At 61.5% G+C, this 56,815-nt stretch carries 54 protein-coding genes and 1 pseudogene (2 of these 55 running past the window's edge); 27 read left to right on the top strand and 28 right to left on the bottom strand.

The genetic code is table 11. The annotated features are described in order from the left end of the window. Both ACP7E3_RS12395 and ACP7E3_RS12390 read right to left on the bottom strand, forming a co-directional pair. A protein-coding gene (locus tag ACP7E3_RS12395) for a YihY/virulence factor BrkB family protein (protein WP_046382291.1) crosses the window boundary here: on the bottom strand, positions 1-665 show its 5' portion. Its footprint begins 286 nt before the window's first position; only the first 665 of its 951 coding nucleotides appear in the window; the start codon lies at positions 663-665; its stop codon lies off the left edge, out of view. A gap of 179 nt (positions 666-844) precedes the next feature. Then, positions 845-1,030: a CsbD family protein gene (locus ACP7E3_RS12390; RefSeq protein ID WP_046382290.1), complete on the bottom strand. Its 186-nt coding sequence runs from the start codon at positions 1,028-1,030 to the stop codon at positions 845-847. A gap of 199 nt (positions 1,031-1,229) precedes the next feature. On the opposite strand from ACP7E3_RS12390, the gene ACP7E3_RS12385 reads away from it, so the two are divergent. Beyond that, complete coding sequence (locus tag ACP7E3_RS12385) at positions 1,230-1,607, top strand: hypothetical protein (protein WP_017847198.1); 378 nt, start codon at positions 1,230-1,232, stop codon at positions 1,605-1,607. Between the two features lie 116 nt (positions 1,608-1,723). Here the strand turns inward: ACP7E3_RS12385 and fadD1 are convergent, their stop codons facing one another. Together fadD1 and fadD2 are read right to left on the bottom strand one after the other, a co-directional pair. Next, entirely contained in the window at positions 1,724-3,415 is a 1,692-nt protein-coding gene (gene fadD1 / locus ACP7E3_RS12380) for a long-chain-fatty-acid--CoA ligase FadD1 (RefSeq protein ID WP_057004507.1), read from the bottom strand. Positions 3,416-3,798: 383 nt separating this feature from the next. Next, positions 3,799-5,487 (bottom strand): long-chain-fatty-acid--CoA ligase FadD2, encoded by a 1,689-nt coding sequence (fadD2, locus tag ACP7E3_RS12375; RefSeq protein ID WP_057004508.1) that lies wholly within the window; start codon positions 5,485-5,487, stop codon positions 3,799-3,801. Positions 5,488-5,697: 210 nt separating this feature from the next. Between fadD2 and ACP7E3_RS12370 the strand changes: the two genes are divergently transcribed. Together ACP7E3_RS12370 and ACP7E3_RS12365 are read left to right on the top strand one after the other, a co-directional pair. Then, on the top strand, positions 5,698-6,642 hold the full coding sequence (locus ACP7E3_RS12370; protein WP_046382289.1) for an alpha/beta hydrolase: 945 nt from the start codon (positions 5,698-5,700) through the stop codon (positions 6,640-6,642). A gap of 57 nt (positions 6,643-6,699) precedes the next feature. Continuing rightward, entirely contained in the window at positions 6,700-7,170 is a 471-nt protein-coding gene (locus ACP7E3_RS12365; RefSeq protein WP_017847194.1) for a MaoC family dehydratase, read from the top strand. 54 nt (positions 7,171-7,224) lie between these two features. Here the strand turns inward: ACP7E3_RS12365 and ACP7E3_RS12360 are convergent, their stop codons facing one another. Further along, positions 7,225-7,692, bottom strand: a complete 468-nt coding sequence (locus tag ACP7E3_RS12360; RefSeq protein WP_017847193.1) for a ferritin-like domain-containing protein — start codon at positions 7,690-7,692, stop codon at positions 7,225-7,227. A gap of 207 nt (positions 7,693-7,899) precedes the next feature. Here ACP7E3_RS12360 and ACP7E3_RS12355 point away from each other — a divergent pair, with 207 nt between their 5' ends. Next, complete coding sequence (locus tag ACP7E3_RS12355) at positions 7,900-8,136, top strand: DUF3820 family protein (RefSeq protein ID WP_003213031.1); 237 nt, start codon at positions 7,900-7,902, stop codon at positions 8,134-8,136. A gap of 11 nt (positions 8,137-8,147) precedes the next feature. Further along, positions 8,148-8,456: pseudogene (locus ACP7E3_RS12350) on the top strand (aminotransferase class V-fold PLP-dependent enzyme); the annotation flags it as partial. Positions 8,457-8,726: 270 nt separating this feature from the next. Here ACP7E3_RS12350 and ACP7E3_RS12345 read toward each other — a convergent pair. From ACP7E3_RS12345 to zwf, 3 genes are read right to left on the bottom strand one after another with little or no spacing between them, the layout of a single operon-like run. Further along, on the bottom strand, positions 8,727-9,392 hold the full coding sequence (locus ACP7E3_RS12345) for a bifunctional 4-hydroxy-2-oxoglutarate aldolase/2-dehydro-3-deoxy-phosphogluconate aldolase (protein ID WP_017847191.1): 666 nt from the start codon (positions 9,390-9,392) through the stop codon (positions 8,727-8,729). Between the two features lie 17 nt (positions 9,393-9,409). Then, complete coding sequence (pgl, locus tag ACP7E3_RS12340; RefSeq protein ID WP_046382287.1) at positions 9,410-10,123, bottom strand: 6-phosphogluconolactonase; 714 nt, start codon at positions 10,121-10,123, stop codon at positions 9,410-9,412. Further along, positions 10,110-11,576 carry a glucose-6-phosphate dehydrogenase gene (gene zwf / locus ACP7E3_RS12335; protein WP_017847189.1) on the bottom strand — a complete coding sequence of 489 codons (1,467 nt, stop codon included), beginning with the start codon at positions 11,574-11,576 and terminating at the stop codon, positions 10,110-10,112. Before zwf ends, pgl begins: the two co-directional genes overlap by 14 nt. 219 nt (positions 11,577-11,795) lie before the next feature. On the opposite strand from zwf, the gene ACP7E3_RS12330 reads away from it, so the two are divergent. Beyond that, on the top strand, positions 11,796-12,656 hold the full coding sequence (locus ACP7E3_RS12330) for a MurR/RpiR family transcriptional regulator (protein ID WP_169850571.1): 861 nt from the start codon (positions 11,796-11,798) through the stop codon (positions 12,654-12,656). 132 nt (positions 12,657-12,788) lie between these two features. Here ACP7E3_RS12330 and ACP7E3_RS12325 read toward each other — a convergent pair whose 3' ends face one another. The 10 genes from ACP7E3_RS12325 to ACP7E3_RS12280 all read right to left on the bottom strand — a co-directional run bounded on the left by ACP7E3_RS12325 (position 12,789) and on the right by ACP7E3_RS12280 (position 23,840). Next, a complete protein-coding gene (locus tag ACP7E3_RS12325) occupies positions 12,789-13,634 on the bottom strand; it encodes a D-hexose-6-phosphate mutarotase (protein WP_057004511.1) in 846 nt (281 codons plus the stop codon). A gap of 102 nt (positions 13,635-13,736) precedes the next feature. Continuing rightward, positions 13,737-15,083 (bottom strand): carbohydrate porin, encoded by a 1,347-nt coding sequence (locus tag ACP7E3_RS12320; RefSeq protein ID WP_017847186.1) that lies wholly within the window; start codon positions 15,081-15,083, stop codon positions 13,737-13,739. A gap of 86 nt (positions 15,084-15,169) precedes the next feature. After that, entirely contained in the window at positions 15,170-16,330 is a 1,161-nt protein-coding gene (locus ACP7E3_RS12315; RefSeq protein WP_046382286.1) for an ABC transporter ATP-binding protein, read from the bottom strand. Positions 16,331-16,332: 2 nt separating this feature from the next. After that, positions 16,333-17,178 carry a carbohydrate ABC transporter permease gene (locus ACP7E3_RS12310; RefSeq protein ID WP_046382285.1) on the bottom strand — a complete coding sequence of 282 codons (846 nt, stop codon included), beginning with the start codon at positions 17,176-17,178 and terminating at the stop codon, positions 16,333-16,335. Beyond that, entirely contained in the window at positions 17,171-18,079 is a 909-nt protein-coding gene (locus ACP7E3_RS12305; RefSeq protein ID WP_003175732.1) for a carbohydrate ABC transporter permease, read from the bottom strand. Before ACP7E3_RS12305 ends, ACP7E3_RS12310 begins: the two co-directional genes overlap by 8 nt. A gap of 77 nt (positions 18,080-18,156) precedes the next feature. Next, positions 18,157-19,443, bottom strand: coding sequence for an ABC transporter substrate-binding protein (locus tag ACP7E3_RS12300; protein ID WP_057004512.1), 1,287 nt, complete (start codon positions 19,441-19,443; stop codon positions 18,157-18,159). A 104-nt stretch (positions 19,444-19,547) separates the two neighbouring features. After that, positions 19,548-20,807: an AGE family epimerase/isomerase gene (locus tag ACP7E3_RS12295; RefSeq protein WP_426123212.1), complete on the bottom strand. Its 1,260-nt coding sequence runs from the start codon at positions 20,805-20,807 to the stop codon at positions 19,548-19,550. A 115-nt stretch (positions 20,808-20,922) separates the two neighbouring features. Continuing rightward, positions 20,923-21,768: a hypothetical protein gene (locus tag ACP7E3_RS12290; RefSeq protein ID WP_046382283.1), complete on the bottom strand. Its 846-nt coding sequence runs from the start codon at positions 21,766-21,768 to the stop codon at positions 20,923-20,925. A 127-nt stretch (positions 21,769-21,895) separates the two neighbouring features. Next, on the bottom strand, positions 21,896-22,894 hold the full coding sequence (locus ACP7E3_RS12285; RefSeq protein WP_046382282.1) for an NAD-dependent epimerase/dehydratase family protein: 999 nt from the start codon (positions 22,892-22,894) through the stop codon (positions 21,896-21,898). Positions 22,895-22,946: 52 nt separating this feature from the next. After that, complete coding sequence (locus ACP7E3_RS12280) at positions 22,947-23,840, bottom strand: LysR family transcriptional regulator ArgP (RefSeq protein ID WP_017847178.1); 894 nt, start codon at positions 23,838-23,840, stop codon at positions 22,947-22,949. A gap of 100 nt (positions 23,841-23,940) precedes the next feature. Here ACP7E3_RS12280 and ACP7E3_RS12275 point away from each other — a divergent pair, with 100 nt between their 5' ends. From ACP7E3_RS12275 to ACP7E3_RS12255, 5 genes are all read left to right on the top strand, one after another. Next, positions 23,941-24,540 (top strand): LysE/ArgO family amino acid transporter, encoded by a 600-nt coding sequence (locus ACP7E3_RS12275; protein WP_017847177.1) that lies wholly within the window; start codon positions 23,941-23,943, stop codon positions 24,538-24,540. Positions 24,541-24,718: 178 nt separating this feature from the next. Further along, a complete protein-coding gene (locus ACP7E3_RS12270; protein ID WP_017847176.1) occupies positions 24,719-25,315 on the top strand; it encodes a superoxide dismutase in 597 nt (198 codons plus the stop codon). Positions 25,316-25,471: 156 nt separating this feature from the next. Beyond that, on the top strand, positions 25,472-25,654 hold the full coding sequence (locus ACP7E3_RS12265; protein ID WP_017847175.1) for a hypothetical protein: 183 nt from the start codon (positions 25,472-25,474) through the stop codon (positions 25,652-25,654). A 203-nt stretch (positions 25,655-25,857) separates the two neighbouring features. Then, complete coding sequence (locus tag ACP7E3_RS12260; RefSeq protein WP_017847174.1) at positions 25,858-27,909, top strand: putative bifunctional diguanylate cyclase/phosphodiesterase; 2,052 nt, start codon at positions 25,858-25,860, stop codon at positions 27,907-27,909. 127 nt (positions 27,910-28,036) lie between these two features. Further along, positions 28,037-29,380: an imelysin family protein gene (locus tag ACP7E3_RS12255; RefSeq protein ID WP_057004516.1), complete on the top strand. Its 1,344-nt coding sequence runs from the start codon at positions 28,037-28,039 to the stop codon at positions 29,378-29,380. 78 nt (positions 29,381-29,458) lie between these two features. Here the strand turns inward: ACP7E3_RS12255 and ACP7E3_RS12250 are convergent, their stop codons facing one another. Continuing rightward, positions 29,459-33,694 (bottom strand): dermonecrotic toxin domain-containing protein, encoded by a 4,236-nt coding sequence (locus ACP7E3_RS12250; RefSeq protein WP_426123207.1) that lies wholly within the window; start codon positions 33,692-33,694, stop codon positions 29,459-29,461. 157 nt (positions 33,695-33,851) lie between these two features. On the opposite strand from ACP7E3_RS12250, the gene ACP7E3_RS12245 reads away from it, so the two are divergent. Next, positions 33,852-35,306 (top strand): TrkH family potassium uptake protein, encoded by a 1,455-nt coding sequence (locus ACP7E3_RS12245; RefSeq protein WP_057004517.1) that lies wholly within the window; start codon positions 33,852-33,854, stop codon positions 35,304-35,306. On the opposite strand, the gene ACP7E3_RS12240 is transcribed toward ACP7E3_RS12245, so the two are convergent. After that, positions 35,263-36,321, bottom strand: a complete 1,059-nt coding sequence (locus ACP7E3_RS12240; protein ID WP_046382278.1) for an AraC family transcriptional regulator — start codon at positions 36,319-36,321, stop codon at positions 35,263-35,265. The two genes, ACP7E3_RS12245 and ACP7E3_RS12240, sit on opposite strands and share 44 nt — an antisense overlap. Positions 36,322-36,481: 160 nt before the next feature. Between ACP7E3_RS12240 and ACP7E3_RS12235 the strand changes: the two genes are divergently transcribed. From ACP7E3_RS12235 to ACP7E3_RS12220, 4 genes are all read left to right on the top strand, one after another. After that, positions 36,482-36,793: a DUF962 domain-containing protein gene (locus ACP7E3_RS12235; RefSeq protein WP_017847169.1), complete on the top strand. Its 312-nt coding sequence runs from the start codon at positions 36,482-36,484 to the stop codon at positions 36,791-36,793. Between the two features lie 160 nt (positions 36,794-36,953). Continuing rightward, on the top strand, positions 36,954-37,082 hold the full coding sequence (locus tag ACP7E3_RS12230) for a hypothetical protein (protein ID WP_017847168.1): 129 nt from the start codon (positions 36,954-36,956) through the stop codon (positions 37,080-37,082). 74 nt (positions 37,083-37,156) lie between these two features. After that, positions 37,157-37,339, top strand: a complete 183-nt coding sequence (locus ACP7E3_RS12225) for a hypothetical protein (RefSeq protein ID WP_046382277.1) — start codon at positions 37,157-37,159, stop codon at positions 37,337-37,339. 103 nt (positions 37,340-37,442) lie between these two features. Next, positions 37,443-38,639 carry an MFS transporter gene (locus ACP7E3_RS12220; RefSeq protein ID WP_108524474.1) on the top strand — a complete coding sequence of 399 codons (1,197 nt, stop codon included), beginning with the start codon at positions 37,443-37,445 and terminating at the stop codon, positions 38,637-38,639. Here the strand turns inward: ACP7E3_RS12220 and arfB are convergent. Together arfB and ACP7E3_RS12210 are read right to left on the bottom strand one after the other, a co-directional pair. After that, entirely contained in the window at positions 38,636-39,049 is a 414-nt protein-coding gene (gene arfB / locus ACP7E3_RS12215; RefSeq protein ID WP_017847165.1) for an alternative ribosome rescue aminoacyl-tRNA hydrolase ArfB, read from the bottom strand. The genes ACP7E3_RS12220 and arfB overlap by 4 nt on opposite strands. A gap of 110 nt (positions 39,050-39,159) precedes the next feature. Then, entirely contained in the window at positions 39,160-40,575 is a 1,416-nt protein-coding gene (locus ACP7E3_RS12210; RefSeq protein ID WP_126588749.1) for an amino acid permease, read from the bottom strand. A 648-nt stretch (positions 40,576-41,223) separates the two neighbouring features. On the opposite strand from ACP7E3_RS12210, the gene ACP7E3_RS12205 reads away from it, so the two are divergent. Then, positions 41,224-41,361 (top strand): hypothetical protein, encoded by a 138-nt coding sequence (locus ACP7E3_RS12205; protein ID WP_003175756.1) that lies wholly within the window; start codon positions 41,224-41,226, stop codon positions 41,359-41,361. A gap of 73 nt (positions 41,362-41,434) precedes the next feature. Next, positions 41,435-42,394 carry a hypothetical protein gene (locus ACP7E3_RS12200; protein WP_017847163.1) on the top strand — a complete coding sequence of 320 codons (960 nt, stop codon included), beginning with the start codon at positions 41,435-41,437 and terminating at the stop codon, positions 42,392-42,394. Positions 42,395-42,505: 111 nt separating this feature from the next. Here the strand turns inward: ACP7E3_RS12200 and rluB are convergent, their stop codons facing one another. From rluB to ACP7E3_RS12175, 5 genes are all read right to left on the bottom strand, one after another. Further along, positions 42,506-43,750 (bottom strand): 23S rRNA pseudouridine(2605) synthase RluB, encoded by a 1,245-nt coding sequence (rluB, locus tag ACP7E3_RS12195; protein WP_017847162.1) that lies wholly within the window; start codon positions 43,748-43,750, stop codon positions 42,506-42,508. Between the two features lie 290 nt (positions 43,751-44,040). Beyond that, positions 44,041-44,967 (bottom strand): SMC-Scp complex subunit ScpB, encoded by a 927-nt coding sequence (gene scpB, locus ACP7E3_RS12190; RefSeq protein ID WP_079444579.1) that lies wholly within the window; start codon positions 44,965-44,967, stop codon positions 44,041-44,043. A 12-nt stretch (positions 44,968-44,979) separates the two neighbouring features. Further along, the gene (locus tag ACP7E3_RS12185; protein WP_169850570.1) at positions 44,980-45,678 is read right to left on the bottom strand and encodes a segregation and condensation protein A; all 699 of its coding nucleotides are present in this window, start codon (positions 45,676-45,678) and stop codon (positions 44,980-44,982) included. Positions 45,679-45,798: 120 nt separating this feature from the next. After that, positions 45,799-46,428 carry an L-threonylcarbamoyladenylate synthase gene (locus tag ACP7E3_RS12180; RefSeq protein WP_017847159.1) on the bottom strand — a complete coding sequence of 210 codons (630 nt, stop codon included), beginning with the start codon at positions 46,426-46,428 and terminating at the stop codon, positions 45,799-45,801. Positions 46,429-46,441: 13 nt separating this feature from the next. Continuing rightward, a complete protein-coding gene (locus ACP7E3_RS12175) occupies positions 46,442-47,305 on the bottom strand; it encodes a PHP domain-containing protein (RefSeq protein WP_046382274.1) in 864 nt (287 codons plus the stop codon). Between the two features lie 87 nt (positions 47,306-47,392). Here ACP7E3_RS12175 and ACP7E3_RS12170 point away from each other — a divergent pair, with 87 nt between their 5' ends. The 7 genes from ACP7E3_RS12170 (at position 47,393) to ACP7E3_RS12140 (ending at position 52,927) form a co-directional block, all read left to right on the top strand. After that, positions 47,393-47,989 (top strand): septation protein A, encoded by a 597-nt coding sequence (locus ACP7E3_RS12170; RefSeq protein WP_046382273.1) that lies wholly within the window; start codon positions 47,393-47,395, stop codon positions 47,987-47,989. Position 47,990: 1 nt separating this feature from the next. Continuing rightward, positions 47,991-48,290, top strand: coding sequence for a YciI family protein (locus tag ACP7E3_RS12165; RefSeq protein ID WP_046382272.1), 300 nt, complete (start codon positions 47,991-47,993; stop codon positions 48,288-48,290). Positions 48,291-48,396: 106 nt separating this feature from the next. Next, entirely contained in the window at positions 48,397-48,804 is a 408-nt protein-coding gene (locus ACP7E3_RS12160) for a translation initiation factor 2 (protein ID WP_126588750.1), read from the top strand. A gap of 7 nt (positions 48,805-48,811) precedes the next feature. Continuing rightward, positions 48,812-49,489: a response regulator transcription factor gene (locus ACP7E3_RS12155; protein ID WP_046382270.1), complete on the top strand. Its 678-nt coding sequence runs from the start codon at positions 48,812-48,814 to the stop codon at positions 49,487-49,489. A gap of 169 nt (positions 49,490-49,658) precedes the next feature. Then, complete coding sequence (locus tag ACP7E3_RS12150; protein WP_046382269.1) at positions 49,659-50,126, top strand: LTXXQ domain protein; 468 nt, start codon at positions 49,659-49,661, stop codon at positions 50,124-50,126. Positions 50,127-50,193: 67 nt separating this feature from the next. Continuing rightward, a complete protein-coding gene (locus ACP7E3_RS12145) occupies positions 50,194-51,537 on the top strand; it encodes a sensor histidine kinase (protein ID WP_046382268.1) in 1,344 nt (447 codons plus the stop codon). Between the two features lie 40 nt (positions 51,538-51,577). Then, positions 51,578-52,927, top strand: a complete 1,350-nt coding sequence (locus tag ACP7E3_RS12140) for a CoA transferase (RefSeq protein WP_426123200.1) — start codon at positions 51,578-51,580, stop codon at positions 52,925-52,927. Positions 52,928-52,986: 59 nt separating this feature from the next. Here ACP7E3_RS12140 and arcD (ACP7E3_RS12135) read toward each other — a convergent pair whose 3' ends face one another. Continuing rightward, the gene (arcD, locus tag ACP7E3_RS12135; RefSeq protein WP_046382266.1) at positions 52,987-54,414 is read right to left on the bottom strand and encodes an arginine-ornithine antiporter; all 1,428 of its coding nucleotides are present in this window, start codon (positions 54,412-54,414) and stop codon (positions 52,987-52,989) included. A 440-nt stretch (positions 54,415-54,854) separates the two neighbouring features. Here arcD (ACP7E3_RS12135) and arcD (ACP7E3_RS12130) point away from each other — a divergent pair, with 440 nt between their 5' ends. Together arcD (ACP7E3_RS12130) and arcA are read left to right on the top strand one after the other, a co-directional pair. Then, the gene (gene arcD / locus ACP7E3_RS12130) at positions 54,855-56,282 is read left to right on the top strand and encodes an arginine-ornithine antiporter (protein WP_026140052.1); all 1,428 of its coding nucleotides are present in this window, start codon (positions 54,855-54,857) and stop codon (positions 56,280-56,282) included. Positions 56,283-56,306: 24 nt separating this feature from the next. Next, positions 56,307-56,815: the beginning of an arginine deiminase gene (gene arcA, locus ACP7E3_RS12125; protein ID WP_017847148.1), read on the top strand. 748 nt of this gene lie beyond the right edge of the window; 509 of the gene's 1,257 nt are visible here — the first part of the coding sequence; it begins with the start codon at positions 56,307-56,309; the stop codon falls past the right edge of the window.

The following is a 56,815-nucleotide window of genomic DNA, read 5'->3' as shown; positions in this document are numbered from 1 at the left end:
ACCACCACCGCCAGCACCGAGCCTGGGGTGATGAAGCGGAATTTCTGCTGCACGTCAGGCATCACGTAATACATGAGGGCCACGGCGAACATCAGCAGGATCACAATCAGCGGCCAGCGCAAGATGGTCCACAGCGTGACCACGAATTCCTGCATGCCGATCTGCCCTGCCAGCCATTCCATGACCTGCGGGCCGAGCACCATCAGCGCGGCGGCGGCGAGCAACATGCCAGCGATGCCGACGGTGTAGAAAACCGACAGCGGGAAACGCTTCCAGATCGGCCGGCCTTCGATCACGTCGTAGGCGGCGTTCATCGCGCTCATCATCAGGCGCACGCCGGCCGACGCGGTCCACAGGGCAATCACGATACCCACCGAAAGCAGGCCGCCCTTGGACTGCTGCAACTGGTCGATCACCGGGTTGACCTGCTCGAGGGCCTGGGGCGGCAACACCAGTTCCGACTGCAGGCGCAGCCAGGTGAAGAAGTCCGGCAAATGCAGGAAACCGATCAATGCAATGAGAAACAGCAGGAACGGAAACAACGAGAACAGCATCTGGTAGGCCAGTGCCGAGGCGTAGGTGGACATCTCGTCGTTGACGAATTCCTTGACCGTGCGTACCAGCACTTGGTGCAGCTTGAGACCATCGAGTACCGGGAAAATCATAGCGTCTCCTTTCGCCGCAAAAAGTCAGGTTCGTGGGCGACTCAGGGGCCGTTTTCTACATCAAGGTAGCCTATTTGGCGACCTTGAAACAATTTCGAAAGATTAACCACTTCAGGTGACACAAAAACGGCCATCCGTGGATGGCCGTCGGGCTGGGTAATACAAGCGGCGAATCAGGGTCACTTGATCGCTTTCTTCACCGCATCCTTGATATCACCCACGGCTTTCTGCACTTCACCTTTCTTTTCCTGGACCACCCCTTCAGCGCGCAGCTTGTCGTTGCCGGTCACTTTGCCGACACCTTGCTTGATGTTGCCGACTGCTTCGTTGGCGACGCCTTTTACCTTATCCGATGTGCTGCTCATGGTATTTCTCCTGGAACAATCGAGGGGTTTTGGTCATTACCTAGAGATTGACCCAAGGCTGTTCGGCAGAGTTTCAATTATTTTTACGCGGGCATTTCATCGCCGGCAGCAGGTTTGGCTTTATGTTTTGCGGCCAACCCACGAGAATGCCCGGCACATTCAGGCTACAACGCTGAATAACAGATCCCGTAGGAAGGTTATGAAACTCAATAAAGCACAGGCCATCGCCCGCAGAAACCAGGAACTGGGCGGTGCCGTACTCGGCGTCAACAACTGCCACTTCACCGACCTGGACCGCAAACGCAACATCTGGTGGTTCGACCTGCCGGTGGCGCGGATCGCGGTGGGCCAGTACGAGTGGATTCACTTGTTGCTGCACAACGCCGAGACTGACCAGTTGCTGCACCTGAAGGTGCCGACGGTGTTCCTGCGTGAAAAGCTCGAAGGCTTGGTGGTGCGCAATGCGGGCAAGCGCAAGCCAGAGATTACCCTGGAGCTGAGCGCGGACAAGGACTCGTTCCTCAAGGATGTGCGCCCAGCCGGTGCTGGCGTCAGCTTCGCGCCATTCACCCTGTAGGAATGCGGTCAGAATGTGAGAGGGGGCTTGCTCCCGATAGCGGTGGTTCAGTCACTCGATGCAGTGGCTGACACTCTGCCATCGGGAGCAAGCCCCCTCCCACATTTAGGCCTGGTTTACTTTTTCAGGCCCAGTTTCTTCAGTTCTTCATCACGCAATTCGCGACGCAGGATCTTGCCCACGTTGGTGGTCGGCAAGGCATCGCGAAATTCCACGGCCTTGGGCACCTTGTAGCCGGTGACGTTGGCACGCATATGCTCCATCACCTGGTCCTTGGTCAGGGTGGCGCCCGGCTTGACCACGATGAAGATCTTGATGTGTTCCCCGGACTTCTCGTCCGGCACACCAATGGCCGCGCACTGCAGCACGCCCGGCAGGGTCGCCAGCACGTCTTCGAGTTCGTTGGGGTAGACGTTGAAACCGGAGACCAGAATCATGTCTTTTTTACGGTCGACAATCCGCATGTAGCCGTCCGGCTGGATGATCGCGATGTCACCGGTCTTCAACCAACCTTCGCTGTCGAGGATCTCGGCGGTGGCGTCTTCGCGCTGCCAGTAGCCCTTCATGACTTGCGGGCCTTTGACGCACAACTCGCCGACCTCGCCCAGGCCCAGCTCGACGCCGTCATCGGTGATGACTTTGCACAAGGTCGACGGCACCGGAATGCCGATGGTGCCGATCTGGATCTTCTGGATCGGGTTGACCGTCGCCACGGGGCTGGTCTCGGTCATGCCGTAGCCTTCGCAGATGTCGCAGCCGGTCACGGCCTTCCAGCGCTCAGCTGCGGCCAGTTGCAGGGCCATGCCGCCAGACAGGGTGACTTTCAGCGCAGAGAAGTCCAGCTTGCGGAAACCTTCGTTGTTGCACAGCGCCACGAACAGCGTGTTCAGGCCGACAAAGCCGCTGAACTTCCACTTCGACAGCTCCTTGACCATCGCCGGCAGGTCGCGCGGGTTGCTGATCAGGATGTTGTGGTTGCCGATCAACATCATCGCCATGCAATGAAAGGTGAACGCATAAATGTGGTACAGCGGCAGCGGAGTGATCAGGATCTCGCAGCCTTCATTGAGGTTGGAGCCCATCAGCGCCTTGCACTGCAGCATGTTCGCCACCAGGTTGCGGTGGGTCAGCATCGCGCCCTTGGCCACGCCGGTGGTGCCGCCGGTGTATTGCAGCACCGCCACGTCGCCGCTGGCCGGGCTGACATCATTGACCGGTTGGCCGTGCCCCTTGGCCAGCACGTCGTTGAACTTGATCGCCTTGGGCAAGTGATAGGCCGGGACCATTTTCTTCACGTACTTGATGACGCTGTTGATCAGCAGGCGCTTGAGCGGCGGCAGCAGGTCGGCGACTTCGGTGACGATCACGTGTTTGACGGCAGTCTTGGGCACGACTTTTTCAGCCAGGTGCGCCATGTTGGCCAGACAGACCAGGGCCTTGGCCCCGGAGTCGTTGAATTGGTGTTCCATTTCCCGCGCGGTGTACAGCGGGTTGGTGTTGACCACGATCAGGCCGGCACGGATGGCACCGAACACGGCGACCGGGTATTGCAGGACGTTGGGCAGTTGCACGGCGATTCGATCGCCAGGCTTCAAATCGGTATGCTGTTGCAGGTACGCGGCGAAAGCGCCGGACAATTCGTACAACTCACCATAGGTGATTGTCTTGCCCAGGTTGCTGAAAGCCGGTTTGTTGGCGAAGCGCTGGCAGGACTGTTTCAGTACCGCCTGAATATTTGGATACTCGTCTGGATTGATGTCTGCAGCAATCCCGGCGGGGTACTTATCCTTCCAAAAGTCTACGTTCATGGAAGCCCACTCCTCAGCGACGCGAATTCATCATCGCATTTGATGCGATTATTATTGGTGTATGTTTTTTAGGTGAGTCTGGCGCGTTTAAGCAGGCCGAGAGGTCACAAAGCGCGCCGAGAGTAGCAGCTTTGCCAAGGGCCGACTAGAGCCAAAAGAGGGCCCTACAGTCATAAACATGACTCATGAATAACTAATAGTCATTTTTAGAGCAAAAATTCTATACGCTTGAAAATGGCTCTAGAACAGGGCTTAACGGGATAAACACAGACAAATGTGGGAGGGGGCTTGCCCCCGATAGCAGTGGATCAGCCAACACATCTGGTGACTGATTCACTGCCATCGGGGCAAGCCCCCTCCCCCATTGTCGACTGCATTTCACATCAGGCGATGTCGCGCAACTCACGCCGCAGGATCTTGCCCACCGGCGTCATCGGCAACGACTCACGCAACACGATGTGCTTGGGCACCTTGTACCCCGTGAAGTTGGTCTTGCAGTAGTTCTTCAACTCCTCAAGGCTCACACCTTCGGCACGCGCCACCACAAACAGCTTCACCGCCTCCCCCGTGCGCTCGTCCGGTACGCCGATCACCGCGCAGTTGGCCACCGCCGGGTGAGCCATCACCACGTCTTCGATCTCGTTGGGGTAAACGTTGAAACCCGAGACGATGATCAAATCCTTCTTGCGATCCACGATGCGTACAAATCCATCCTCGTCGATCACGGCAATATCGCCGGTCTTGAGCCACCCCTCGGCGTCCAGCGCCTCGGCGGTGGCGGCCGGCTGCTGCCAGTAGCCCTTCATCACCTGCGGGCCCTTGATGCACAGCTCGCCGCGTTCGCCCAGGGGCTGCTCGGCGCCTTCATCATCGATCACCTTCATCGCCGTCCCCGGCACCGGGATGCCTACGGTGCCCAGGCGTGACTGATTGCCATACGGGTTGGTGCTGGCCACCGGCGACGTTTCCGTCAGGCCATACCCTTCGCCGATCGCACAACCGGTGAGTTGCTCCCAACGTTCGGCGGTGGCCTTGATCAGTGCCGTGCCACCGGAGTTGGTGAGTTTAAGGCTGGAGAAGTCCAGGCTCTTGAAGTCGGGATGGTCCATCAACGCCACAAACAACGTGTTGAGCCCGAGCAAGCCGGTGAAGCGCCAGTTTTTCAGCTCCTTGATAAAGCCCGCGATGTCACGCGGGTTGGTGATCAACACGTTGTGGTTGCCGGAAACCATCATGCACATGCAGTTCGCGGTGAACGCATAGATGTGGTACAGCGGCAGCGGCGCGATCATCACCTCCTGGCCTTCCTTGATCAGCGGGTGGCCATCCTCGCCGGTCTGCGACATGCAGGCGCGTACCTGCTGCATGTTCGCCACCAGGTTGCCATGGGTGAGCATTGCGCCCTTGGCCAGGCCGGTGGTGCCGCCGGTGTATTGCAGCACCGCGACGTCATCGAGGCTCACCGGGTGGCGCGTCACGCCCTGCCCTGCGCCCATGCGCAAGGCGCGCTTGAACGACACCGCGCGCGGCAAGTGATAGGCCGGGACCATTTTCTTCACTTTGTCGACGAGGGTGTTGACCAGCCAGCCCTTGGCCGCTGGCATGAAGTCGCCCATCCTGGCTTCGATCAGGTAGTCGATCTCGGTGTCGGTGCAGACGTCCTGCACCCGCGAACCAAACAGGTTGAGGTAGATCAGGCCGCGCACGCCGGCGTCCTTGAACTGATGACGCATCTCGCGCGGGGTGTACAGCGGGTTGGTGTTGACCACGATCAGCCCGGCGCGCAGCGCACCGAACACCGCCACCGGGTAATGCAGCACGTTGGGCATCTGCACCGCGATGCGATCGCCCGGCTTGAGGTCGGTGTGTTGCTGCAGGTAGCCGGCGAACGCCGCACTCTGGCGCTCAAGCTCGGCGTAGGTCAGGGTGACGCCCATGTTGCTGAACGCCGGGCGGTCGGCAAAGGCCTTGCAGGAACGCTCGAAGACTTCAATCACCGACTTGTAGGCGGTCAGATCGATCTCGTTGGGAACGCCCGCCGCGCGTTTGTCATTCCAGAAATCAGGTTGCATTATTCTTGTCCTCTTACCTGAATGTGCCTGGCCGCTTTTCTGCTGCTATAAAAAGCGGAGCTTCGGGGACGTTAGCAGCTATGGCCAAACAGGCAAATACGGGCAATAGCGTCATTGATAGCGTGAATCTTCCTACAAGGGTCTGTACTGATCAGCCGCTTGGCCGAGGATGGGCTATACACTGCAATGACCCCGAGCAAAGGAAGCGCCATGAACCACACCACCTTCTGGCTGACCGCGAATGACCACAGCCGCCTGTACGTCAATCAATGGCTGCCGGACACGCCGCCGAAGGCGTTGATCATGGTGTCCCACGGCATGGCCGAGCATGGCGGTCGCTATGCGCGCCTGGCCCAAGCGTTATGTGGGGCGGGCTACGGGGTGGTTGCCCTGGACCAGCGCGGCCATGGTCGCACCGCCGACGAGGGCACGCTGGGCCTGTTCGCCGAGCGGGACGGCTGGAACAAGGTGGTGGGCGACCTGGCCAGCCTCAACCAGCACATCGGCCAGCAGTTGCCGGGAGTGCCGATCATTTTGCTGGGCCACAGCATGGGCAGCTATATCGCCCAGGCTTACCTGCTGCACCACAGCGCCAGCCTGCATGGGGCGATTCTCAGCGGTTCGAATTTCCAGCCGGTGGCGCTGTACCGCGCCGCGCGGCTGATCGCCCGTGCCGAACGCCTGCGCCAGGGCTTGCGCGGCCGCAGTGCGCTGATCGAGTTCCTGTCGTTCGGCTCGTTCAACAAAGCGTTCAAGCCCAACCGCACGGCTTTCGACTGGCTCAGCCGTGACCCGGACGAAGTCGACCGCTACCGCCACGACCCGCTTTGCGGGTTCCGCTGCACCAACCAACTGTGGATCGACCTGCTGGGCGGCTTGCAGCAAATCAGCAAAGCGTCCAATCTCGCGCAGATCGATCCGGGCTTGCCGATCCTGGTGATCGGCGGCGAATGTGATCCAGTGAGTGAAGGCAAGCGTCTGAAAAGACTGGCCCATGCCCTGCGTGAGGCCGGCTGCCAGAACCTGCAACTGAATATCTACCCGCAGGCGCGTCACGAACTGTTCAACGAAACCAACCGCGACGAAGTCACCGCGGATGTGCTGACGTGGCTCGACCAGGCCCTGACCTCGCGCAGGCCGACTCGCTGCGAATAATTTTTCGTTTAAAATCAGCCAATTAAATTATCGATTAGCCACAGGATGCACCTTTAGATGACCCAGGTAACCAACACCCCATACGAAGCCCTCGAAGTCGGCCAGACCGCCAGCTACAGCAAGACCGTCGAAGAGCGTGACATCCAACTGTTCGCCGCGATGTCCGGCGACCACAACCCAGTACACCTGGATGCGGAATTTGCCAAGGCGACCATGTTCAAGGAGCGAATCGCCCACGGCATGTTCAGCGGCGCCCTGATCAGCGCGGCGGTTGCCTGTGAGCTGCCTGGGCCGGGCACGATCTATATCGGCCAACAGATGAGCTTCCAGAAACCGGTGAAAATCGGCGATACCCTGACCGTGCGTCTGGAAATCCTCGAAAAGCTGCCGAAGTTCCGCGTGCGTATCGCCACCCGCGTATTCAACCAGCGCGATGAGCTGGTGGTGGATGGCGAAGCGGAAATCCTCGCGCCACGCAAGCAACAGGTCGTGACATTGACCGAACTGCCAGCCATCACCATCGGCTGATCAGTCCCCATAAAAAATCCCCGCATCGGCGGGGATTTTTTATTCAGCGACGGTTCACGACTGAGCGCGAGCCTGGTTACGCAAGGCTTTCACCTGATCGTGGTTGCGTTGTACGCCGTGGTACTGGCGCTCAACCAAGTCACGAATGCCCACCAGGTTGTGCTGGGTGATCTTCTCGATCGCTGCTTTGTAAGCCTTGAGGGCGTGGTCTTCACCGCGCTCGGCTTCGTTCAACACAGCCTCTTCGTCTTTGCCGGTGACCATCGACTTCACATCGACCCAGCCACGGTGCAGGGCGCCGGCCACGCTGCCGGACTGTTCCGGGTCGCCACCCAGGGCACGCACGGCGGTTTTCAGCTCGGCGGCGGCAGTGGCGCAGTCTGCGGAGCGCTTGGCAAACAGCGCTTTGAGTTCGGGATGCTTGATGTCGTCAGCGCACTCTTTGAAACCTTTTTGACCGTCGATGCTGGTTTCGATCAGGTCGTTCAATACGGAGATGGACTCTTTATTGATATCAGTCATTTTTCAATTCCTTATGTGGGTTGAGAAAGGTTGCATTAATGATTGCAGCGCCCGTGCCAGGTTTTAAAAAACAACTTTTTCTTTAGATTTCAATAAGTTAAAAATAATTGAACGATCTGTACATGCGTTATTTGCATGATCTGTCATTTGGCCTTCATGCAGAATGCCTGTATTTTCCAAGACCTCGATGCAAACGCCTGAGCCGTCATGAACCCCGAAAAACTCGAACTGCTGATCACCCGCGAAATGCCCTTCGGCAAGTACAAGGGACGGATCATCGCCGACCTGCCCGGCCCCTACCTGAACTGGTTCGCCCGCGAAGGTTTCCCCCACGGCGAGCTGGGCGGGTTGCTGGCCTTGATGCAGGAAATCGACCACAACGGCCTGTCCGAACTGCTGGAGCCACTGCGCGCCAAACACGGCAAACCCGCGCCTCGTCACTAGGAACCCGCACCATGCCATGCAATGCAGCCAACGAAGCGCACTGGCGGGCCATCGCCGACCGCTATGCACTGGAGCCAGGCCCGATCAACCTGGAAAACGGCTACTTCGGGCGCATGAGCCGCGCGGTGCAAGCGCAGTACCTCGAGCACGTCGCGTTTATCAACCGCAGTAACGCGGTGCATGTGCGCCAGCGTTTCGAGCAGGGCGAAAACGTCGAGATCCGCCGCCAACTGGCCGAACTGATCGACGCCGACCCCGAATCGGTCGCCTTCACCCGTAACGCCACCGAAGCCTTGCAGTCGCTGATCCGCAACTACAACCTGTTTACCACTACCCGCAGTGGAGCGGCGTTCGGCACCTGTATCCGGGTGACACCGGGGTTGGCGACATCAACCGCAGACATCCATGCACTGATCAACGCCATCACCGCACTCAGCGCGGACTGAAAAATGTGGGAGGGGGCTTGCTCCCTCCCACATTTGAAGATGTGTGGGTCTCAAGGTTTTGCGCAGGCAAAAAAAAGCGGTCCGCCGACCAAGCGCACCGCAAAAATGCCGTTAAGCACAGCAACAACGATTCGATGAATCAGCTCAGTCCAGCAGCGCCAGTGCCTCGGCGGTGACTTCCTGGATACGCGCCCAGTCGCCGTTCTTGACCCATTCCGGGTCGAGCATCCAGCTACCGCCCACGCACATCACGTTTTTCAACGCCATGTAGCTCTTGATATTGGCCGGGCCGACGCCGCCGGTCGGGCAGAATTTCACTTCGCCAAACGGGCCGCCCAGGGCTTTGATGGCTGCGACGCCGCCGCTGACTTCGGCCGGGAACAGTTTGAAGCGGCGATAACCCAGGCTATAGCCTTCCATGATTCCGGAGGCATTGCTGATGCCCGGCAGCAGAGGGATCGGGCTGTGGACCGAAGCTTCAAGCAGGTCGCGGGTAATGCCGGGGGTGACGATAAATTGCGAGCCGGCAACCTCCGCGGCTTCGAGCATATGCCGATCGAGCACGGTACCGGCGCCGGTACACAACTCCGGGCGTTGCTCGCGCAGGACCTGAATGGCCTTGAGGCCGAACTCGGAACGCAGGGTCACTTCCAATGCGGTCAAACCACCGGCTGCCAGGGCGTCGGCCAGTGGCAGGATGTCTTGTTCACGGGCGATGGTGATCACCGGCAGGATCCGCGCCTTGGCGCAGAGGCTGTCGATCAGGGCAACTTTATCCGCCATGGACACGGTCGATTGAGGGCTTTTCATAGCGGCTGATCCTTGGCTCATGGGCACCAGTAAATCTCTAATGTAGGTTGCAAAAATGCGCGAATCGGCATGGCAGCAACGTCGTTGCTGGCCAGCGCGGCGCTCAACGTGGTCAATTTCGAACTGCCGGAAATCGACAGTACGGTGTAGTTCGCCGTAGCCAGCAGCGCGCGACTCATGGTCAGGCGCTGGCGTGGTACGGTCGGCGCGAGCATCGGCCAGCAACGGCGGGTACCGTCGGCCTGCAGGGCTTCGCTCAGGTTCGGACTGTTGGGGAACAACGACGCGGTGTGGCCGTCGTCGCCCATGCCCAGTACCAGCACATCAATGGCTGGCAGTTCGGCCAGCAGGCGATCGGCCTGCTCGGCGGCATCTTCAAGATTGGCGGCGGCGCTGTACAGGCTGAGGAACTTGGCCTTGGCTGCCGGGCCTTGCAACAGGTACTTCTTCAACAGGCCGGCATTGCTGTCGACGTGCTCCACCGGCACCCAGCGCTCATCGGCCAGGCTGACGGTGACCTTGGACCAGTCCAGACCCTGCTTGGCCAGGTTCTGGAAAAACGCCACGGGGCTACGGCCGCCGGACACCACCAGGGTCGCTTCGCCACGGGCACTGATGGCCGCGCGCAGTTGTTCGGCCACGTCGTTGGCCAGGCCATCGGCCAGCAACGCCGGCGAACGGTACTCATGGGCAGTGACGCCCTGAGGCAGTTTCAATTCAGATATCGCCATACCACGACCTCCCATCCCGCGTGATCAGTGCAATCGAGCTCATCGGCCCCCAGGAACCCGCCGCATACGGCTTGGGCGCATCACCGGATTTTTTCCACCCGGCGATCAACTGGTCACACCACTTCCACGCGGCTTCGATTTCATCTTTGCGAACAAACAGATTCTGATTGCCGCGCATTACTTCCAGCAACAACCGCTCGTAGGCATCGGGAATCCGCGCGCTGCGATAGGTGTCGGAAAAATTCAGTTGCAGCGGACCGCTGCGCAGTTGCATGCCCTTGTCCAGGCCCTGCTCCTTGGTCATCACGCGCAAGGAAATACCTTCGTCCGGTTGCAGGCGGATGATCAGTTTGTTGCTGATCTGCAAGCGCTGCTCGGGGGCGAAGATGTAGTGGGACGGTTCCTTGAAGTGGATGACGATCTGCGACAGCTTTTGCGGCATGCGCTTGCCGGTGCGCAGGTAGAACGGCACCCCGGCCCAGCGCCAGTTGCGGATATCGGCGCGCAGGGCGACGAAGGTTTCGGTATCGCTCTGGGTGTTGGAATTCTCTTCTTCCAGGTAACCCGGCACCGGCTTGCCGGCGCTGTAGCCGGCGATGTACTGGCCGCGTACCACCTGGGTGGTCAGGCCGTCCGGGCTGATCGGCGCCAGGGCCTTGAGCACCTTGACCTTCTCGTCACGGATGCTGTCGGCGGACAGGTCGGCCGGCGGGTCCATGGCAATCAGGCACAGCAGCTGCAGCAGGTGATTCTGGATCATGTCCCGCAGCTGCCCGGCCTTGTCGAAGTAACCCCAGCGGCCTTCGATGCCGACCTGCTCGGCCACGGTGATTTCCACGTGGGAAATGTAGTTCTGGTTCCACTGGGTCTCGAACAGGCTGTTGGCGAAACGCAGGGCGATCAGGTTCTGAACGGTTTCTTTGCCCAGGTAATGGTCGATGCGGTACGTGCGGTTTTCCGGGAAAAACTGTGCGACAGCGTCGTTGACCTTGCGCGAAGATTCCAGGTCCGAGCCGATGGGTTTTTCCAGCACCACGCGGGTATTGTCCGCCAGGCCGACCTTGGACAGGTTTTCGCAGATCGCCCCGTACACCGCCGCAGGCGTGGCGAAGTAGGCGATCAGGCGCTGCCCGGTGCCGGCTTTTTCAGCCAGGACCACGTAGTCGTCGGCGTTCATGAAATCGACGTGAACATACGTCAGGCGCGCCAGGAAACGCTGGGCGATGGCTTCGTCCAGTTCCTTGCCGACGTATTTGCGCAGTTCTGTTTCAATATGCGCCAGGTGCTGTTGCTCGGAACCGGCTTCGCGGGCCAGGGCCAGGATGCGCGTGTCGTCGTGCAAGAGCCCGGCACCATCGAGTTGATAGAGGGCAGGAAATAACTTGCGCAGCGCCAGATCACCCAACGCGCCAAACAGGGCAAAGGTGCAGGGTTCTACCGTTATCGAAGGCATGATGTTTGTTCTTTTATCAAGTTAAGCTACAAATACCTTTTTTCAAGGCATCACTCAAGGAAAAATGTAGTAATAACTACAACATTTTCCCGAAATACGCATTCCGAGTGGTGGTGTTCAGCTACCCTAAGTAGGATAGGCCACCGCAAAGGGCCACTCGTCGATTGGTGACCACCCTTTATTTGCATCGTCGCCCCAAGGAAACACTGTATGGACCGCGTGCGAAATCTTCTGGAACAGATCCGGAACCGCCTCGAAGAATTGAACAAGGCCGAGAAAAAAGTCGCCGAGGTCATCCTGCTCAACCCACAGCAGGCGACCCGCTTCTCGATCGCAGCCCTCGCCCAAGCCGCCTCGGTCAGTGAACCGACGGTCAACCGTTTCTGCCGTTCGTTCGGCGTCAGCGGTTACCCTGAACTCAAATTGCAACTGGCGCAAAGCCTGGCCAGCGGCGCGGCGTATGTCAGCCGTGCGGTGGAGGCCGATGATGACCCCGAGGCCTACACCCAAAAGATCTTCGGCAGCGCCATTGCCTCTCTGGACAGCGCCTGCCAGGCCCTCGACCCGAACCTGATCAGCAAGGCCGTGGACCTGTTGATCCAGGCGCGCCAGATCCACTTCTTCGGCCTCGGCGCGTCGGCCCCAGTGGCCATGGATGCGTTGCACAAGTTTTTCCGCTTCAACCTGTCGGTGACCGCCCATGCCGACGTGCTGATGCAACGCATGATTGCTTCGGTGGCGCACACCGGCGAGCTGTTCGTGATCATCTCCTACACCGGGCGTACCCGCGAGCTGGTGGAAGTGGCGCGTATTGCCCGGGAAAACGGCGCATCGGTGCTGGGTGTGACCGCCGAGAACTCGCCGCTGGCCAAGGTCAGCACCGTGAGCCTGAACATTCCGCTGCCGGAAGACACCGACATCTATATGCCGATGACCTCGCGGATCATCCAACTGACGGTGCTGGATGTACTGGCAACCGGCATGACCTTGCGCCGTGGCGTGGACTTCCAGCCGCACCTGCGCAAGATCAAAGAGAGCTTGAATGACAGCCGGTATCCGGTTGGCGATGAGTTCAACTGAAGCAGACAATGCCTCCAGCAGTCCCGACCTCTTCGCGAGCCAGCCCGCTCCCACATTTTGACGAGTCCTACTTTGGAATACGCTTCAAATGTGGGAACGGGCTTGCTCGCGAAGACGGTATCAGCAACAGCGCTAAACCCCAGCCCTGGCCTGCAAACTCAGATGCGCCCGCTCCCCCGGCGCCAGGCTGGCCCCGGCCATCGCCGACTCGACGCATACAAACCCCGACGCCTCGTTGAAGCTCACCCCCAGCAACGGCCGGCTGCCTGGGTGCCACACCACGGTGTCGGCGCTGTCGCCGGTGTCGATGCACAATTCGCGCTGCCAGGCGTGGTCCTTGAGGTGTAGCTCGCCCTCATGCTGGAACACGCGCTGACACCCGCCTTCCACGCGCAACTCGCCTTCCTGCTGGCAAGCCTGGCGATTGAGCTGGTCATAACCTAGCGCCCCGTCGAGCCCAGACAGCGCTATCTCACCGACATTGCCAATCCGCCAGTAAGCGTGCAACGCATGGCTCAGTTGGCACGGCAGCTCATCCTGATGCTCGGTACACAAGCGCAACTCCAGGGTTTCGCCCAGGTGCGCGTGCAAGTCCACCTGCCAGTCGCACAACTGCAACTGCCAGTGCAGGCGCACGCCGTCGTCGTCGGTGTTGCTGTCGAGCAGTTTCCAATCGATCAGCCGCGCCCAGCCATGGGACGGCCACGCATTCTCGCTGGGATGCCGGCCATACCACGGCCAGCACACCGGCACGCCGCCGCGAATGGCACCGACTTGTGGCCACTTGGCTGCGCACCACAACCAGGGTTTCTGCCCACGGGGCTGAAAATGCAGCAATTGCGCGCCCTGGCGGCTGAATACCGCCTGGCACAACGGATGGTCGATCACCAACACATCGCGCGTCTGGAAGCGCTCCCAGGCGAACACCGGACGCTCGCGCAGGGATTTGAAAAAGCGTTGCAGCGGATGCTCATGCATGTGCCACGGTCCTGAATATCTTCACAGTGCAATCCAAAAAAAAGCGGATAGCCATGGCTACCCGCAAATGCGCACAGAGAGAAGGAGCTTATCGCAACAGCGTTAGAACACCGACTGAATTTTCAGACCGGCCACCAGCGCGTTGTCGACTTTATCCACGCCGCCCGGGTGGACGACGTATTGCAGGTTGGGACGCACGGTCAGCCAGTTGGTGACGTGGAAACCGTAGTTGATTTCGTAGTTGTACTCGGTGCTGCGCAGCGGTGCGTACAGTGGGTTGTCGTAGTCGCTCACGCCATTGGCGACGTTGAGCAGTTCGGCGTTTTTCTTCACGTCGTCGTTAACGTGCAGACGAGCAGCGCCAATCCCCACGTCGTCTTTTGGACGCGCGTCGAAAGGCCCTTTGTACACCAACATGATCGACTGGTAGTTATCGACGGTGTTGGTGTCCTTGTCGTGGAACGTGGCGTTGGCCGCGATGTTCAGACCACGGGACGCGTCGCCGTTATGGGTAGTGAGTTGTTGCTGTGCAACGAACCAATAGCCTTTTTTGCTGCTGTGGGTACGGTAGGCCGCGCCGGTGGTGGCAGCATCGTTGCCGTTGACGTCTTCACGGACGTCGCTGGCGTCGGCGGCGCTCTTGTAGTAACCCACACGGTATTCGCCCGGCAGGTTATTGACCTTCGGCGACCAGACCAATTCCACCGGGATCACGGTGCCCTTGGTGCCACTGCCGCTGAGTTTGAAGCCGTTGCCGTGCTCCAACTGCGACGGGTTCTGGTTGTACGCACCGATCTGCGCATACAGCTCAGGCGTGATGTGGTACTTCACGCGGATCGCGGCCTGGGCGACCGGCCAGTTGTACCAGGTGCTGACGTAGTTACCGACCTGAGAGCCGCAGAACGACAAGTTCTGGAAGTCGCACGGGAAGGTGTTGAAGTCTTCGCCTTCACCGAAGTAACCGAGCTTCACGTCCAGCTTGTTGTCGAACATCTGGTGCTGAATCCAGAACTGGGTCAGACGCACCATGTGGCCACGGCCGTACACTTCTTGAGACGAGCTCAAGGTGCCGGCACGCGGATCACCGATACGGTCGTTGGAGATGTTCTGGCCGTTACGGTTGGTCAGCTGGATCTTGGCCTGGGTGTTATCCCAGCCCCACAACTTTTGCAGATCCAGTGCCACGCCCAGACCGAACTGGTCAGCGTAACGCGCCGTTTTGTCGTTGTTGTAGCCGCCGCTCAGGTTGCCACCGACTTCGCCGACGTAGTCAGCCTTGATATCGATACCTTGCTCGATCAGCTTGGTCCGCTCGCCGCCCCAATCGCCGGTCATCCATTTGGAATCGGCGCTGAACGCGTCGTCCGCCATCGCATTGGCGGACAGGACCAGGGCTGCCACTGCTGACAATTGGCAGATCAGCCGGGTGTTGTTGTGTTGCTTTTTCATCCCTACATCCTCGTCTTTATTGTTATTAAACTGTTTTTATCTAACGCGGGTTACATTTTTTTAATAAAAACAACAACTTACCTAATTCAGCGACCCTTGAACTGGGCCACGTTGTCGGCACGATCCTGTGCCGGCAGCGACGCAGCGGTGCCCAGGCGCTCGCCGGTCTTAGCGTCGAACAGCAACACTTTGGCCGGATCGAATTGCAGGGTCAGGGTCTCGCCCACCTGCGGCGCCACATCGGGTGCCAGGCGGCAGCAGACCTTGGTGTCATTGAGCTGCACGAACACCAGGGTGTCCGGGCCGGTCGGCTCGGTGACCTGGACTTCGGCACGAATACTCGACGCACCGTTGCCCTCCCCCGTCGCCAGCACGATTTGCTCCGGGCGCAGGCCGAGGATCACGTCACGGTCTTCCAGGCCGGCGTTGCTCATGCTCAGCGGCAGCTCGCAACGCGCCTGGCCGCTGTCGAGCAGCGCTACCAGGCCGCCGTCCTTGCGCTGCAGGCGCAGGGGAATGAAGTTCATCGGTGGCGAACCGATAAAGCTCGCCACGAACAGGTTGGCCGGATCGTTGTAGATCTCTTTCGGCGTGCCGAACTGCTGGATGATGCCGTCCTTCATCACCGCCACTTTGTCGCCCAGGGTCATCGCTTCGATCTGGTCGTGGGTGACGTAGACGGTGGTGGTTTTCAGACGCTGGTGCATCAGCTTCATTTCGGTACGCATCTCGACGCGCAGCTTGGCGTCGAGGTTGGACAGCGGTTCGTCGAACAGGTAGATCTTCGGCCGACGCGCCAGGGCCCGGCCCATGGCCACGCGCTGTTGCTGGCCGCCGGAGAGTTGGCCCGGCTTGCGGTTGAGCAGGTGTTCGATCTGCAGCAGCTTAGCCACCCGCGCCACTTCGGCGTCGATATCGGCCTGGGGCATCTTGCGAATCTTCAGGCCGAACTCGATGTTTTCACGCACGCTCATGGTCGGGTACAGCGCGTAGGACTGGAACACCATGGCGATGTCGCGATCCTTGGGGCTCATGCCGCTGACGTCCTGGTCGCCGATCATGATCGCGCCGCCGGTGATGGTCTCAAGGCCCGCGATGCAGTTCATCAGCGTGGACTTGCCGCACCCCGACGGGCCGACCAGGATCAGGAACTCGCCTTCCTTGATCGACAGTTCGATGTTCTTCAAGGTGTCGGGCAGGCCGGCGCCATAGGTCTTGTTTACATTGCGAAGTTCAAGCGTAGCCATGATTACCCCTTGACCGCGCCGGCCGTGAGGCCGCGCACGAAATACTTGCCTGCGATCACATAGACCAGCAGGGTCGGCAGCCCGGCGATCATCGCCGCCGCCATATCCACGTTATATTCCTTGGCCCCGGTGCTGGTGTTGACCAGGTTGTTCAGCGCCACCGTGATGGGCTGCGAGTCGCCGCTGGAGAACACCACGCCGAACAGGAAGTCGTTCCAGATCTGAGTGAACTGCCAGATCAGGCAGACCATGATGATCGGGGTCGACATCGGCAGGATGATCAGACGGAAGATGGTGAAGAAACCTGCACCGTCCAGGCGCGCCGCCTTGATCAACGCATCCGGAATGCTTACGTAGTAGTTACGGAAAAACAGCGTAGTGAACGCCAGGCCGTAGACCACATGGATAAACACCAGGCCGGTGGTGGTGCTGGCCAGGCCCATCTTGCCGAGAGTGAACGACGCGGGCAGCAGCACGGTCTGGAACGGCAGGAAGCAGCCGAACAGCAACAGGCCGAAGAACAATTGCGAACCACGGAAGCGCCAGAACGACAGCACATAGCCGTTCAACGCACCGATGGCGGTGGAAATCAGCACGGCCGGCACAGTGATCTTGATCGAGTTCCAGAAGTAGCCATCCACCGTGGCCCAGGCCTTGACCCAGCCGATGCCGGTGACCACGGTCGGCCAGCTCAACAGGTTGCCGGTGCTGATGTCTTCCGGGGTCTTGAAGCTGGTGAGCAACATCACCACCAGCGGCACCAGGTACAGCAGCACCGCTAAGATCAGCACCGCATAGATCGCGATGCGGCTCAGGCTGATGGCAGGTTTTGCGGCAAGACTAGTCATTACGCTTGGTCCTCAGCTCGGAGTACAGGTACGGCACGATGATCGCGAGGATCGCACCGAGCATCAGGATTGCACTGGCCGAACCCATGCCCATCTGGCCGCGACTGAAGGTGAACGAGTACATGAACATCGCCGGCAGGTCGGACGAGTAGCCCGGTCCGCCTGCGGTCATCGCCGCCACCAGGTCGAAACTCTTGATCGCGATGTGCGCCAGGATCATCACCGCACTGAAGAACACCGGACGCAGGCTCGGCAGCACCACGCTCCAGTAGATGCGCGGCAGGCTTGCGCCGTCGATCTGCGCGGCACGGATGATCGATTGATCGACGCCACGCAGGCCGGCCAGGAACATCGCCATGATGAAACCGGAGGCTTGCCACACGGCAGCGATCACCAGGCAGTAGACCACGCGGTCCGGGTCGATCAGCCAGTCGAGACGGAAGCCTTCCCAGCCCCAGTCCCGCAGAAGTTTGTCCAGGCCCATGCCCGGGTTGAGCAGCCATTTCCAGGCCGTACCGGTGACGATCATCGAGAGCGCCATCGGGTACAGGTAAATGGTGCGGATAAAGCCTTCACGACGGATTTTCTGGTCGAGGAAAATCGCCAGCGTCACACCGATCACCAAGGTGATGCCGATGAACATCCCGCCGAACAGCGCCAGGTTCTTGCTCGCGACCCACCAGCGATCGTTGTCGAACAACCGCTCGTACTGCGCAAGGCCCGCCCATTTGTAGCTCGGCAGGAACGTCGACGTGGTGAACGACAGCACAAACGTCCACAGGATGTAACCGTAGAAGCCCACCAACACGATGAACATGCTTGGCGCCAGCACCAGTTTGGGTAGCCAGCGCTGCAGGGCATCGAACGGCGAGGCTTTGCTGAACACAGCAACAGAACTCATGGGAAAATCCAATACAGAGGAAAAGGACTACAGGAACGTACCGGATGGGGGCCAGGGCTCCCCCATCCGGTCAACCGTTACTTGGCCGACTTGATCGCAGCGCCGAGTTTCTTGGCGGTGTCGGCCGGATCGGCTTTCGGGTCGTTGATGTAGTTGGTCACGACGTCAAAGAACGCACCTTGCACGGCCAGCGTGGTGGCCATGTTGTGCGCCATGCTTGGCTGCAGGCCGCCGCTCTTGGCGTCAGCCAGGAAGTCTTTGGCCGCGGTCTGAGCGCAGGAGTCGAAACCGTAGGATTCCATTTTGTTCAGCATGTCGTTGCGCACAGGGATCGAACCCTTGTTGATGCTGAACACTTTCTGGAAGTTTTCACCCAGCACGACTCTGGCGATGTCCTGCTGACCGGCTGCAGTGCCTTTGTCTTTCTGCTTGAACACCGCCAGGGAGTCGATGTTGTAGGTGAAGGCTTTTTCGGTGCCCGGGAAGGCTACGCACTCGTAGTCTTTGCCGGCGACTTTCTTCGCGGCGGTCCACTCGGACTTGGCCCAGTCACCCATGATCTGCATGCCGGCCTTGCCGTTGATGACTTTGCCGGCTTCGAGGTTCCAGTCCTGGCCTTTGCCGTCGACGTCCATGTAGGTCGCGACTTTCTTCAGCTCGGTCAGCGCCTTGACCATTTGCGGGCCAGTCAGCGCGCCGTTGTCCAGGTCAACCAGGGCTTTCTTGTAGCCATCGGCGCCCATCACCGACAGAACGACCGCTTCGAACACGGTGCTGTCCTGCCAAGGCTGGCCACCATGGGCGAGCGCGATGAAGCCAGCGGCCTTGAGCTTGTCGCCAGCGGCGTAGAATTCTTCGAGGGTGGTCGGGTTCTTGGTGATACCGGCTTTCTTGAAGACTTCCGGGTTGATCCACAGCCAGTTCACGCGGTGGATATTCACCGGAACGGCAACGTAGTCACCGTCGTACTTCACGGTATCGGAGACTTTCTTGTCGAGCAGGGAGTCCCATTTTTCTTCTTTGGCCACGTCTTTGAGGACGTCGGTGTCGAGCAGACCGGTGGATGCCCATTCCTGGATGTCCGGGCCTTTGATCTGGGCTACGCCGGGTGGGTTGCCGGCGACCGCGCGGCTTTTCAGCACGGTCATGGCCGTGGCGCCGCCGCCACCTGCGACAGCACCGTCTTTCCAGGTGAAGCCGTCTTTTTCAACTTGGGCCTTCAGGACATCTACTGCCGCTTTTTCACCGCCCGAGGTCCACCAATGCACAACTTCAACCGTCCCTTTCGAGTCGGCGGCAAATGCACTGAGGGGAAACAACGAGGCAATGGAAATAGCGACGGCGAGGCGATTAATCGCGTTCATCTGAGTACCTTTTCTTGTTGTTATGCATGCAAGTCTGGAGCTTGCGCTGCACGGAGTTTAAACAGGGAATTTTTAAGCGCAGGTAACAAAGGGATGCACAAATGTCACCACTTGGTGACATAGCACCCGGAGCCCAACGCACTGGCCATGCTCGGCGCCAACGGCAGCGCCGGCAGCAGGACCGCTTGCCAGGCATGGTACAGGTCCGGTTTGCCGCCCCAGATCTTGCTGCTGGGCTGGTTGTGCGGGCTGAGTTCGTGGTGCCAACTGCCGTGGGTACGGTCGATAAAATGGCTGTCGCAAAACTCCCAGAAGCGCCGGTACCAGGTTTCGTAATGCGGCTCGAAGGTGCGTTTGAGCAAGGCCTGCGCGGCGGCGCTGGCTTCGGCGTGGGTCCAGTGCAGGCGCTCGCGCACTACCGGGCGCTGGTTCCAGTCCAGGGTGTAGACGATGCCGGGGGCGCCATCCACGGCCCAGGCGCAGTCGCAGGCGCTGGCGAACAGGCCTTTGGCGTCGGTCACCAGCCAGTCCGGCGTGGCCAGCCCGGCCCGCAGGCGCGCAGCCTCCAGGTGCAATAGCAACCGCGCCCACTCGAAGCCGTGGCCGGGGGTCACGCCATAGGGGCGGAAGCCGTCGGCGGGGTTGTCTTCGTTGTAACCGCGCAAGGGTGCCCACTGGGCGTCGAAATGCTCGATCACCATGAACTGGTTGCCGACGGCGTGGGTGTGGATCACGCGCTCGACGATGCGCAGCGCGCGGTCCAGCCAGCGCGTGTCGGCGGTGACGTCGGCCAGGGCAAGGAACGCTTCCGTCGCGTGCATGTTGCTGTTGGCGCCGCGATAGGCCTCGACGCCGCTCCAGTCCTGGGCAAAGGATTCGAGCATGACGCCCTCCTCCTCGCTCCAGAAAAACTGCTCGATGATCTGGATCGCGTCGTTCAACAGGGCTTGTGCGCCGGGTGCGCCCGCGACCACCGCAGAACTGGCGGCCAGGGCGACAAAAGCGTGCAGGTAGGCAGCCTTGCCGGTATTGCCATCCACAGCGTGGGGCGTGGAGAACCAGCCACCGTGCGCGTTATCGCGCAGCGCGCCGCTGAGGGCGGCCACCCCATGTTCGACCAGCCCGGCATAACCGGGCAACCCCATCGCGTGAGCCATGGCGAAGCTATGGGTCATGCGCGCGGTGTTCATGGTCTCGGCAACGGCATCGGCCGGCAACTGGCCTTTATCGTCCAGGTTGCCGAACCCGTCGGGCAGGCGCGAAGCCTTGGCGAATGACAGCAGCCGCTGGCCTTCGCTGGCGAGCCAGGCGTGGTGGGCAGGTGCGTTCAGCCAACTGCTGGCAGGCAGTGGTTGGGTGGTCATGGGGAGCCCTTATTATTGTTTGTGGGATGACCGGAGTCTAAACAAGGGCGAGGTGAGCACATGTAACGAAGGACCAGGGAAATGTCACCAGATGGTGACATTTCCCCCAAGCCCTTTACTGACCGATCGGCGTGACCGCGGCCGGCGCATTGATGCGCTGATTCAGGTTCTGCACCTGGCTCTGCAAGGTGGTGATATTGCGGGTGGTCTGGATGCGGAACACATCGAACTCTTTATTGGTCGGCGCGTCGCTATTGCCCGGCTGGTTGTCCTGCGCGCTCTTTAGCACCACCAGGTCTTGTTCAAGACGGGCGATGGCTGCACTCGGGTTGCCCTGTTTCTTCAGGGCCGCCACGTCGGCGACCAGTTCCCTGATCTCGGCATCGCGCTTGGCGGCCTCACCTTGTGCCGCCTTGAGGCTGGCCACGGCGTCGGTCAACGCCTGCACCTGGCCTTGCAGCTTGGCGTTGGCGTTCGACAGGTCGGTGGTGCTGGCGGTCATCTGGGCCAGGCGCTTATCCAGTTCGGTGGCCTGGCCGGCCACGCCGACTTGCTGCTTGCCCTGCTCCAGCAACTGGGTTTCCAGCTGCTTGATCTGCAGTTTCAGCGCTTCGCTGCCGTTGTTCACGCTGGCCTCATTGGCCACGAACTTGCCGGAAATATCCTGCAGGCGCCCCGCCGCTTCTTCGCTGATGCGTGCAAAACTTTCCTGGGTGGCAACCAGTTGCTGGCCCATCAGGGAGATCTGCTGGAAGCTCCACCAGGCCAGGCCGGCAAAGGCGATCAGCAGCGCGCCGACCAAGGCCCACAGCGGCCCGGTACTGGCACTCTTGACCTTGACCACAGGGGTATTGCGCGAACGCACGGAGGTGGCGGCGGTCGGCACGAAATCATCATCGTCCAAGGAGTCGGCCCGCAGGCTGGGAACATTGTCGAAATCGTCGTTGGCATCGTTACGCATGAATCAACCCTGAATCGGTGAGATAGCTATCTGAAAAGCCGAGCGGCGGCAGTATAAACCGCTGTCCTACCGCACTGATCGACCTGGAACCCTGAATTCGGTTCCCGATGTGTTGCTGCTTGTGAGCTTACTTCAGCCCCGGTTCCTGGGCCTTCCACCAGCTGCAGAACTCGTCGAGCGCGGTCCACAGGCTGACCTTGGGGTCATAGTCGAGATAATGCCTTGCGCGGCTGATGTCGAGGGTGAAATCTTTGTTCATCACCTGCATGCCCAGGCGCGACAACGCCGGCTCCGGGCGCCCGGGCCACAGCGCGCAGAATGCCTCGTTCAACGCGGCGATACTGTAGGACAAACCGTAGGACCGATACCGCGTCACCTGGGGCAAGTCCATCTGGCGCATCACGTAGTTCACCACATCCCACACCGGCACCGGGGTGCCGTTGCTGATGTTGTAGGCTTTGCCCAGCGCCGAGCCGGTGGCGAGCAGACTGCTGAGCAGCGCTTCGTTGAGGTTGTGGACGCTGGTGAAGTCGACCTTGTTCAGGCCGTCGCCGACGATGGCCAGGCGGTTCTTGCGCTGCATTTTCAACAGACGCGGGAAGATGCTCATGTCGCCGGCGCCGGTGACAAAACGCGGGCGCAGGGCCAGGACTTCGAGGCCGAATTCCTGGGCACCGAACACCTTTTGCTCGGCCAGGTACTTGGTGGCGGCATAAGGATGCTTGAAGCGCTTGGGCACTTGGTCTTCGGTCAGCCCCAGGTGGTCGCGGCCGTCGAAATAGATCGATGGCGACGACAAGTGAACCAGGCGCCCGACCCGTTGCTTGAGGCAGGCTTCGACAACGTTCTCGGTCACCAGCACATTGCCCTGATGGAAATCCTGATAGCGCCCCCACAGCCCGACAGCGCCGGCGCAATGCACCACGGCTTCGACATCGCGGCACAGTTCGCGCACCAGGTCGGCATCATTCAAATCACCCTGGATAAACTCGGCACCGCGCCGTACCAGGTGTTCCACACCTTCGGCGCGCCGCCCGTTGACCCGCACGTCCAGGCCCTGCTCCAGGGCGAAACGCGCAAAGCGCCCGCCGATGAAGCCGCTTGCGCCGGTGACCAGAATCTTCATGTATTACTCCGTGTTCTTTCGTTTTTCATCGCTGTTGCCTTGACGCCCGCCATCAGTCCAACGGCACCAACCATTGACCACAGGCCTGGGCTAGATGGTCGGTCAACAAACCCAACAGTTGCCCGCCACTGCGCCAATGATGCCAGTACAGCGGCACATCGATGGGCTTATCTGGCAATAACTCGACCAATACGCCCCTTTGCAGCTGGTCGCCGACCTGCAGTTCAGGCACCAGGCCCCAACCGAGCCCGGCTTCCGCCAAGCGGATAAACCCTTCGGACGACGGGCACAAATGGTGCTCGAAACCGCCGTCCACCCCGAGCGCGGCCAGGTAGCGGTGTTGCAGGAAATCGTCCGGGCCGAATACCAAGGCCGGCGTGCGCGCCAGTTGATCGGCGCGCACACCGTTGGGGAAGTGCCGTGCGATAAACGCCGGACTCGCCAGCGCCCGATAGCGCATGGCGCCCAGCAACAGGCTGCGCGCCCCGGCCACCGGGCGTTCACTGGCGCAGATACAGGCCGCCACTTCACCGGCGCGCATGCGCTTGAGGCCGACGGTCTGGTCTTCCACCACCAGGTCCAGCAGCAAATGCTGCTCGGCGCAAAAGTCGCTGACGGCCTCGGCCCACCAGGTGGCGAGGCTGTCGGCATTCAACGCGATGCGCAGGCGTTCGGGCATGCCTTCTTCATCCAGCGCCGGCACCTGGCTTTGCAAGTCGCGCTCCAGCAGCCGTACCTGTTGCACATGGTTGAGCAGGCGCCGGCCGATATCGGTCGGCGTCGGCGGGGTGGCCCGCACCAGCACCGGCTGGCCGATCCGTGCCTCCAGCAGCTTGATACGCTGGGAGATCGCCGATTGCGACAACCCCAGCACCTGGGCGCCGCGCTCGAAGCCGGCTTGTTCCACCACCGCCGCCAGGGCGGAGAGCAATTTATAGTCGAACATCAGTTTCTCTAATGAGCGATCAGCAATATTGGTTTTTCTTATACAGCCATGCCAGGGAAGATAGCCAGCATCGTTTCGGCTTGAGCAAGGATCTTCAACTATGTGGCAAAGCTATATGAACGGCCTGCTGGTCGCGTTGGGGCTGATCATGGCCATCGGCAGCCAGAACGCCTTTGTGCTCGCGCAAAGCCTGCGTCGTGAACACCACCTGCCGGTGGCGGCCCTGTGTGTGGTCTGCGATGCGCTGCTGGTGGCCGCCGGGGTATTCGGCCTGGCGACGATACTGGCGCAAAGCCCGATCCTGCTGGGGATTGCCCGCTGGGGCGGTGCCGCGTTCCTGCTGTGGTACGGCGCCTGCGCGCTGCGGCGGGCCTGTTCGAAACAGAGCCTCGACCAAGGCGACGCCCTCAAGGTGCGCTCATTGCGCGCCGTGTTGCTCAGCGCGTTGGCGGTGACGTTGCTCAACCCCCACGTTTACTTGGACACCGTGCTGCTGATTGGCTCGCTGGGCGCCCAACAGACCGAACCCGGCGCCTATGTGGCCGGCGCGGCCAGCGCTTCGTTCCTGTGGTTCGCCACGCTGGCGCTCGGCGCCGCCTGGTTGGCCCCGTGGCTGGCACGTCCGGCGACGTGGCGTCTGCTCGACCTTCTGGTGGCGGGGATGATGTTCAGCGTGGCCTATCAATTGATCAGTGCATGATGAATATTCCAAAACGCTCTGGAACCTCTATCCCACACAGTTGTTGCGTGGTTTTGCCACACCCCGGGTGCTATGATCCGGACCCTGCGCCGCAAAGAGTACAAACTCCCCGGCGCTTGTTTGGCCGCCCGTGATCGGCCTTGCGCTCACCGCAACTGACCTGATTAGGAGAATCATCATGGCTTTCGAATTGCCGCCGCTGCCCTACGCACACGATGCCCTGCAGCCGCACATTTCCAAGGAAACCTTGGAATACCACCACGACAAGCACCACAACACCTATGTCGTGAACCTGAACAACCTGGTGCCTGGCACCGAGTTCGAAGGCAAGACCCTGGAAGAAATCGTCAAGTCTTCTTCGGGCGGCATCTTCAACAACGCCGCTCAGGTCTGGAACCACACCTTCTACTGGAACTGCCTGGCGCCAAACGCCGGCGGTCAACCGACCGGCGCACTGGCTGAGGCCATCAACGCTGCGTTCGGTTCGTTCGACAAGTTCAAAGAAGAATTCACCAAGACGTCCGTCGGCACCTTCGGTTCCGGTTGGGGCTGGCTGGTGAAAAAGGCTGACGGTTCCCTGGCCCTGGCCAGCACCATCGGCGCCGGCAACCCGCTGACCAGCGGCGACACCCCGCTGCTGACCTGCGACGTCTGGGAACACGCTTACTACATCGACTACCGCAACGCCCGTCCAAAGTATGTGGAAGCGTTCTGGAACCTGGTCAACTGGAAGTTCGTGGCTGAGCAGTTCGAAGGCAAGGCCTTCACTGCCTAAGCAACCCTTGCAGTAAAAAGAGCCCGGCGATTGCCGGGCTTTTTTTTGTGCGTTCGACGGCGGCGCCAGTTGGGCATGACGGAACCAACTGCGCGGAAATTGCCACCCAGGCAGTGAGAGGAATGTCCCTTTCATTCAATGTCGGAGAATTAACTTATGATCGCAGGCGCAGCAGGATTAGGAGCAGCAGCCTCCGCAGCCGCAGCACTCGCCCCCGTGCTAATGCCGTTGGCTGAACAAGCCGCCGGTATGGCCATGAATGTCGCAAAAGACCTTCTGAAAAACGCAACGAGTGCTGCCGGCAGCGCAACGAATCAACAGCAGCAAATCAAATTCTGATTGGGAAAGCGTGAACGGTGGCGGAGCAAAATCAGTCCGCCATCACTTGAATTCCCCCCTCGCCTGACGACCCCGCCTGCAACAGACCGGCCCACCATGGCGTCATGGAGCATCGCGCCGCAATGTTCCTTTGACTGCCATCACCAGATTGCCAATACTCATGGCATATTGAAGGCCACCCGCATGAGACAAGGAATGCCCCTTTGAAGCTGGAACTCAAAAACAGCTTGTCGGTGAAGTTGCTACGGGTTGTGCTGCTGTCGGCATTGATCGTGGGCGTGGCGCTGAGCGTGGCGCAGATCGTTTTCGATGCCTACAAGACGCGCCAGGCCGTGGCCGATGATGCCCAGCGCATCCTCGACATGTTTCGCGACCCCTCGACCCAGGCCGTCTACAGCCTGGACCGCGAGATGGGCATGCAGGTGATCGAAGGTCTGTTTCAGGACGACGCGGTCCGCATGGCCTCCATCGGCCATCCCAACGAAACCATGCTCGCGGAAAAAAACCGCGCCTTGCAGCAATCCTCCAGCCGCTGGTTGACCGACCTGATTCTCGGCCAGGAGCGCACGTTCACCACCGCCCTGGTCGGCAAAGGCCCCTATAGCGAGTATTACGGCGACCTGAGCATCACGCTCGACACGGCCACCTACGGCAAGGGTTTCATTGTCAGCTCGGTGATCATTTTTATTTCCGGGGTGCTGCGCGCACTGGCCATGGGCCTGGTGCTGTACCTGGTGTATCACTGGCTGCTGACCAAGCCGCTGTCGCGGATTATCGAGCACCTGACCTCGATCAACCCCGACCGCCCCAGCGAACACAAGATCCCCCAGCTCAAGGGCCACGAACGCAATGAACTGGGGCTGTGGATCAATACGGCCAACCAGTTGCTCGAATCCATCGAACGCAACACCCACCTGCGCCATGAAGCGGAATCCAGCCTGCTGCGCATGGCCCAGTACGACTTTCTCACCGGCCTGCCGAACCGCCAGAAACTGCAGGAGCAACTGGACAAGATCCTGATCGACGCCGGCCGTCGGCAGCGCCGCGTCGCCGTGTTGTGCGTGGGCCTGGATGACTTCAAAAGCGTCAACGAGCAGTTCACCTACCAGGCCGGCGACAAACTGCTGCTGGCCCTGGCCGATCGCCTGCGCGCCCACAGCGGCCGCCTCGGCGCCCTCGCCCGCCTCGGCGGCGACCAGTTCGCCCTGGTGCAGGCCGATATCGATCAGCCCTACGAAGCCGCCGAACTGGCGCAAAGCATCCTCGATGACCTGGAAGCGGAGTTTGCCCTCGACAGCGAGCAGATTCGTCTGCGCGCCACCATCGGCATCACCTTGTTCCCGGAAGACGGCGACAGCACCGAGAAACTGCTGCAAAAAGCCGAACAGACCATGACCCTGGCCAAGAGCCGCTCGCGCAACCGCTATCAGTTCTATATCGCCAGTGTCGACAGTGAAATGCGCCGACGCCGCGAACTGGAGAAAGACCTGCGCGACGCCTTGAGCCGCAATCAGTTTTACCTGGTGTACCAACCGCAGATCAGCTACCGCGACCACCGCGTGGTCGGCGTCGAAGCGTTGATCCGTTGGCAGCACCCGGAACACGGCCTGGTGCCGCCAGACTTGTTCATCCCCCTGGCGGAACAGAACGGCACGATTATCGCGATCGGTGAATGGGTGCTCGACCAGGCCTGTCGACAATTGCGCGAATGGCACGACCAGGGCTTCACCGAGCTGCGCATGGCGGTCAACCTGTCCACCGTGCAACTGCACCACACCGAATTGCCACGGGTGGTGAATAACCTGATGCAGATCTATCGCTTGCCACCGCGCAGCCTGGAACTGGAAGTGACCGAGACCGGCCTGATGGAAGACATCAGCACCGCCGCCCAGCACCTGCTGAGCCTGCGCCGCTCCGGCGCGCTGATCGCCATCGATGACTTCGGCACCGGCTATTCATCCTTGAGCTATCTGAAAAGCCTGCCGCTGGACAAGATCAAGATCGACAAGAGCTTCGTGCAGGACCTGCTCGACGATGACGACGACGCCACCATCGTGCGCGCGATTATCCAATTGGGTAAAAGCCTGGGCATGCAGGTGATCGCCGAAGGCGTGGAAACCGCGGAACAGGAGGCTTACATCATCTCCGAGGGCTGCCATGAAGGTCAGGGCTACCACTACAGCAAACCGTTGCCGGCACGGGAATTGGCGGCGTATTTGAAGCAGGCCGAACGGAATAACGCGGCCATTCTCTGACACGACCAAACGATAGTTGAGATTTCCCTCGTATAACCCTTTACAGAAAATGCAAATCTTTCGCATTATGTTGCAGTTTTGCGCGGCCCCCGCGCGCCCTATCAACGACCGATGCAGGATGTTCGCCATGATTCGTATGCCCCTGGCCACCGCCAGTCTGTTGGCCATTGCCATTTCGCTCGCCGGTTGCGGCGAAGGTAAAGACAAGGCCGCCGCGCCCCAGGCGCCGACCCCGGCCGCCAGCACTGCCGCTCCGGCGGCTGCCACCTCTGCCGGCCAGGTCGACGAAACCGCCGCCAAGGCCGTGGTCGCGCATTACGCTGACATGGTGTTCGCGGTGTACAGCGATGCCGAATCCACCGCGAAAACCCTGCAAACCGCGATCGACACCTTCCTCGCCAACCCGAACGACGAGACCCTCAAAGCCGCCCGTACCGCCTGGGTCGCCGCGCGCGTGCCGTACCTGCAGAGCGAAGTGTTCCGCTTCGGCAACACCATCATCGACGACTGGGAAGGCCAAGTGAACGCCTGGCCCCTGGACGAAGGCCTGATCGACTACACCGACAAATCCTACGAGCACGCGCTGGGCAACCCTGGCGCCACGGCCAACATCATCGCCAACACCGAGATCCAGGTCGGCGAAGACAAGGTCGACGTCAAGGACATCACCCCGGAAAAACTCGCCAGCCTCAATGAGCTGGGCGGTTCCGAAGCCAACGTCGCCACCGGCTACCACGCCATCGAATTCCTGCTGTGGGGCCAGGACCTGAACGGCACCGGCCCGGGCGCCGGCAACCGGCCTGCGTCGGACTACATGACCGGCGACGGTGCAACTGGTGGCCACAACGAGCGCCGCCGCACGTACCTGCGCGCCGTGACGCAGTTGCTGGTCAGCGACCTGGAAGAAATGGTCGGCAACTGGAAACCCAACGTCGAAGACAACTACCGCGCCACGCTGGAGGCCGAACCGGCCACCGACGGCCTGCGCAAAATGCTGTTCGGCATGGGCAGCCTGTCGCTCGGCGAACTGGCCGGTGAGCGCATGAAGGTGTCCCTGGAAGCCAACTCGCCGGAAGACGAGCAGGACTGTTTCAGCGACAACACCCACAACTCGCACTTCTACGACGCCAAGGGCATCCGCAACGTCTACCTGGGCGAGTACACCCGCACTGACGGCAGCAAAATGACCGGTGCCAGCCTGTCATCCCTGGTGGCCAAGGCCGACCCGGCCGCCGACGCCGCGTTGAAAGCGGACCTGGCGGCGACCGAAGCGAAGATCCAGGTCATGGTTGACCACGCCAACAAGGGTGAGCACTACGACCAGTTGATCGCTGCGGGTAACGACGCGGGCAACCAGATCGTGCGGGACGCCATCGCCGCACTGGTCAAGCAGACCGGCTCGATCGAAGCGGCTGCCGGCAAGCTGGGGATCAGCGACCTGAACCCGGATAGCGCTGATCACGAGTTCTGATCACTGCCGACGCCTAAGTGCCATAAAGAATGCCCCGACTCGCTCGGGGCATTTTTTTTACGCCCGCAGTCGAAGGCATTACACCCGAATGATAAAAATCTGCGGCGACGCGATGGGCGTCGTCAGTTGGATGCCGCCGATCAGCGGTACCAGGTTATGACTGGCCTCAGCCTGGGCGACCAGGGTTCGCGTCGGCTCATCCATCAAGCTGCGGTAGGGCGCAACCTGCGCGTCGGCGGCAATCCGCTCACCGACCACACGCCGCGTTCTCAACCAATACAGCCTGACATCCCCCGCACGCCGGAACAGCAGCTCGCCGGCAACGTCATAGCCGCCAAGCACGCCGTAGCGACAGCGGCTCACCACCTCGCTCATCAAGCTCCGCAACCAGCCGGCCGAGCCGGGCGGGAGCGCGTTGAACAGCGGCACCGCGACGGGCTCCGGACGAAAGTCCAGGCGGCGGTAATGCCCGGGCGCGGTCGGTAACAGCCAACTGCCGTCGCTGAGCGTGTGGATGGGCGGCAGCAACGAAAACGGATCGGCCAACCGCCCCTGCGCCGTGGGCAGCCAGAACTGCCAGTCCCGCAGGGTGCGTATCAGCGAGCGCAGGCCCAGTTGGGTCAAGCCCCCCGGGTTGGCCCGATTGAACAGGATCTGGGCGAGTTCGACTTGGCTGCGGGTGGTCAACAGCGCAAACGCCTCGCGCACATAGGCGGTGACCAGTTTTTTCAAGGCCACGCCACTGGCGACGACCCACAGCCCGTCACCGGTGGCAAACTTCACCTGTCGGGGCTGATTGTAAATGCCGGAGAGCAGCAGGTTTTCCAGATCCAGGAAATGCATGGCCGGCCGCCTCGGGTCACGAATCAATACGTCGTTGGGCGCGCTGGGGTCGCGGGGCAAAATCGCGAAATAGCGCTGGTCCATCTTGATGTATTCCTGCCCCAGCCACTGCGGATCACCGGCAACCCGCCGATAGATGCCCCGCGTCGCATCCACCACCTCGAGTTCGGCCACGTCGAGGGTTCTGCCCCACTCGATGAATTGTTCGTTTGCAGGACGCACCACCGTGGCCTCGGGCGCCGCGACACGGGTACTGGCGCGTGGTGGCGTCGGTAGGCTCGGTGGCAGCTCGGCGGGCGGCGGATGACGGGTCGCCACCACCGGCAGGTCTGGCAGATCAATCCCGTCCAGACGCCACTGAAACCGCAGAAGCGGTACGTTCAGATAGGTCTCGAAGGCCGCCGTGGAGAGCCTCAGCCGTAGGTTTTCGACCAGGGCCAGCCGATATTCGATTTCGCGCCCCGCCGGGAAGTTGAACGACTCAAACACGCGTCTGGCCTGCACCTCATCCAGCCGAGGGTAAAGGTCCCTGAGGGCACGCTCCGGCGCGTTGCCGCCCTTGAGTCCGGCTAGCGGATGGGAACCTATTTCCCACTGCCCCGACGCATTCCGCCGAATCGGCGCGTAGTGATATTGCGTCAGCTTGCGTGCGTCCCTGAGCCGCCAGGCGGCTTTGTCGCCGTCATCGAGGATCGAGTACCAACGCCCACCGTCATTGAGGAAGTAGTGCTGGGCACCCGCGGCGTTCGAGGGCGCGTGATACACGCCCTGGCCTTCCCATCCGGCCAACGGCGCCACACCCTCGGGCTTTTTCCCCAGCGCCATCTCCGCCGGCAACGCCCTTGGCCGGGAGCCCGCCACCGGCGCGCGGGCGCCGACCGCGCCGTCCACCAGCGCACCGACCAGCTCGCCCAGCGAGCGCACGAAAGACTGTGCGGCACCGGCGCGGTCGCCCAGGTCCAGCGCCTCGACGGCGTTGAACACCGAAAACAGGCTGCGCGCCAAACCGATCGGCAACATGATCCTGACCGGCAGCACCATGGACAGCACGTCGAAGGCCACGGTGGCGACGTTCAGGCCGGTTTCAATGTCGACTTGCCGGGTGCTCTTCGCTTGCGCGGCGGCGTCGTTGATCACGCAGTTCGCTTCAGCCTCATAAGCCTCCTCGAAGAAGTCGTCGGCAATCCGGCTCAGGCTCACCATCGACACGTCGCCGCGGCCCCTGAGCACGGCGCGGACGTGAGGCTCGAAGGCCCGCTCCACGCGCCCCAGCAGGTAGGCGCGCCAACTGCTGTTGATGATGAAGTCGCTCATCAGGCGGTCTTTGGCGTACTCGTGGAACACGCGACCGTCGGGCGCCTGCGGGGTGTACACAACGATCGAGCCGACCCCGGCGGCGGCCGTGCCGAACAGCAGTACCCCGCGCACGCGCTGACCGCGCAGTTTCAAGTGCTGCACGAGAATCCGATGCCCGTCGACGCGCTCGCGCCGATCACTGTCGACGGGGGCATCGAGCACCGCCCGCACCCAATTGAAGCCACGGTCCAGGCGGTCCGGGAGGAAGTCGCCGTGGATCTTGGCCTCGATGGCGTCGAGACGCAGTTGCCGCCGCATGACTTGGCCATAGGTGTGTTTTTGCGCGAGCGCAGCGGGCGAGGTGATAAGGCGGTCCTTCAGAAAGGTGTCGTAACCTTGTCCGACATTGACCGCGCGCACCAGATCCTTGACCTGTTGCAGGGTCAGCCCGTCATAGGCCGGGGCCGCCTCCAGATCTTCGGGGAGCAGTGCTTCATCAGGCTTTTTGCGCGTGTTTTCACTGAGCCTGGAAAAGTGCGTGAAGTTGAAATCCAGCCCGCCGAGATTCTCCAGGGCCAGCTCGGTCAGCGTGCGGCTTCGCTGCCGGAACAACGCTGTACCGGGCTCGCGCGGCGCCGGAGCAGGCGCGCCCGGAACCACGACAGTCGCCGGCACGAACGGTTCTTTGGTGTGTACGCGGACAGTGTCGGGGTCGATGTCCAGTGCATAGTCAGCCTTGAGGCGAATGCGCAGCTGTTGGTTGGCGTATGCCAGCAGCGTCGGTTTATCACTGAATTGCGCCAGCGACGGCAAGCCCTCGGCGTCCGGCAGGCGCGACAGCAGCTCGTAATAATCGGCCATCGCGGCGCGCCACGCCTGTTTATCGGCGGGGGATGCGTCGTGCAGAAAGGTCCGGAGCTGCGCCTGCCCGCGCTTGATTTCGCGGCCCCACAACACCCCGCCGGCACTGAAGAGGCGAGCGGGGTCCGTGACCCGGTCCAGCACCTGCGGCAGCTCGGCCACTTCGATGGGGTCGACCGGTGACGGGTAGCGCGACAGGGTTGAGGTGAAGTTGTCGAGCATCAACCGGCATTGCGCCTCGACACTCTCAACGAACGGCGACTCGAGCTGTTCATGGTAGACCACCTGCCCCGTGGCCTTGAGCTGACGATGCAGGGCCAAGCCTTGCGCCTGGTCCGCCACCGCCAGGCCAGCGAGCACAGCGGCGAATTCGACGGGGTGGTTCAAACGCCGATGCAGCTCCCGATCCAGGCTGGCCAGGGAGTCAAACGCTTCAAGCCCGGAGTCCGGCAGAAACAGCAGCAGCGTGCCGACGTTCATGCTTGGGTCCACGGGGCGCACCCGGGCCGGCTCGACCGCCTCCTGCGCCCTCACCACGGCTTGTTCCGGGTCTCTGGAGGTCAGCACAAAGGCGCCGCGCAAGGTCAGGTCCGCAGCGCCGGGAGCCCCCTTGAGGGCAACCGCGTAGACACACGGCCGGTCAGCGCGCAGCGCCTGTCGTGCCTGGGCGTGCGGGTGACGCAGTACCAGGGCGAACAGGTCCTGGTCGGCGGGGCTGAGCAGGCGGTCGGCAGCCAGTAGCGCCACTTCGGTTTTCAGCAGCTCGATACGGGTTTGCACCAACCATTGTTTCTGCGTGCGCGCATCGGTCAGGCTGCGCGCGCGCGTCCAGAAGGCTTGCACGAAAGCGCTGTAAGAAGCGCTCAGCCCGGTGGCCAGGCGGTCGAGGAATTTATCCAGCCCGGCCGGGGTGATACCGCTCAAGGGCAGCAGCGCTTCGCCCGTCGCCGGCAGTCGATGCAGGGTCGCCATGCGCCCCGCATAACTCGCTGGCTGGTCAGCGGTGATACGTTGCACCACCGCATCGAACAGCGTGGGCAGCAACTCGGCCTCGGTGGGCGGTTGCGCCTCTGACGTCGCTGGCGGGATGGACGTCTCCGGCAGTCGGATGAAGGCGTGGCGCACATCGAGGCTGGGCGTCAAGGTCGGGAACGCTTGCTCGAACGCATGCTGCACAAATGAATGGAACGTCGGTGGCGACTGAAACTGCTCGGCGATCTGGCGGTCGAGCGCCATTAACTGTTCGCGCAACGCAACCTGTTGCGGGGCGTCCTTGACAGTTGGCGGTGCAGATAACAATAAATCAGACGGCATGGTGGCCTCTCGAATAGGAAACATACCGGCCCATCGTGCCTAAGCGCCCCCTGAACCATGCGCTACATAGCTACGCGCCGCCGATCGGCGGCCAAGGTTTACATGCCCTGCACCCCAGGTAGAATGGCGCCCTTCCCCTGTCACCCGAGCAGACTTCATGGCGTTGCCGACCCTTCGCATCATTGGCTTCATCATCGGCATCTTCCTGATCACCCTCGCGATCGCCATGGTCGTTCCGATGGCCATCCTGGTGATCTTCGAACGCACCAGCGACCTGCCGTCGTTCCTGTGGGCCAGCCTGATTACCTTTATCGCCGGCCTGGCCCTGGTGATTCCCGGTCGCCCGGAACATATCCACCTGCGTCCCCGGGACATGTACCTGCTGACGGTGAGCAGTTGGGTGGTGGTGTGCATCTTCGCCGCGCTGCCGTTTTTCCTGACGCAGAACATCAGCTACACCGACTCGTTTTTTGAAAGCATGTCCGGCATCACCGCCACCGGTTCCACGGTGTTGAGCGGGCTGGACACCATGTCGCCCGGCATTTTGATGTGGCGTTCGCTGCTGCACTGGCTCGGCGGGATCGGCTTTATCGGCATGGCGGTGGCGATCCTGCCGCTGCTGCGCATTGGTGGCATGCGCCTGTTCCAGACCGAGTCCTCGGACCGCTCGGAAAAGGTCATGCCGCGTTCGCACATGGTGGCGCGGCTGATCGTGGCGGCGTATGTGGGCATCACCATCCTCGGCAGCCTGGCGTTCTGGTGGGCCGGGATGGGCTTGTTCGATGCGATCAACCATGCGATGTCGGCGATTTCCACCGGCGGGTTTTCCACCTCCGATGAGTCCCTGGCGCACTGGAAACAACCGGCGGTGCATTGGGTGGCGGTGGTGGTGATGATCCTCGGCAGCCTGCCGTTCACCCTGTACGTCGCCACGTTGCGCGGCAACCGTCGGGCGTTGATCAAGGATCAGCAGGTGCAGGGTTTGCTCGCCTTGCTGTTGGTGACCTGGCTGGTGCTCGGCACCTGGTACTGGTGGACCACCAACCTGCACTGGCTGGATGCGCTGCGCCATGTGGCCCTGAACGTGACGTCGGTGGTGACGACGACCGGTTTTGCACTGGGGGACTACAGCCTGTGGGGCAATTTCTCACTGATGCTGTTTTTCTACCTGGGTTTTATCGGCGGTTGCTCGGGGTCAACGGCGGGCGGGATCAAGATCTTCCGCTTCCAGGTCGCCTATATCCTGCTCAAGGCCAACTTGAACCAGTTGATTCACCCGCGCGCGGTGATCAAGCAGAAGTACAACGGCCACCGCCTCGACGAAGAGATCGTGCGTTCGATCCTGACCTTCTCGTTTTTCTTCGCCATCACCATTTGCATGATCGCCCTGGCCTTGTCGCTGCTCGGCCTGGACTGGATGACCGCGCTGACCGGCGCCGCCAGCACGGTATCCGGGGTCGGCCCGGGCCTGGGCGAAACCATCGGCCCGGCCGGCAACTTCGCCAGCCTGCCGGACGCGGCCAAGTGGATCCTGGCGCTGGGCATGCTGCTCGGCCGGCTGGAAATCATTACAGTCTTTGTTCTGTGCATCCCGGCGTTCTGGCGTCACTGACCGTCGACGCATCCAGCAAGCGCGCGCGGTACTCGCCGGGCGTGGCGTCGAACCAGCGGCGGAAGGCGCGGAAGAAGTTGCTCGGGTCGGCAAAGCCCAGCAGATAGGCGATCTCCAGCAGGGTCATGCTCGGCTGCGCCAGGTATTGCTCGGCGAGTTCGCGGCGGGTGTCGTCCAGCAGGGTCTGGAAACTGGTGCCCTCTTCCTGCAGACGTCGCTGCAACGTGCGTTGGGACAGGTGCAGGGTCTGGGCCACCACTTCGCGCTTGGGTTCGCCCTGGGGCAACAGGCGGCACAGCACCTGCCGCGCCTTGTGGGTCACACGGCTTTCGGAGAAGCGCGCCAGGTATTCACCGGCAAACCGGTCGTGCAGCAGCGCCATTGCCTCATTGGCGGTGGGCAGCGGCGCTTCCATGTCGGCGCGCTCGAAAATCAGCGCGTCATAGGCTGCGTTGAATTCCAGGGGCGCATGGAACGCCTGTTTGTAGGGCGCGAGGTCGGCGGGTTGTTCACCTTGCAGCAGCACCTTGCGCGGTTGCAGGGTACGCCCGGTCAACCAACCGCACAGCGCCAGCGCACAGGCCAGCGAGGCTTCGGCGCTTTGCCGGGTGGGCGGCAGGTGATCGCCATGTACTGTCAGAATCAGCGCATAGCCTTCGGGTAATAATCGGAAACTCAGGTCAGCGCTTTCGGCGATGATCCGCTGGTAGCGCACCAGGCGCATAAAGCCTTCCGCCAATGTGTTGCTGGACATCAGCGCGTAACCGGTCACGTGAAACGACGCCGGGCGCACCACTTTGCCCATGTTCAGGCCAATCGCGGGGTTGCCCGACAATTCCACGGCACGCTGCCACAGCCGCGTCATGGAGTCTTGCGGAAAGCGCGCATCGGGGTCGTTGAGGGCGGCATAGTCCAGGCCCAATTGTTTGAACAACACCTGGCAATCCAGGCCGTCCATTTCCAGTGCCTTGACTATCCCCATCGCCCAGCTTGCAGAAGTTGTTCGTTCGCTCATGGCGTCTTCTTAATAAAGCAGGCTGAAACCGCAGCCAGGAAGGCAAGGATACTAAAGTGGCATCTAATGTCACTGGCTGTTACCACTGATCACTCTAGACTCAAATAAGCTCCCCGCCGAACAACTGTTCGACGGCATAACAATCAGAGGGCCGACCACCGTGGGAAATACCAAGCAATTCAATAGCTTCGCCGAGTTTTACCCGTATTACCTGAAAGAACACGGCAACAGCACCTGCCGGCGCCTGCACTTTATCGGCACCACGCTGGTGATTGGGCTTCTGGCGTATGTGCTGGGCAAAGGCGCCCTCGGCCTGCTGATTGCGGTGCCCATCGCCGGCTACGGCTTCGCCTGGGTGGGCCACTTCTTCTTCGAAAAGAACCGCCCGGCGACCTTCCAGCATCCGTTCTACAGCCTGCTCGGGGATTTCGTGATGTACCGCGACATGATCCTGGGCAAAGTGCCGTTCTAGTGGTGCGACGTCTGGTCACTTGTGCTTTAACGATGACGCTTTGTCCATCCGTCGATATAAAAGTCTTTTTGTCATTTACAGTGCTGTATCCTGCCAAGGCTTTTTGAGAGCGCGGAATCACCTGCGATTGAAAAAACAGACTTTGCGAGGAGCGACGACGATGCACGAGATACCTAATCTCCCCTTCCCAAGCCTGCACCCAACAGAGCAGCCAACACCGCAGCAGGCCGGCGACAAGCAGCCTGAGGCCAAAGAAGCAAAACCAGTCGACCGCGAAAGCCAGGACTGACGCCGTACCAGACCGTGTGGAAAGCGCACCTTTGAGCGCTTTCCACACTGCCTGAAATTCCCGAGATACCCGCCATGACCGACAACCACTCCGATAGCCCCAACGCCGCCATACTCGACACTGCCCTGCAGATGGTCGACGTATGGAACCGCCTCAACGCGGACAAACAGGCCCTGCTGCTCAAGCGCTTCGGCACCCAGGAAAACGCCTTGGCCGCCCTGGTCACCACGCAATTGCTCGCTCCTGCCCGGTCCTGACACGGTTTAGACCGACGTATTGGCTTTTTACTGCCCTGCGCGGGCCAAAGCATCGGTATCATTAGCAGCCTATCTTTACCTGCTGCGACAGTGGACCCTTCCCATGCCAGATACCCAGCGCCCCATGGCGGTCACGCTGCAAGTTGTTTCCATCGTGTTGTTCACCTTTATCGGCTACCTGAATATCGGCATTCCCCTGGCCGTGTTGCCGGGCTATGTCCACAGTGAGCTGGGCTTTGGCGCGGTGATCGCCGGGCTGGTGATCAGTGTGCAATACCTCGCCACCCTGCTGAGCCGGCCGTATGCCGGGCGCATCATCGATAACCTGGGCAGCAAGCGCGCCGTGCTGATCGGCCTGGCGGGCTGCGGCCTGAGCGGCGTGTTCATGTTGCTCGCGGCGTGGTTTTCCAGCCTGCCGGCGCTGAGCCTGGGCAGCCTGCTCATCGGCCGCCTGGTGCTGGGCAGTGCCGAAAGCCTGGTAGGTTCGGGCGCCATCGGCTGGGGCATTGGCCGGGTGGGGGCGGCGAACACGGCGAAGGTCATCTCGTGGAACGGCATCGCCAGCTATGGCGCCCTGGCGGTCGGCGCGCCGTTGGGGGTGCTGCTGGTGCGTCACCTCGGCTTGTGGAGCATGGGCGTGAGTATCCTGCTGCTGGCGGCGCTGGGTCTGCTGCTGGCGTGGCGCAAAGAGCCGGCACCGATTGTCGCCGGGGTGCGCCTGCCTTTCATGAATGTGCTGGGCCGGGTATTGCCTCACGGTTGCGCACTGGCGCTGGGCTCCATCGGCTTTGGCACCATCGCCACCTTCATCACCTTGTATTACACCACCCAGCATTGGGATAACGCGGTGTGGGCACTGAGCCTGTTCGGCGCCAGTTTTATCGGCGCGCGCCTGTTGTTCGGCAATTTGATCAACCGCATCGGCGGCTTTCGCGTGGCGATCGCCTGCCTGTCGGTGGAGGTGCTGGGCTTGCTGCTGCTGTGGCTGGCGCCGGATGCGCCGTGGGCACTGGCGGGCGCGGCGTTGAGCGGCTTCGGTTTTTCTTTGGTGTTTCCGGCGCTGGGAGTGGAGGCGGTCAATCTGGTGCCTGCGTCCAGCCGGGGTTCGGCGGTGGGCGCGTACTCGCTGTTCATCGACCTGTCGCTGGGGATCACCGGCCCGCTGGCCGGGGCCGTGGCGGCCGGCTTTGGCTTTGCGTCGATCTTCCTGTTCGCCGCCCTCGCCGCCCTGGTCGGGTTGCTGCTGAGTGTCTACCTGTACCGGCAAGCACCCAAGGCCCGCGAGGCGCGCGACGCCTAGAAGTCGACCTTGCCGCGCCCGGCCTTGATGCTGCCGCGCTTGGTCTTGGATTCGAGGCGGCGTTTCTTCGAGCCCAGGGTCGGTTTGGTCGGGCGGCGTTTCTTCTCCACCTTGGTGGCGCTGAGGATCAACTCCACCAGGCGCTCCAGCGCATCGGCGCGGTTCTGTTCCTGGGTGCGGTATTGCTGGGCCTTGAGCACCAGCACGCCGTCGCTGGTAATCCGACTGTCGCGCAGTGCCAGCAAGCGCTCCTTATAGAATTCCGGCAACGACGAGGCCGGAATATCAAAGCGCAGATGCACCGCGCTCGACACCTTGTTGACGTTCTGCCCGCCGGCGCCCTGGGCGCGAATGGCGGTCAGCTCGATCTCGGCGTCGGGCAAGTGGACGTTGTTGGAAATCACCAGCATGAGCAACGGGTTCCTCTAAGGGGAGCCCAAGGATACGCGAATGCGCCCCGCCCATCCCTTCAAACGACAAACCCGGCACGCGGCCGGGTTTGCTCAACAGCATCGAAGGGTTACTCCAGCGCGGCCGTCGCCAGACGCTGATCCGCGCGGCGCTTGTTCTTGATCCAGTAACACAGCCCCATGAACGCCACCCACACCGGGATCGCATACACCGAGACCTGAATCCCCGGACTCATCAACATGATCACCAGGATAAACACCACGAACGCCAGGCACAGGTAATTGCCATACGGATACCACAGCGCCTTGAACAACGGCACCTGGCCGGTGCGGTTCATGTACTGGCGGAACTTGAAGTGGGAGAAGCTGATCATCGCCCAGTTGATCACCAGCGTGGCCACCACCAGCGACATCAGCAGTTCCAGCGCGTGTTGCGGGACCAGGTAATTCATCAGCACCGCCACCAGGGTGATCGCCGCCGAGGCGAGGATCGAGCGCACCGGCACGCCGCGCTTGTCGATCTTCGCCAACACCCGCGGCGCGTCGCCCTGCTCGGCCATGCCCAGCAGCATGCGGCTGTTGCAGTAGGTGCCGCTGTTGTACACCGACAGCGCGGCGGTCAGCACCACAAAGTTGAGGATATGCGCGGCAGTGTTGCTGCCGAGCATCGAGAACACCTGCACGAACGGGCTGCCGCTATAAGCATCGCCGGACGCATTGAGGGTCGCCAGCAGGCTGTCCCACGGCGTCAGCGACAACAGCACCACCAGGGCGCCGATGTAGAAGATCAGAATGCGGTAGATCACCTGATTGATCGCCTTGGGGATCACGGTGCGTGGCTGGTCGGCTTCGGCCGCGGTAAAGCCGAGCATTTCCAGGCCGCCGAAGGAGAACATGATGAGCGCCATGGCCATCACCAACCCACCGACACCGTGGGGGAAGAAGCCGCCGTGTTCCCACAGGTTACTCACCGAGGCTTGCGGGCCGCCGCTGCCGCTGACCAGCAGGTAGCTGCCCAGGGCGATCATGCCGACGATGGCCACCACCTTGATGATGGCGAACCAGAACTCGGCCTCGCCGAAGACTTTGACGTTGGCCAGGTTGATCAGGTTGATCAACACGAAAAACGCCGCCGCCGACACCCAGGTCGGAATCTCCGGCCACCAGTAATGCACGTATTTGCCGACAGCCGTCAGCTCCGACATGCCCACCAGGATGTACAGAATCCAGCAGTTCCAGCCCGACAGGAAGCCGGCGAAACCGCCCCAGTATTTGTGGGCAAAGTGGCTGAAGGAGCCGGCTACCGGCTCTTCGACGATCATTTCGCCGAGTTGGCGCATGATCATGAAGGCAATGAAGCCGCAGATGGCATAGCCCAGGATCATCGACGGGCCGGCGGATTTGAGCACCCCGGCCGAGCCCAGGAACAGGCCGGTGCCGATGGCGCCACCGAGGGCGATCAACTGGATATGACGGTTTTTCAGGCCACGTTTCAGTTCGCCTGAAGAGGAATCGGGTCCACTCATGAAAAGGCTCTCACGCAAGGTTTGATGATGTTGAATGCAGGTTGCTGCCTTGATGTGCGACTCAAGCAGCGCCGCTCAAACCCCAGCGCAGGCACCAGGAATACAGCGTCGTTCTATCGGTCATGCGTCACCTGTTTGTTTTTATCTGTGACGAAATCGAACCCGTCTGGCTCGTGGCCAGGCGGAGTGATCAGGGTGGATAAACCCTGAGGTCTTGGCCTTTTGCGCGGTTACGCAAGGGGGTCACAGTAAAACGCGGCGCATTGTACACCGCTCGACCGCTTGCGGACGGCCCTGGCGAGCATCCGCGACAATCTGTCAGGTATTCCTTACAGCGCGGTGCCGGCCCGGTACCGCAGGCCTTTTGCGTAAATCAATCGTTACAACGCGGAAAATCGGCGTTACACCCAGCCAGTATCTGTCAGTTCACAAAAAATTGGCGGTAGGACATATCCGAACACTCGCCTGCCCCAGTGCGCTGTTTTGCATGGGGAAAAAATGGCGCGTCAAAAACAGAACAAAAAATCCAAATGAGACCGTGTCAATAAAATTTTTGCATTCCGAAACACTCTCACCTAGGTTCTTTCACTTGCCCAGCGAAGCCCGCGGGTAAGCCGTTCTCAAACAACGTCCTCTAGGAGATACACCATGCAAGCACTGGAAAACGACCTGGAAACCGAACTGCAACTCGACGATTGGTTTGAAGCGCCGACCCATGAGGCCGCCGTTGAAATGATGCAAGCCGATGCCGTGGTGCCTTTTGGCACCGCGATGTGGCCGTTCTAACCCCCGGCAGGCATCCGGCAGGCGCAGTGCGCTGCGCCTGCCCCCTTACCCAAGGCACACAAGGACACCCGTCATGGACAAGGCCCGCGCCGTCGAACACTTTCTCTACTACCTCGCCCACCATCCGGCCCTCAGCGGCTTGAGCCGGCCGACCGTACTGCTGGGCCATACCGAACGCTACGAGGCGATTGCCCAGGCGATCAGCCTCGGCAGCGCCGCCCGCTTCAACTTCCAGGTGCAGCGCCTGGACCTGGCCGCCAGCGACACCCTGGCCGAAGCCATCGAAACCTGCGACCTGTACCTGTTTTTCTACGACGCCTCGACCCTGCCCAACCCCCGCGCCGAAGGCCCGGACTTTATCCGCGCGTTGCATGGCGTAATGGCCGAGCACTGGAAAAAATCCCTGCTGTTCAAGGACTACGGCGACTACTTCTACGACACCTTCAGCGTCGAGCCGCAACGCATCGCCGACCTCAACGCCACGCTGATCCGGCGCATGTCCCAGGCCTCGGTGCTGAGCTTCAGCGATCGGCACGGCTCACGCCTGCGAGCACCGCTGAGCAGCATCAAGAAGTGGACCAATATCAACGGCATCGGCAACCACGACCTGGCCCCCGGCGAGATCGCCACCCACAGCGAAGCCATCAACGGCCAGGTGCGGTTTGTCGGCACCTTCCTCAGCACCATCCCCTTCGCACGCAAATATGGCGTGCTGCAATCACCGCTGGAGCTGTGGATCGAAAACTCGACCATCTGCAGTGTGGCCAGCGACGTCCCGGGGCTGGCGGACGATTTCAACAAGTACCTGAACGCTAACCCATCGAACCGCCGCGTGGAGGAACTGGGGATCGGTACCAATGAAGGGGTCAAGGATCTGTATGCGCGCAACGCCGGGTTCGAAGAGCGTCACTGCGGCCTGCACCTTGGGTTGGGTGGCGGGCAGAAAGGCAGTCATCACCTGGATTTGATCTTCGCCAGCGGGGTGTTGGCGCTGGATGACAAGCCGGTGTTCGATGGCACCTTTGCGTTCTGATCAAATCCAACTGTGGGAGCGGCTTGCTCCCTCCCACAGTTGATGGCATTGCAAATGCAGATCCAAAAAAAACGCCAACCCGAGGGTTGGCGTTTTTATGCAGCGCTTACATCACTGCGGTTTCTTGCGACCAAAACCCGGGCGCTGACCGGAACCGGCCGGCGCGCCACGGCGCTTGCCCGACGGCTCGTCCGCCACCAGTTTCAGGCCTGGGCGCTTGTTCGGCGCGGGCTTGGCTGGGCGCTTGGTGCTGGCGTTGTCGGCCGGGCGACCTGCGGGCGCACCGCGACCGGCTTCACCGCGATTACCGCGACCACCGCTTGGCGCTTCGCCACGGCCGGCAGGACGCGGCGTGCGTGGCGCACGTTCGCCTTCCTGACGCGATGGCGCGGTTGGACGACGTTCGCCTTCAATGTGCGGCTCACGGGAAATCCGCCCGCCGGTAGCCGGTGCATCCAGCGCCGGGCGCAGGGTGCGGGCAACGCGTTCGGTGCGAGCCACCGGGCGCGACGATTTACGCTGCATGCGTTCGAGCTTGTCTTTGCTCTTGGCGTTCATCTGCGGCATCGCGACCGGCGTCAGGCCGACTTCGGCGCTGAGGATGTCGACTTCGTACTGGCTCATTTCGCGCCAGCGGCCCATCGGCAGGTCGGAGTTGAGAAACACCGGACCGAAGCGCACGCGCTTCAGGCGGCTGACCACCAGGCCCTGGGATTCCCACAGGCGACGCACTTCACGGTTGCGACCTTCCATCACCACGCAGTGGTACCAGTGGTTGAAACCTTCGCCGCCGGGTGCTTGCTTGATATCGGTGAACTTGGCCGGGCCGTCTTCGAGGACGACGCCCGCTTTCAAGCGTTCGATCATCTCGTCATCGACTTCACCACGCACACGCACGGCGTATTCGCGGTCCATCTCGTAGGACGGGTGCATCAAGCGGTTGGCCAGCTCACCGTCGGTGGTGAACATCAGCAAGCCGGTGGTGTTGATGTCGAGACGGCCGATGTTGATCCAACGGCCTTCTTTGGGCTTTGGCATCTTGTCGAACACGGTCGGACGGCCTTCCGGGTCGTCACGGGTGCAGATCTCGCCATCGGGCTTGTTGTACATGATCACGCGGCGCACCGATTCGGCGGCCTCTTCACGCTTGATGACCTTGCCATCAATGGTGATTGCATCGTGCAGGTCGACGCGCTGGCCAAGGGTGGCCTCGACGCCGTTGACCTTGATGCGCTTCTGGGTGATCCAGGCTTCGACGTCGCGGCGCGAGCCCACGCCGATACGCGCCAGCACCTTTTGCAGTTTTTCGCCTGCTGGGCCGATTTCCTGGCTGTCGTTCTGGTCTTTGTCGTTCATCTTAAGCACCTCCCGGTGGGTCGATTCAGGCGTGGCCTGAAGAGTGTTGAAAGCAGGGCTTTGGCCGAATACATCGGCAAAGGGTCGCGAATCATACGCGCATGGCGCGCGTTGCGCATCAGAGGCTAGTCGATAAGTGCCGAGTCGGTGGTTTTTCCGCCGACCGGTGGTGCCCACCGACTGTAGGAGCGAGCTTGCTCGCGAATATCGTCAACGATAACGCGGGGAATCTGGTTGTCTGCGGTGCTCTTGGGTTTTTCGCGAGCAAGCTCGCTCCTACAAGGTGGGCGTCAGTCGTCGAGCTGGCGGCGCTCGGCCTCGATCGCTTCGGCCAGGGCACGGGCTTCGTCCTCTTCGTCGCTCAGCGGCGGCTGTTCGAGGGCGGCGACGGCGGCCAGGAGTTTTTCGCGGGCTTGGGCGACGCCGAGAATGTCTTCCTCAGGTTCCGCTTCGGGCTCTGGCTCGGCTTCAACATTCACCTGGCTTTCGGGCTCGGCCGCGCCATCACGCAGCAAGTCATCGAAGTCGGTCTTGATCCCCTGCTCCATGTCGTCCAGTTCCAGCAACAAGGTATGGAAACTGGTTTCGTCCTTCGGTTCTTCCGGCTCGGCCGTGGCATCGGCCAGTTCCTGCAGGCTCGCCGGGACCGGGGCGTCGTCGAAGTCGAGTTCCGGCTCGGTTTCCATCTCGCGCAATTCGGCCAAGGGCGGCAGGTCGTCGAGGTTTTTCAGGTTGAAGTGGTCGAGGAACACCTTGGTGGTGGCGAACATCGCCGGTTTGCCGGGCACGTCGCGGTAACCGACGATGCGAATCCACTCGCGCTCCAGCAACGTCTTGACGATATGGCTGTTGACCGCCACACCGCGCACGTCCTCGATTTCACCGCGAGTGATCGGCTGGCGATAGGCGATCAGCGCCATGGTTTCCAGCATCGCCCGGGAATAACGTTGCGGGCGTTCTTCCCACAAGCGGCCGACCCATGGGGAAAACTTCTCACGTATCTGCAGGCGATAACCCGACGCCACTTCGCGCAGTTCAAAGGCGCGGCCGTCGCAGGACTTGCGCAGGATCTCCAGGGCTTTCTTGAAGACCGGCGGTTCAGGACGTTCGGCCTCTTCAAAGAGTTCGAACAGGCGCTCCAGGGATTGCGGCTTACCCGAGGCCAGAAGAAAGGCCTCCAGCAGCGGGGCCAGTTCGCGGGGTTCAGTCAGATTCATCGATTCAGCTCGTTATTCGGCTCGCGCCCGCACGTGGATAGCCGCAAAAGGCTCATTCTGGACCAGCTCGACCAAGGATTCCTTGACCAGCTCAAGGATCGCCATAAAGGTCACCACCACCCCCAGGCGCCCTTCTTCGGCGGTGAACAGCTCGACAAACGGCACAAAACCGCCGCCTTTGAGGCGTTCGAGCACATCGCTCATGCGCTCGCGGGTCGACAACGCCTCGCGGCTGACCTGGTGGTGTTCAAACATGTCGCCACGGCGCAGTACCTCGGCCATCGACATCAGTAACTCTTCCAGGCTCACGTCCGGCAACAGCTTGCGCGCCCGGGCTTCCGGCGCATCGAGCTTGGGCACCACCACATCGCGGCCCACGCGACTGAGGCCGTCGATGCCTTCGGCGGCGGCCTTGAAGCGTTCGTACTCCTGCAGCCGTCGGATCAGTTCGGCGCGCGGGTCGTCCTCTTCGGCCTCGATCGTCTCCGAGCGCGGCAACAGCATGCGCGACTTGATCTCGGCGAGCATCGCGGCCATCACCAGGTACTCGGCGGCCAGTTCCAGGCGCACCGACTGCATCAGCTCGACATAGCCCATGTACTGGCGGGTGATTTCCGCCACCGGGATGTCGAGGATGTTGATGTTCTGCTTGCGAATCAGGTACAGCAGCAAGTCCAGCGGGCCTTCGAAGGCCTCGAGGAACACTTCCAGGGCATCCGGCGGGATGTACAGGTCCAGCGGCATTTCCATGACCGCCTGGCCATACACCATGGCAAACGGCAGTTCCTGCTGGGCGCCGGCCTGGCTGTCGACGGTTTCCACGGCCGACATTCAGGCCTCGGCCATAAACGGCGCGGGGTCGCCGCAGCCAACGCGGATCACTTCGGGGTCGCCGTCGGCCAGGTTGATCACGGTGGATGCCTTGCCGCCGCCGAAACCACCGTCGATGATCAGGTCGACGTGTTTTTCCAGCAGTTGGCGCATTTCGTAGGGGTCTTCCAGCGGTTCAGTGGCGCCGGGCATGATCAGCGACACGCTCATCAGCGGCTCGCCCAACTCGGCCAGCAGCGCCAGGGCGATCGGGTGTTCCGGCACGCGCAGGCCGATGGTGCGCTTCTTCGGATGCAGCAGCAGGCGCGGCACTTCGCGGGTGGCGTTGAGAATAAAGGTGTACGGCCCCGGCGTGTGAGCCTTGAGCAGGCGGAAGGTGCCGGTGTCGACCTTGGCGAACAGGCCCAGTTGGGACAGGTCGCTGCAGATCAGCGCGAAGTTGTGCTTGTCGTCCAGCTGACGCAGGCGTCTGACACGCTCGACCGCGTTTTTGTCGCCGATCTGACAACCGATGGCGTAGGACGAATCCGTTGGATAGATCACCACGCCACCGGCGCGAATGATCTCCACGGCCTGTTTGATCAGGCGTGGCTGAGGGTTTTCCGGATGAATCTGGAAGAATTGACTCACGTGCTCTACCTGTTCAGACGGTGGCAATAATGGGGTCATGCTTGAATCGCCCCCACAAGAGCGGCAAGTCTTCCGGGACCGGGCGATATTCGCCGATCTCGGACCAGCCGCCTGGGCCATGAAAGTCACTGCCGGCGCTGACCAGCAGACCAAATTCGCGGGCAAGAATCGCCAGGCTGCCAACCTGTTCGGCGGGTTGATGCCCGTTGACCACTTCAATTGCGTGGCCGCCCGCACCAATATAGTCGCCAATCAGCTTGCGACGCTTGCTGCGGGTGAAATCGTAATGCCAGGGATGTGCCAGGCTGACCCAGGCCCCGGAGGCCCGCAGGGTCTCGACGGTGTCGTCCAAGGTCGGCCAGTGCTGCTTGACGTCGCCCAGCTTGCCGGCGCCCAGCCATTTGCGAAAGGCTTCGGCGCGGTCCCGGACAAACCCTTCGCGCACCATCCAATCGGCGAAATGCGGCCGGGCCGGTGCGTTGCCGCTGTCGCCCAGCTCCTGCTGGATGGCCCGGGCGCCGTCGAGGGCGTTGGACATGCCTTTGAGGCCGAGCTTGCGGCTTATTTCTTCGGAGCGCAGCCAGCGGCCATCGCGCAATTGGGCGATGGCCTCCACCAGCGGCGGGGCTTTCTGGTCGAAACCGTAGCCAAGCACATGAATGGTGGCGCCACCCCAGGTGCAGGACAATTCCACGCCGTTGACCAGTTGCATACCCAGGGCCTGGGCGGCTTCGCGGGCTTCGTCGAGGCCTTCGAGGGTATCGTGGTCGGTCAACGACAGGACTCGCACGCCTTTTTCAAACGCACGCGCAACCAGCACCGCGGGCGCCAGGGCGCCATCGGAGGCCGTGCTGTGGCAGTGCAAATCAACATTCACGGAAGTGTGTAACCTCAAGTCAGGTGGCGCTTTCGCTACCAAGGATGTTTGTTATTATGCCGCCACATCCAGCTTCTGGCTCTTACTGTGAAACAATTCATCGACTTCATCCCGCTGTTGCTGTTTTTCATCGTTTACAAACTCGACCCCAGGGTCATCGATCTCGCCGGCCATGAACTGACCTTCGGAGGCATCTACAGCGCCACCGCCGTGCTGATCATCAGCTCCATCGTGGTCTACGGCGCCATCTTCATCTCCCAGCGCAAACTCGAAAAAAGCCAATGGCTGACCCTCGTCGCCTGCCTGGTCTTCGGCAGCCTGACCCTGGCCTTCCACAGCGAAACCTTCCTTAAATGGAAAGCCCCGGTGGTGAACTGGCTGTTCGCCCTGGCGTTTATCGGCAGCCACTTCGTTGGCGACCGCCTGTTGATCAAGCGGATCATGGGCCACGCCCTGACCCTGCCGGAGCCGGTATGGACGCGCCTGAACATGGCCTGGATCGTATTTTTCCTGTTCTGCGGCGCCGCCAACCTGTTCGTGGCCTTCACCTTCCAGGACTACTGGGTCGACTTCAAGGTGTTCGGCAGCCTGGGCATGACCGTATTGTTCCTGGTCGGCCAAGGCATCTACCTGTCGCGCCACCTGCATGACACCGACCCCACTTCGCCGAAAACCGAGGACTGACATGCTCTACGCCATCATTGCCACCGACGTTGCCAACTCGCTGGAAAAACGCCTCTCCGCGCGCCCGGCCCACGTCGAGCGCCTGAAAGTACTGCAGGCCGAAGGCCGCATCGTGTTGGCCGGCCCGCTCCCGGCGATCGACAGCAACGACCCGGGCGACGCCGGTTTCACCGGTAGCCTGATCGTTGCCGAGTTCGCGTCCCTGGCCGATGCCCAGGCCTGGGCCAAGGCCGATCCGTATGTAGCGGCCGGCGTCTACGCGGACGTGGTGATCAAACCGTTCAAGCAAGTCCTGCCTTGACCCCGGTCGCGCCGAACCAATTCGGTTCGGCGCACTCCTAATTGCTCATTATTCTGGGTAACCTGCCGACAACGTTCTGAATATTCGTGTGGAATCAGGAGTTCCGATGCGCTTACGTCAGTTGTGTCTGTTGGCAGTGTTAATGATCGGGGCTACGGCCCACGCTGAAGAAACCTCAAGCACCGGCAGTTCTACGCCCCTGTCCTTGAGCGCCGGCAGCCAGATCACCGAATTGCAGCAACGCTTGAAAGAAAGCGAACGGCTGCGTGAAGAACTGAGCAAGCAACTGCAAACCACGGATGCTGCGCGTGAAAGTGCCCAGTTGAGTCGCTTGCGCCAAGAGAACCAACGCCTGGCCCAGCAACTCAAAGAGGTACAGGGCGGCGGCTTGACCCGATGGCTGACCGAACAGCAGCAGTGGTTTGTCACCGGCGCGGCCGTCGCGCTGATCGCCTTGCTGTGCGGGATCTTCGCCAGCGGTGGGCACCGTCGCCGTCGACAATGGCTAAATTGAGTGAGTCATGAGCGAGCTGTTACTGATAGATGATGACCAGGAGCTCTGTGAGCTGCTGACCAGTTGGTTGGGCCAGGAAGGCTTCCAGGTGCGCGCCTGCCACGACGGCTTGAGCGCCCGCAAAGCCTTGGCCGACAGCGCCCCGGCGGCCGTGGTGCTCGACGTGATGTTGCCCGACGGCAGCGGCCTGGAGTTGCTCAAGCAATTGCGCAACGACCATCCGGAGTTGCCGGTGCTGATGCTGTCGGCCCGGGGCGAGCCGCTGGACCGCATCCTCGGCCTGGAACTGGGCGCCGACGATTACCTGGCCAAGCCCTGTGACCCGCGGGAACTGACTGCCCGCCTGCGTGCGGTGCTGCGTCGCAGCCACCCGGCTGCCGTGTCGACCCAGCTGGAACTGGGCGACCTGTGCTTCAGCCCGGTGCGCGGCGTGGTCAGCATCGACAATCAGGAATTCACCCTCACCGTCTCCGAAAGCCGCCTGCTCGAAGCCTTGCTGCGCCAGCCCGGCGAACCGCTGGATAAACAGGAACTGGCGCAGATCGCCCTCGGCCGCAAGCTGACCCTCTACGATCGCAGCCTCGACATGCACGTCAGCAACCTGCGCAAGAAGATCGGCCCGCACCCGGATGGCCGGCCACGGATCGTGGCGCTGCGCAGCCGCGGCTACTACTACAGCCTCTGAACCCCGCGCCACACTGATCCCACCGTTGATCTGCTCGTTCCCAAGGGTTTTGTCAGGCGCCGCCAAAACCCTCTTTACCCAAGCTTTACCCACACCTGACCGCCGCTGACCTTGATCTCCGTAATCTACTCACATCCGGACTCACCGGAATAGAGACAGGAGAATCACCATGCGCAAGACCCTAATCGCTCTGATGTTCGCCGCTGCCCTGCCCACCGTTGCCATGGCGGCAATGCCCGAAGGCCCAGGCCCGATGGGCGGCCCAGAAGGCCACATGATGATGGGTGGCCCAGGCCACGGCGGTGAACACGGTCCGCGTGGCAAAGGTGGCCCGCTCAGCCAGCTGGACTTGAGCAAGGAACAGCGCGAGCAAATTGGCAAGCTGATGGGTGACCAATGGCAGGCTCGCAAAGACCTGGTCAAAAAGTACCTGGACAAACTCCCGGCTGCTGAGCAGAAAGCCATGCAAGATGAAATCGCCGCCGGCAAGCAGAAAACCCAGGCCGATATCCGTGCCGTACTCAAGCCTGACCAGCAGAAGAAATTCGACGAGATCGTCAAGAAACAGGAACAACGCCGCGCCGAATGGAAGGAATTCCAGGCCTGGAAAGCGCAGCAGCCGCAAAAAGCGCAATAATGCGTTAGCTTCACTGCCCCAGCCCAGCGGTTCGCGCCGCTGGGCTTTTCCTGTTTGAGGGTTTCCTGTGCGTTCATTGTTCTGGCGCATCCTGGCCAGTTTCTGGCTGGCTATCGCCTTGGTTGCCGGGCTGTCGATCCTGCTTGGGCATATGCTCAACCAGGACGCCTGGATTCTCAGCCGCCACCCCGGCCTCAATAACCTGGCCGAAGAGTGGACCCAACTCTACGAAGCCCAGGGCGAGGACGCCGCCCAAGACTTGCTGCAACAGCGCAAGCGTCAGTATCACATTGACGTGCAAGTACTCAACGAAAGCGGCGAGCCCGTGGTCCGCGGCACCTTTCCGCGCCGCGCCGCCGCCTTCGAAGCCCGGCAGAACGACAGCAAGGACGGCCACCTGCCCTGGCGGCGCCTGACCGCCGAGTACACCAGCGAAAAGACCGGCGACACCTACCTGCTGATCTATCGCATCCCCCACCCGGAGCTGGACGCCTGGCATCGCAGCAGCCTGATGTGGCCGTTGAGCGCATTGGCGATTGCCCTGGTGGTGCTGACCCTGTTCAGCCTGCTGGTGACGCTGTCCATCACCCGCCCCTTAAGCCGCCTGCGTGGCGCGGTACACGACCTCGGCCAGGCCACCTACCAGCAGAACAGCCTGGCGCAACTGGCCAACCGCCGCGATGAGTTCGGCGTACTCGCCACCGACTTCAACCGCATGGGCGCACGCTTGCAGAGCCTGATCGGCAGCCAGCGCCAACTGCTGCGAGACGTGTCCCACGAACTGCGCTCGCCCCTGGCCCGCCTGCGTATCGCCCTGGCCCTGGCCGAGCGGGCCGGCCCCGAGGAACGGGAAAGACTCTGGCCGCGCCTGACCCGCGAGTGCGACCGCCTGGAAGCACTGATCAGCGAAATCCTGGTGCTGGCCCGGGTCGATGCCGACAACGCCAGTGCCGAAGACGTCGACCTCATCCCGCTGCTCAAGACCCTGCAAAAGGACGCCCAACTCAGCGCGCCAGACCAAGTGGTGCAACTGAGCGCCGATCCCGACCTGCGCCTCAAAGGCTGGCCGACCATGATCGAACGCGCCGTGGATAACCTGTTGCGCAATGCCCAGCGCTTCAACCCGCCCGGCCAACCGATCGAGTTGCAGGCGCGCCGCCTGGGCGAACGCATTCTGATCAGCGTGCGCGACCACGGCCCCGGCGTCGAAGCCGAGCACCTGAGCCAACTGGGCGAGCCGTTCTACCGCGCCCCCGGCCAAACGGCGCAGGGCCACGGCCTGGGCCTGGCGATTGCACGGCGCGCAGCGGAACGGCATGGCGGCAACCTGATCCTGACCAATCATCCCGACGGCGGTTTCAGCGCCAGCATCGACCTGCCATTGACGCCGGGGGTTGTCACACCGGTGTGATGATCTTCTATAGTGGCCCTTCTCTTATGGAGGGCCTTCGATGACTGACCTGCTGACTCCCATCCAAGCCGCACTCGATCTACCGCGCACCCCGCTGACCTCGACCGGGGCCGGCGCCTTGCCGTCGATCTTCGCCGTGAGCGACCTGGCCTGCGCCAGCATCGGCGCCGCCGGCCAGGCGGTTGCCCAACTCATCCTGCAACAGACCGGGCGCTTGCCCAGCGTGAGCGTGGACCGACGCCTCGCGTCTTTCTGGTTCTCTTCCTCGATCCGCCCCACAGGCTGGCAAGTACCGCCACTGTGGGACCCGGTGGCCGGCGACTATGCCAGCGCCGACGGCTGGATTCGCTTGCACACCAACGCGCCGCATCACCGTGCGGCTGCCGAGCGGGTGCTGGGCCACGTCGCTGACCGTGCCGAGATGGCGAGCAAGGTCGTTGCGTGGAACGCTGCCGAGCTGGAACAGGCGATTGTCGATGCCGGCGGTTGTGCCGCGCAGATGCGGTCGTGGCAGGCCTGGCAGCAACATCCCCAAGGCTTGGCGGTGAATGCCGAACACCTGGTTCAGCGCCAAACTTTTGAACCCGCCGCCAACAGGCCCTGGCGCGGCGAGGCGGCCCGCCCGCTGGCCGGCCTCAAAGTGCTGGACCTGACCCGCGTGCTGGCCGGCCCCGTGGCCAGTCGTTTTCTCGCCGGGCTGGGCGCGGACGTGCTGCGCATCGACTCGCCGACCTGGAACGAGCCGGGCGTGGTGCCGGAAATGACCCTGGGCAAACGCTGTGCGCGCCTGGACCTGAAAACCGCCGCAGACCGCCAGGTTTTCGAAGGGTTGCTCAAAGACACCGATATCCTGTTCCACGGTTACCGCGCCGATGCCCTCGAGCAATTGGGCTACACCGCCCACGCATTGCAGCAGCTCGCCCCCGGCCTGATCGACGTGAGCCTCAACGCCTATGGCTGGAGCGGCCCGTGGCGCAATCGCCGGGGCTTCGACAGCCTGGTGCAGATGAGCTGCGGCATCGCCGACGCGGGCATGGCCTGGAAACACACGGATAAACCTGTGCCGCTGCCGCTGCAGGCGCTGGATCACGCCACCGGCTACTTGATGGCGGCCAGCGCGATCCAGGCCCTGTGTGAGCGCTTGGCGTCCGGCCGTGGCGGCTCAGCGCGGTTGTCGTTGGCGCGCACGGCAAAATGCTTGATGGAGGCCGGGCCGGTTCCGGAGCAACCGCCATTGCGGGCCGAAGCCCTCGAAGACCAGGGGCTGGTGGTGGAACAAACCGCCTGGGGACCGGCGCACCGATTGCTCGCACCGCTGACCATCAGCGGCACACCGTTGCAGTGGGATTTGCCGGCAGGGGAATTGGGGTCGCACCGGCCTCGCTGGTGACCTGAGACCGCCATCGCGGGCGTGCCCGCGATGAGGCCCACACGATCAAGCCACCCAGCTCATAACGACAACACCCCGCTATACAGCCCATACGCCGCCAACCCCGCGCCCGCAATCACACAGGCGAAAATGCCTTTTTCCACATGGGTAAACAACGGCAGGCCCTGCTCGCGCTTGGCCAGGGCAAACAGCACCACGCCCGGCGCATACAGCAACGCCGACAGCAGCAAGTACTTCAGGCCCCCGGCGTACAGCAGCCACACCGCGTAGCCCAATGCAATCAGGCCCACCAGCAGATCTTTCAGACGCTGGCGCTGGGCGCCTTCGTAGGTTTCCCCGCGCCCGCTCAACAACACCGCGTAGGCCGCCGACCACAGGTAAGGCACCAGGATCATGGATGAAGCCAGGTAAATCAGGGTGGTGTAGGTGCTTTCGGAAAACAGCGTGATCACCAGGAATATCTGGATCATCACATTGGTCAGCCACAGCGCATTGACCGGCACCTGATTGGCGTTTTCCTTTTTCAGGAAGGCCGGCATGGTCTTGTCATGGGCCGTGGCGTAGAGGATTTCCGCGCAGAGCAGCGCCCACGACAACAACGCGCCCAGCAGCGATACCGCCAAACCGATGCTGATCAGCAGCGCGCCCCAGGGACCGACGATGTGCTCCAGCACGCCGGCCAGGGACGGGTTCTGCAATTGCGCCAGTTCCGCCTGGCTCATGATCCCCAGGGACAGCAGATTCACCAGCACCAGCAACGCCAGCACACCGAGAAACCCGATCACCGTGGCCCGGCCCACGTCCGAGCGCTTCTGCGCCCGCGCCGAGTACACGCTGGCGCCCTCAATGCCGATGAACACGAACACCGTGACCAGCATCATGTTGCGCACCTGATTCATCACACTGCCGAAATGCGGCTTGCCCAGGCCCCAGATGTCGGCGGTGAAGACATCGGCCTTGAACGCCACGCCGGCGATGACCACGAACATCAACAGCGGCACGAGCTTGGCCACGGTGGTGATCTGGTTGATGAACGCCGCCTCCTTGATCCCGCGCATCACCAGAAAATGCACGGCCCACAGCAACACCGAGGCGCAGCCGATGGCCACTGGCGTATTGCCCTCACCGAATACCGGAAAAAAATAGCCGAGGGTGCTGAACAGCAACACGAAGTAGCCGACGTTGCCCATCCACGCACTGATCCAGTAACCCCAGGCGGACGAGAAGCCCATGTAGTCGCCGAAACCGGCCTTGGCGTAGGCATACACCCCGGAATCCAGCTCGGGTTTGCGGTTGGCCAGGGTCTGGAACACAAATGCCAGGGTCAGCATGCCCACGGCGGTGATCGCCCAGCCGATCAATACCGCGCCGACTTCCGCGCGCGCGGCCATGTTTTGTGGCAGGGAAAAAATCCCGCCGCCGATCATGGAGCCCACCACCAGGGCGATCAAGGCGCTGAGTCGAAGCTTTTCAGACGATTGCGACATGAATTCTCCAGGATTAAAAGAACCACCGTGTACTCAACTAATTTACGCAGGCGCGTTAGCGTTTATCAGATATCGCGAATAAAACGCAGGCTCTAATAACCCAAAGGCATGTCAAAAAATAGAGTTTAGTCAAATTTATAAATTAAATAAGTATTGAACTTTAAGGTTTTGAGCGTCTTGCCAAGCCGGCCCGGAAAAAGTTTGCACATTCACCAAAAGGGACTAGCTTGAAACGTCCCGGCAATCAGGAAACCTTAACAATAAAAAAGCGCATAGAGGCTCTATGACGAGCGTCTTGGCGGCACTATCGCGCGCACGGCATTTTCACTCTAAGTCATTAATTCACAATGGAATGTGCCAATGATGTGATCTAAGTCAGCTGTTTGATTAGCGCACGGAATTATTCTGTGGTCTCTCTTCTCCTGCATTGGAGTCATACAATGTCTGAATCTGCCGGAAAACTTCGACTTGGCGCACTGGTTGCACTTGTCGTGGGTTCAATGATTGGCGGCGGGATCTTCTCTCTGCCGCAAAACATGGCGGCCAGCGCCGATGTCGGCGCCGTCCTGATTGGCTGGGTGATTACGGCTGTAGGCATGTTGACCCTGGCGTTTGTGTTCCAGACCCTGGCTAACCGCAAACCCGATCTCGACGGCGGCGTATATGCCTACGCCAAGGCCGGCTTCGGCGACTACATGGGCTTCTCGTCCGCCTGGGGGTACTGGATCAGCGCCTGGCTGGGCAACGTCGGCTACTTCGTGCTCTTGTTCAGCACCCTCGGCTACTTCTTCCCGATCTTTGGCGAGGGCAACACCCCGGCCGCGGTGATAGGCGCTTCGGTGCTGCTGTGGGCCGTGCATTTCCTGGTATTGCGCGGGATCAAGGAAGCGGCGTTCATCAACCTGGTGACCACCGTCGCCAAGGTCGTGCCGCTGGTGCTGTTCGTGCTGATCGCCGTATTCGCGTTCAAGCTGGACATCTTCACCGCTGACATCTGGGGCCTGAAAAACCCGGACCTGGGCAGCGTGATGAACCAAGTGCGCAACATGATGCTGGTCACCGTGTGGGTGTTCATCGGCATCGAAGGCGCAAGCATCTTCTCGGCGCGGGCCGAAAAACGCAGCGACGTGGGCAAGGCCACTGTGATCGGCTTTATCACCGTGCTGCTGTTCCTGATGCTGGTCAACGTGCTGTCCCTGGGCATCATGACCCAACCGGAACTGGCCAAGCTGCAGAACCCGTCGATGGCGGCCGTGCTGGAGCACGTCGTGGGCCACTGGGGCGCCGTGTTGATCAGCGTCGGCCTGGTCATCTCGCTGCTCGGCGCGCTGCTGTCGTGGGTGTTGCTGTGTGCGGAGATCATGTTCGCCGCCGCCAAGGACCACACCATGCCGGAGTTCCTGCGCCGCGAGAACGCCAACCACGTGCCGGCCAATGCCCTGTGGCTGACCAACGCTCTGGTCCAGGTGTTCCTGGTGATTACCCTGTTTTCCGCCAGCACGTACCTGTCGCTGATCTACCTCGCCACCTCGATGATCCTGGTGCCATACCTGTGGTCGGCAGCTTATGCGCTGCTGCTGGCGGTACGTGGCGAGACCTACGAAAACGCCCCGGCCGAGCGCAGAAAGGACCTGATCATCGGCGCGATCGCGCTGATCTATGCGGTCTGGCTGCTCTACGCCGGCGGTACCAAATACCTGCTGCTCTCCGCCCTGCTCTATGCCCCTGGCGCGATCCTGTTCGCCAAGGCCAAGCATGAACTGGGCAAACCGATTTTCACCAACGTCGAGAAGCTGATTTTCGCTGCGGTGGTCGTTGGCGCCCTGGTGGCTGCCTATGGCCTCTACGCCGGCTTCCTGACTATGTAATTGTTGCTCACTGGAGGATCTGTAATGACCACGGAAAAAGTGAAGTACGGCGTACATTCCGAAGCCGGCAAACTGCGTAAAGTCATGGTGTGCTCCCCAGGTTTGGCCCACCAGCGGCTGACCCCCAACAACTGCGATGAACTGCTGTTCGATGATGTGCTGTGGGTGGCCCAGGCCAAGCGCGACCATTTCGACTTTGTCACCAAGATGCGCGAACGGGACATCGATGTGCTGGAAATGCACAACCTGTTGACCGATATCGTCGCCATCCCCGAAGCCCTGGACTGGATTCTGGAACGCAAGATCACCGCCAACCAGGTCGGCCTCGGCCTGATCAACGAAGTCGGCTCGTGGCTGCGCAGCCTGGAGCCGCGCAAAATCGCCGAGTTCCTGATCGGTGGCGTGTCGGCCGATGACCTGCCGGACAGCTTCGGTGGCAAGACCATCGAGATGTTCCGCGATTTCCTCGGCCACTCCAGCTTCATCCTGCCGCCGCTGCCGAACACCCAGTTCACCCGCGACACCACCTGCTG

The organism is Pseudomonas sp. PSPC2-3 (assembly GCF_049898265.1).
Lineage (GTDB): Bacteria > Pseudomonadota > Gammaproteobacteria > Pseudomonadales > Pseudomonadaceae > Aquipseudomonas > Aquipseudomonas veronii.
This window is presented reverse-complemented; position numbering and strand designations above follow the sequence as displayed.

Coding starts and splice junctions, on each gene's coding strand:
- scpB (WP_079444579.1), bottom strand. CDS start 44,967: ATGAATCTGACTGAACCCCGCGAACTGGCCCCGCTGCTGGAGGCCTTT.
- ACP7E3_RS12385 (WP_017847198.1), top strand. CDS start 1,230: ATGAAACTCAATAAAGCACAGGCCATCGCCCGCAGAAACCAGGAACTG.
- ACP7E3_RS12325 (WP_057004511.1), bottom strand. CDS start 13,634: ATGCATGAGCATCCGCTGCAACGCTTTTTCAAATCCCTGCGCGAGCGT.
- ACP7E3_RS12285 (WP_046382282.1), bottom strand. CDS start 22,894: ATGAAGATTCTGGTCACCGGCGCAAGCGGCTTCATCGGCGGGCGCTTT.
- zwf (WP_017847189.1), bottom strand. CDS start 11,576: ATGCCTTCGATAACGGTAGAACCCTGCACCTTTGCCCTGTTTGGCGCG.
- ACP7E3_RS12250 (WP_426123207.1), bottom strand. CDS start 33,694: ATGCCGTCTGATTTATTGTTATCTGCACCGCCAACTGTCAAGGACGCC.
- ACP7E3_RS12300 (WP_057004512.1), bottom strand. CDS start 19,443: ATGAACGCGATTAATCGCCTCGCCGTCGCTATTTCCATTGCCTCGTTG.
- rluB (WP_017847162.1), bottom strand. CDS start 43,750: ATGAACGACAAAGACCAGAACGACAGCCAGGAAATCGGCCCAGCAGGC.
- fadD2 (WP_057004508.1), bottom strand. CDS start 5,487: ATGCAACCTGATTTCTGGAATGACAAACGCGCGGCGGGCGTTCCCAAC.
- ACP7E3_RS12315 (WP_046382286.1), bottom strand. CDS start 16,330: ATGGCTACGCTTGAACTTCGCAATGTAAACAAGACCTATGGCGCCGGC.
- ACP7E3_RS12155 (WP_046382270.1), top strand. CDS start 48,812: ATGAGCGAGCTGTTACTGATAGATGATGACCAGGAGCTCTGTGAGCTG.
- arcD (WP_026140052.1), top strand. CDS start 54,855: ATGTCTGAATCTGCCGGAAAACTTCGACTTGGCGCACTGGTTGCACTT.
- ACP7E3_RS12210 (WP_126588749.1), bottom strand. CDS start 40,575: ATGAGTGGACCCGATTCCTCTTCAGGCGAACTGAAACGTGGCCTGAAA.
- ACP7E3_RS12390 (WP_046382290.1), bottom strand. CDS start 1,030: ATGAGCAGCACATCGGATAAGGTAAAAGGCGTCGCCAACGAAGCAGTC.
- ACP7E3_RS12275 (WP_017847177.1), top strand. CDS start 23,941: ATGTGGCAAAGCTATATGAACGGCCTGCTGGTCGCGTTGGGGCTGATC.
- ACP7E3_RS12305 (WP_003175732.1), bottom strand. CDS start 18,079: ATGAGTTCTGTTGCTGTGTTCAGCAAAGCCTCGCCGTTCGATGCCCTG.
- ACP7E3_RS12140 (WP_426123200.1), top strand. CDS start 51,578: ATGACTGACCTGCTGACTCCCATCCAAGCCGCACTCGATCTACCGCGC.
- ACP7E3_RS12365 (WP_017847194.1), top strand. CDS start 6,700: ATGACCCAGGTAACCAACACCCCATACGAAGCCCTCGAAGTCGGCCAG.
- ACP7E3_RS12270 (WP_017847176.1), top strand. CDS start 24,719: ATGGCTTTCGAATTGCCGCCGCTGCCCTACGCACACGATGCCCTGCAG.
- ACP7E3_RS12295 (WP_426123212.1), bottom strand. CDS start 20,807: ATGACCACCCAACCACTGCCTGCCAGCAGTTGGCTGAACGCACCTGCC.
- ACP7E3_RS12360 (WP_017847193.1), bottom strand. CDS start 7,692: ATGACTGATATCAATAAAGAGTCCATCTCCGTATTGAACGACCTGATC.
- ACP7E3_RS12280 (WP_017847178.1), bottom strand. CDS start 23,840: ATGTTCGACTATAAATTGCTCTCCGCCCTGGCGGCGGTGGTGGAACAA.
- ACP7E3_RS12160 (WP_126588750.1), top strand. CDS start 48,397: ATGCGCTTACGTCAGTTGTGTCTGTTGGCAGTGTTAATGATCGGGGCT.
- ACP7E3_RS12265 (WP_017847175.1), top strand. CDS start 25,472: ATGATCGCAGGCGCAGCAGGATTAGGAGCAGCAGCCTCCGCAGCCGCA.
- ACP7E3_RS12255 (WP_057004516.1), top strand. CDS start 28,037: ATGATTCGTATGCCCCTGGCCACCGCCAGTCTGTTGGCCATTGCCATT.
- ACP7E3_RS12370 (WP_046382289.1), top strand. CDS start 5,698: ATGAACCACACCACCTTCTGGCTGACCGCGAATGACCACAGCCGCCTG.
- ACP7E3_RS12200 (WP_017847163.1), top strand. CDS start 41,435: ATGGACAAGGCCCGCGCCGTCGAACACTTTCTCTACTACCTCGCCCAC.
- ACP7E3_RS12240 (WP_046382278.1), bottom strand. CDS start 36,321: ATGAGCGAACGAACAACTTCTGCAAGCTGGGCGATGGGGATAGTCAAG.
- ACP7E3_RS12230 (WP_017847168.1), top strand. CDS start 36,954: ATGCACGAGATACCTAATCTCCCCTTCCCAAGCCTGCACCCAACAGAG.
- ACP7E3_RS12345 (WP_017847191.1), bottom strand. CDS start 9,392: ATGAAAAGCCCTCAATCGACCGTGTCCATGGCGGATAAAGTTGCCCTG.
- ACP7E3_RS12205 (WP_003175756.1), top strand. CDS start 41,224: ATGCAAGCACTGGAAAACGACCTGGAAACCGAACTGCAACTCGACGAT.
- fadD1 (WP_057004507.1), bottom strand. CDS start 3,415: ATGAACGTAGACTTTTGGAAGGATAAGTACCCCGCCGGGATTGCTGCA.
- ACP7E3_RS12225 (WP_046382277.1), top strand. CDS start 37,157: ATGACCGACAACCACTCCGATAGCCCCAACGCCGCCATACTCGACACT.
- ACP7E3_RS12165 (WP_046382272.1), top strand. CDS start 47,991: ATGCTCTACGCCATCATTGCCACCGACGTTGCCAACTCGCTGGAAAAA.
- ACP7E3_RS12245 (WP_057004517.1), top strand. CDS start 33,852: ATGGCGTTGCCGACCCTTCGCATCATTGGCTTCATCATCGGCATCTTC.
- ACP7E3_RS12320 (WP_017847186.1), bottom strand. CDS start 15,083: ATGAAAAAGCAACACAACAACACCCGGCTGATCTGCCAATTGTCAGCA.
- ACP7E3_RS12150 (WP_046382269.1), top strand. CDS start 49,659: ATGCGCAAGACCCTAATCGCTCTGATGTTCGCCGCTGCCCTGCCCACC.
- pgl (WP_046382287.1), bottom strand. CDS start 10,123: ATGGCGATATCTGAATTGAAACTGCCTCAGGGCGTCACTGCCCATGAG.
- ACP7E3_RS12290 (WP_046382283.1), bottom strand. CDS start 21,768: ATGCGTAACGATGCCAACGACGATTTCGACAATGTTCCCAGCCTGCGG.
- ACP7E3_RS12310 (WP_046382285.1), bottom strand. CDS start 17,178: ATGACTAGTCTTGCCGCAAAACCTGCCATCAGCCTGAGCCGCATCGCG.
- ACP7E3_RS12355 (WP_003213031.1), top strand. CDS start 7,900: ATGAACCCCGAAAAACTCGAACTGCTGATCACCCGCGAAATGCCCTTC.
- ACP7E3_RS12220 (WP_108524474.1), top strand. CDS start 37,443: ATGCCAGATACCCAGCGCCCCATGGCGGTCACGCTGCAAGTTGTTTCC.
- arfB (WP_017847165.1), bottom strand. CDS start 39,049: ATGCTGGTGATTTCCAACAACGTCCACTTGCCCGACGCCGAGATCGAG.
- arcD (WP_046382266.1), bottom strand. CDS start 54,414: ATGTCGCAATCGTCTGAAAAGCTTCGACTCAGCGCCTTGATCGCCCTG.